Source organism: Pseudalkalibacillus sp. Hm43 (genome assembly GCF_054170705.1).
Genome location: NZ_CM135129.1, coordinates 2,527,386 through 2,585,056 on the forward strand (window position 1 = coordinate 2,527,386; position 57,671 = coordinate 2,585,056).

Consider the following 57,671-nt stretch of genomic DNA (forward strand, 5'->3'; position numbering starts at 1 on the left):
CACAGAAAATCAGCTCGATCCAGAATGCCGATCAAATTCTTCTTTTACATGAAGGGGAAGTGATTGGAATCGGTGATCATCGTTCCTTGTTGAAGGAGAATCCTTATTACCAAAGTGTCTATCAGTCCCAAATGGAAGAGGATGTGATCTGATGAAACGAGATTTGAAAGAGACCAACAAGACACAGCACACTCCTCGTAGGAGGCATCAAGGGATCGGGACGAAACCACCTAAGGTAGAAAATATGGGCGTGACCTTGAAGCGGATATGGTCGTACATGGCAGGGGAGAGGAAACGATTCATTCTGATCCTATCGATCGTCGTCATCAGCTCGGCATTATCCTTGTTAGGACCTTATTTACTGGGAGTTGCTGTCGATGCCATCATCGCAGACCCTGTCACGGATACGCTCCTGGTAATGGCGGGTATCCTTCTAGGCGTGTATATCCTCCAATCTGTGACGATGTGGCTTCAGAACTATTGGATGATCGGAATCTCCCAGAACACTGTTTTTGCCATCCGTAATCATCTCTTTTCTCACTTGCAGCAGTTGCCGCTGCTGTTTTACCAGAAACGTCAACAGGGAGAGCTGATGAGCCGATTGACGAATGACATCGAGAACATCAGCCGGACCTTGAATTCAGCCATCATCCAGTTCACGACAAGTATACTGACCATTACGGGAACAATCGGGATGATGCTATGGTTAAGTCCGCTGCTCACCCTTTTAACGTTGACGATCATTCCGGCGATGTATTTCGGGATGAAGTGGATCACGAAACGTACGGGCCGATTTTTCAAAGAACAGCAAAAGCATTTGGGTGATATGAACGGTTATGTAGAAGAGATGTTTTCGGGGCAACAAATTGTGACGATGTATTCTCAAGAAAAACGGGTCATTGAAGAATTTTCCCATAAAAATCGATCCTTGAAGGAAGCCAGTTACTGGGCCCAAACCTATTCGGGATTCATCCCTAAATTGATGAATATGTTGAATAACGTCAGCTTCGGAATCATCGTCGGGGCAGGTGGATTGCTGGCCTTGAATGGAATCATTTCCATCGGAATCATCGTCACGTTCACGACCTATTCAAGACAATTTACGCGTCCCCTGAATGATTTAGCAAACCAATACAATATGATTCTTTCTGCAGTTGCAGGGGCGGAGCGGGTATTTCAAATCCTTGATGAAGCGGAAGAAAGTGCACAGGATGATAAAGCGGTCGATATCGAACGTATTCAAGGAGATATTACATTTCGATCGGTCGATTTTTCGTATGAAAAAGATCAGCCAATCCTGCAAGATGTCAGTTTCCATGCAGCACAGGGCGAGACGGTTGCACTTGTCGGACCAACAGGGGCAGGGAAAACGACCATCCTATCTTTGCTCTCCCGTTTTTATGAACATGAAAAAGGTGAGATCCTCATTGATGGGAAGGATATCAAGACGATTACGAGAGATAGCTTGAGAAGGCAAATGGGGGTCGTCCTTCAAGACTCGATTCTTTTCCATACGACTATCCGTGAAAATATCCGGTATGGAAGATTGGACGCTACAGATGAAGAGGTAGAAGAAGTAGCGAAGGCTGCTCATGCCCACGATTTTATCTCAAGATTGCCTGAGGGGTATGACACCATTCTGGATTCGGATGGAAAAGGGATCAGCCATGGGCAAAGGCAACTGCTCTCTATTGCTAGGGCGATGCTGGCGGATCCAGCATTATTGATACTAGACGAGGCGACGAGCAGTATTGATACGGTTACTGAAATGAAGATCACCGATGCGTTGGATAAACTGATGGAAGGAAGAACGAGTTTCGTCATCGCCCATCGGTTGAACACGATTCGGAATGCAGATTGCATTTTGGTGCTACATGAAGGCCGGATCATAGAAAAAGGCAACCATCACGAGTTGCTACGAAAAAATGGCTTCTACGCGGATCTCGTCCATACTCAGTCAGGTCGTGCAGAAGTCGTCAATGAATAGAAAAAGGGTGTGCCATTTGCTGGCACACCCTTTTTTCGTTGTGGTCAATTCATCGAGCTTGTGCTGCATTTTTACGATAGAGAACCAATAATCCGAAGGCAAGTGTCATAAGGACAGTGGTTGTGAGGTACGTAAATTGGAAATCGAACTCCGTATACGTATCTCCACTCAGTTCGAGTAAGATCCCTCCAAGGACCGCTCCGGTCGCACTTCCGACAAATTGCGTGAGCTGTTTCAAACCGATTCCCGCTGCAGCCTGCTCCCTCGGCAGGATTTGTGAAACCTCGTTAGTCGAACTCGAGGAGAGACTCGAAAACCCAAAGCTTGTGAACATATAACCGAACATGATCATGTATTCGTTGATTGGCGAAAGTAAGCCGAATATCAAAGTGGATACACCGAGCATGAGGGTTGCCCAAACCATGACACGGATATTTCCATAGCGATCGATCAGTCTGCCGACATAAATTGCCGCGACCGCTGAGAACATCGCTCCTGGGAAAATGATCAATCCGACGAGGGATGGGGACTTTCCAAAAATCTGTTCAAGCATGATCGGCATCAATAACAAGATGGCGAAATGCGTACAAAACCCGAAAAAGCTGATGTATAGTATCTTCCGGTATCCCTTATTCTGAATGAGCTTCGGCTGGATGAACGGGATGTCGACGCGGGTGATTCTTAACCAAAGGACAAAAGCAAGCACGAAGAATGCAGCGATGTAATACCATTCTCTCGTTGAAATGAAGAGCAGGAACGAAGTGATTGTCAACCCGGTCAGCAATCCACCAATCACATCGAATCGTCCTTTCCGAATCTCTTCTAGTGGTAGTTGGCGAAAAATGATAGGAATGACGAACAACACGAACAACGTGACGATGAATAAGAAATTCCAGTCAAACGTATTCGTAATCCAACCCCCGACTACAGGACCTAGACCGAAGCCGAATGAAGCGGCAGATGCGATCATCGCCATTGCCTGACCTCTTCTTCGCTTCGGAATGAACCTCCCTGCAAAGACCATGGATAAGCCGGGTATCGCTGCTGCTCCGGCAGCTTGGCACAATCGGGCGATCATCAACCAGACAAAATTCGTAGCAAAAAATCCGAGGATGGATGCGAGACCGAAAATACCAATTCCCGTTATGAGTAATCCCCTGATCGGTAAATAATCCGAAAGACGCGTATAGGTGATCGTAAAGATCGCGAGGACAATCGAATACCCCGATACAATCCATGCGCCTTCAGAGGCTGCCAATTGGAAGTCTCTCAAGATCGTCGGCAGAGCTACATTGAACATTGTCGTGTTCATGACGACGAGCAACACTGCCAGACTCAATATGAGTATCGTGCGTTTATAAGAAACAGATGGTTCTTCTGTTGCTTGATTCATACGAATTTGCTCCTTCTTTCTGAACATCACCGAAAAACTATAGCATAGAGCCTATCTTTTTAAAAATGATAAGACTTTCATAGTCATTGTCCTTATTATGGTGAAAATCAGAATGAATTAATGAACGGAAGCCAAAATAATGAAGAAAACGACAACCCTATCCATGAAAGGAGTTCTAAAATGAAAAAGATATTCGTCTTGAAAACGATCCTACTGATGATGATGGCTTTCGTCTTATCAACGCCATTACAAACTGAGGGGAAAACAAGAGTTCAACAGTCTTATACCCAAAAAGAGGCCGCATTAACATTTGACATGCGTAAGCTATGGATCGACCATACGATTTGGACGAGGAATTATATCGTAAGTGCCCTTGCTGGCGCTGATGACCAGGATGCTGCACTTACAAGGCTGCTTCAAAATCAGAAGGATATCGGAAACGCGATCAAGCCTTATTACGGTGAACAAGCAGGAAATAAGCTCGCTGAGTTGTTGACGGAGCATATCGTCATAGCTGGACAACTGGTGGAAGCCGCAAAGAACAAGGATCAAAAGAATGTTGATCAATATAACAAGGAATGGTACCGAAATGCAGATGATATCGCGACATTCTTAAGTTCAGCGAATCCGAACTGGTCCAAGAAAACCTTGAAGGGATTGTTGGACGAACATTTAGTCCTTACATTCGATGAAGCTGCCGCGCGCTTAGAGAAGAATTGGGAAGCGGATATCAAGGCTTTTGACGATGGGGAAGTGCACATCATCAAACTGGCAGATACTTTATCAGAGGGCATTATCAAGCAGTTCCCGAACAAATTCAAATAACCTCTCTATTATTCCTCTCGAACAGTCTCTTTCGGACATGAATATGATTTAGAAAGAGATGAGAGAGGAAGGTGGTGGGAGTGGGCAAAGGAAATACCCAGGTTATTGAAATAACGGGTTCTTGGACGCAAGCTGTCGGTACAATTCTCTCGGCAATCGGTAGTACGCCGAGTTTTCAATTACCGAAAGAAGTGAATAAGCAATTGAGGATTGTCGGAAACGTTCTTCAAGCGCTAGGTAATGCCATCCAAGCCTTTGGTGCACCCATCACCCTAGAATCAACAGGGAACCGGATACAAGCTGTAGGGAACTTGACGGTCATTTACGGGATTGTGGCAGAGCTCCCGTATGTGCAAAAACAAGAATATCAGATTGCAGGGAACTGGCTTCAAGCGCTAGGTGCCCTGCTTGCTGTGTTTGAACAATTGAAGGATATCCGAAATGAGTTTCTGAATATTTTAGGGAATACGTTGCAAACATGGGGGAATTCACTGCAAGCGATCGGGGGTATTCTCGGTCTAAGAGGGGATCAGATCACGAGTACATCCCTAGGGGTCAATGGAAGTTGGATTCAGGCATTGGGATCCGTGTTCACTGCAGGAGGTACGACTTTCCAATCGGTAAAGGATGAAAGTGATGATGATTAAAGATGGCTTCATTCCGATATCATGATACTATGTAAAAAGAAATCTTCTTAAGTAAGGATGTTATAAATATGAGTGAAGCAGTAACGGTAAAGATAAAATCAAAGTTTGCCAACCGTTTTCATGACGGTTATCCGCTTATTTTCAAAGAGGCAGTGGTGAACCTGCATGACTTGAAGGAAGAAGGGGCTCTTCTGGAGCTTGTAGATGAGCAGAACAGGTTTATCGGAAAAGGGTATTATGGGCAGCAGAACAAAGGATACGGATGGGTCCTTACGCGGAAAGAACATGAGGCGATCGATCAGTCTTTCTTCAATCGAAAATTGAAAAAAGCGATGGATTCCCGACAAGCATTCTGGGATGACCCGAATACGACAGCCTTCCGGTTATTTAACGGTGAAGGAGATGGAATAGGCGGATTCACCGTAGATTATTTTGATGGCTATTTACTGATCAACTGGTACAGTGAAGGCATTTACAGATTCAATGAATTCGTTATGGAAGCATTGAAAAGCCATATGGATTTCAAAGGCATTTATGAGAAGAAGCGGTTCGATCAGAAAGGACAATACATAGAAGATGATGATTTCGTCTTGGGGGAACGGGCTGAATTCCCGATCGTCGTAAAAGAAAACGGGGTCCACTTCGCTGTTTACCTGAATGATGGTGCGATGGTCGGGGTATTCCTTGATCAGAGGGATGTACGGAAAAGCATCCGGGATCATTATTCGAAAGGGAAGACGGTTCTGAATACGTTTTCGTATACGGGTGCTTTCTCGGTCTTCGCAGCACTTGGTGGAGCTGAAAAAACGACCAGTGTAGACCTGGCGAATCGTAGTATGGCTAAGACCATTGAACAGTTCAGTCTGAATGAGATCGATTATGAAGCACAAGAAATCCGCGTAATGGATGTTTTCAACTACTTCAAATATGCTGTGCGGAAAGAGATCAAGTTCGACATCGTCATCCTCGATCCTCCGAGCTTCGCGCGTTCAAAAAAACATCGATTCAGTGTAGCGAAAGACTACAAGGATCTGATCAAGGATGCGATTGCCATTACAGAAGACAAGGGAACCATCGTCGCTTCCACAAACTATGCTGGATTCGATATGAAAAAATTCAAGTCGTTCGTCGATCAAGCCTTCAAAGAAACGAGCGGCAAATATAAAATTCTTGAAGAACATTCTTTGCCTGAAGATTTTAAAACGACAGAAGCTTTCCCGGAAGGTAATTACTTGAAAGTACTGTTCATCCAAAAAATCAGATAGACAAAAAAAGCTGGCTCGAAATTTCGAAGCCAGCTTTTTTTTCTAGGAAATCTCACGCTCTATTTGGTCTGTTCTTCGCATCGGTTGTTTCCGTCCGTAGGTCAATGTACGCCATAACCATTCAAAAGGACCGAATTTGAAATGCTTCAACCAATAGAGGCTGAACACGACCTGTAAGGCGAAGAAACCAAGTGTGAGCAACAGTCCCGCCCACAGACTCACTTTCCCGTACAGATCAAATCCTAATGCAAGAGTGACCGCAAACATCGTTTGTAGAAGATAGTTGGTTAGAGCCATTCGGCCAGCTGCACCGATTGCTGCAATCAGCTTCGTCAGTGGAGATTTCACCATGAACAAGACAAGTGAAAAAATATAGAACGTGGCTAGAAATAACCCGCTTATCTGCTGCACCAGGAAATGCACGGTCTCTTGGTGGTAGCCATAATCAATCCCCTCAAGTTGCACCACGGCAAGCCAAATCAGAAGTGGTAATGCTAACAGACCACTTACGACCCACACTTTTCGAATGAAAGGTAGATGGGAGGCTGCTTCGGTTATGTATCCTTTTTTCGCAACGTACAAGCCCAATAGGAAGAGTGCAAGAATCATCGGTGCACTGAATAGATAGAGTTGTAAGATCGGCATCACTTCGTTCGACAAACGATATCCGATCAGTTCGCCATAACCTGCCCCAGTGTAAATCTCGAGCGACTCATCGACTTTCTTGTTCCCTACTGTTTCATTCATGTAAGTTACAGATTCCATATAGGAGGAAGGGATGAGAAGTTGTGTAGCTGTAAAGGCATAAAAGAGTACGAGTAACGAAATCGCCCAGATTAAGACCGTTCTAGCTTTCCGGTAATAGAATAAGAGCAGGAAAAACCCAGTCAATGCATAGGTGTGAAGGATGTCCCCATACCATAAGAAAACAAGATGAAGTAAACCGAACAGAAGAAGGATAAACAGTCTCTTTGAGAAAAGTTTCCTAGGTTTGTCTGACTTCAATTCCGCTCTGGATAGAAAGATGTAAAAGCCGAATCCGAACAAGAAGGAGAATATAGGATAAAATCGAGCTTGAACAAACAAATCGAAGAAAAGGCGTATCCATTGATCCAGTCCCTCATAAGGAATGGATAAAGAATAGAAATCGTATTTAAAAGCTGGTGTGAAGAAGGATGGCATATTGACTAGGAAAATGCCCAGAAGCGCAAGCCCCCTAAGGACATCGATCGTTGCAATACGCTGGTTAGTAGATAATGGACCTGGCTGTTGCATAACGTTGAAACCCCCTCGACGATGAAGTGCTTATTATTTTGTTCCATGTGAAACATTTTATCATAATTGTTGGAATTATCAGGAACATATGTATATAATAAAAACAGAAGTTTAAGGAGGTATCGAATCGACAAGTCATGGATTCCCTAAACATTTTTCGCGTAGCTTAATACGAAAAATGGCTCTGCCTGTAATCAGAGTATAGGGATAAGTGTGTCTAAATTCGATATCGTGTTCATATGTCGTTTTATTTTTTCATGAATTTTATCGCTTTCATGAAGCATGACTCCAATGATCTGAAACCACAGGCGGACGCCTGTGGTTTTTTATGTACACGAGCGATGGCAAATGAAAAACATTGGAGGGATTCGATGCTAGTATTGAAAGCGGATGAGGTATGTGTAGAACTGAACGGCAACCTCATTTTTGAAAAGGCGAATATAGAAGTGTTCCATGGCGACAAGATTGCACTCGTCGGTAGGAACGGTATAGGGAAAACGACATTCATTCAAAGTTTAATGGGAAAGCAGGCAATCAAACAAGGCTCCATCCATCACGGCGTGAAAAAAGAAGACTGGGGCATTGTGCTTCAGCACTCTGAAGCAGATGAAGATTTGAAGCTCCGCTCTTTTGTGGAAAAAGGAAACAGAGACTTGTATCAAGCCAAACAAGCACTCCGTTTTGCTGAGGAAGAGTTGAGCATGCATCCTGAACAAATGGATGTGTTGAACCAATATAGTAATGCGCTACAACATTTTCAAGAGCTAGATGGGTATGAGTGGGAGGCTTCCGTTGATCGATGGATGCTACAGCTTGGACTGCCGAAATCCGTTTGGGATACACCTCTTGTCAATCTGAGCGGTGGACAGAAGACACGTGCAAAGCTTGCAAAGGTCATGCAGCGAGAGCCCGCTTGCTTATTGTTGGATGAACCGACCAACCATCTCGATCTAGAAACGATGGATTGGCTGGCAGATTGGCTTAGCACATACAAAGGGACGGTATTGTTCATTTCACATGAGCGTGCATTCATCGACCGCGTAGCTAACATCACATATGAGCTTTCTGAAGGCGGTACCAAGAAATATCACGGCGGCTATACGTCTTATAAGAAGCAGAAAGAGCATGAACGTCAGACGGTGGAGGCGGCTTATCAAAAACAACAAGCTGAAAAGCGTGCATTGATGGAGGCGGTTGCTAACTACAAGCAGTGGTTCCAAAAGGCTCATAACTCGGCAAGTGAGCGTGATCCGTTCGCCAAAAAGAAAGCGAATAAAAATATGACGCGTTTCAAGGCAAAAGAAGCTGCCTTAGAAAGGTTGGAAAAACAGAAGGTAGAGAAGCCGAAAGAAACTTCAAAAATCAAGGTTGAACTGGAATCGAATGCTCTAAGCGGCAGAACGTTCGTCCGGTTTGAAAATGCGTCCTTTCACTATGAACGCCAGACTGATTTACTCGAAGGAATCAATTTTACGATTGAGAAAGATGACCGGATCGCCGTTGTCGGTAAGAATGGAACAGGCAAAACCACTTTATTGAATTTGATTACGGGTCAGTTGTCCCCGACAGAAGGAATCGTCCATCATCATCCACAGTTCAGACCCGGGTATTTCATGCAACAGCTCGAAGGACTGCAACCCGACTCGACCATTCTGGATCAAATTCTTGAGCTTCCTGGTATGACGGAGTCAGAAGCCCGTACCATTTTGGCGTGCTTTCTATTCAGGAGAGACACGGTTTATAAAAAGGTGAAAGACTTAAGTATGGGAGAGAAGTGCAGAGTCGCATTTGTTAGATTATATTTCTCCAACGCAAATCTACTCGTATTGGATGAGCCGACGAATTATCTGGACATTGAGACCCGGGAACGGATCGAGGATGCTTTAGCAATCTATCCAGGAGCCGTCGTAACGGTTTCACACGACCCTTACATGCTGGAAAAAGTAGCAAACAGGGTTCTATCATTAGATGACGGTTTCTATGATTATAGAGGCTCTTACAAGGAATGGAAGGGGCACAGGCAACGGACCAATGAGGAACAATGGACCGACAATGAGATCGATCGTTTGAAGCTGAAACTTTCCAATCTGATGACTTCTGAGATCGACCCTGCACACGAAGAAGAGTTGAATGCAAAAATAAAGGAGTTAAGAGATCAGATTCATGACATTGAAAAAAGAGGTTGAGCCATCGGCTCAGCCTCTTATGCTTCTTCATGGTTATCCATTGTGCTCGGCAATGAAATCGTGAAAGTCGTACCTTGGTTGATTTGGCTCTGGACATCGATCGTACCTCTCATCCGACGGATGATCTCGAAGCTTACCGTCAGCCCGAGTCCTGTTCCTTGATCTTTTGTCGACAAATAAGGGGTTCCGAGACGTTTTAACTGATCCTTCGGAATCCCGCATCCATTGTCCTGTATCGTCACTCTGATCGATTTGCCCTGCCGGGTAGCAGACACATGCATTTTACCGGAACTATCTATCGATTCAATGCCGTTTTTCATTATATTGATCAATACTTGCTGAACCTCATGTTTAAAACACTTTACTTTCAAATCGTCATCAATCGCTTTGGAGATTTCGACATTGTTGATGATTGCATAGGTGGAAATGACTTGTACAGAATCATTCAACACTTTCGTAAAGTCAATGACTTCAAAGGAGCTTTGTGTCGGTCTCGATAGCGACAAATACTCGTTAATGATCATTTGCGCGCGATCGAGCTCTTCAATCGAAATCGAGATGAATGAGCGATCCGACTCTGGTATATGTTTGCTGTTGCTCAGGATTTGCAAGAAACCTCTGACGGTTGTCATCGGGTTCCGGATTTCATGTGCAACGGAAGCTGCCAATTGACTGATGGCGTTCATCTTCTCGACATGTTCCAGCTCACGATTCAAGCTCAGCTGTTTTCGCAAGGTTTCAATCAAGGCTATCACACATATGAGCGTGATCAAGGTGATGATGGATAAAAGGATATTCAATACCATCTGTTCTGTATTGCCGCTTGTAATGAGATATAGCGTCCTAGTCGAAGCGATGACAAGATAAAAACAAGACAGGATCAAGATTTTATATTTGTTCGATTGTCGGTGATAAATCTTATGTAAAAGAATCAACACAACAGAGGCAATCACATAATTCCCTACTGTTGGCATGAAATCCTCAGGTGTAAGTACATATGTCAAACCAAACATCGCGATCGTCAATGACACCCCAGGAAAGGCACCGCCATACATGTACGCGATGATGATAGGTATAATTCGAAGATCATACTTGAATTCTTCTGAATAGACGGCTGGTAATGACATTGTCAGAACGAGCGACAGGATCAACGTTAAGAAAAATTTAGACACAAAAATCTTTCCCCGCACTTGTTCATCTTCACGCATGAAGACGATATAAAAAAGAGTGGGGAATAGGATGAAAAGAACATTGACGAGAATGTCTTTTACAATAATCCACATAAACTGACCTCATCCGTTAAAATTTGTCTTTCATTGTCCAAAGGGTATTCATACATTGCTTTCAAAACCATCTCATCTCTTTTACTTCGTTTTTGCACCTTCAAATCCTTTTTTCGATTACTCGGATACTGAACTTTAGTAATAAAGGATGGAGATCATCGTTCCTTTAAATAGTCCATATTTCGCTGTTTTTCGTCAAACTAAAACAGGTGATCCTAGAAGCGGATCACCTGTGAGATTACTTTTTTAGTTATTTTCTTTCGGTTTCACTCGGCTCCTTCTTAAAGTAGCCCGGATTTTTCCTCTCACTTTTTCCTTTTGCCCTTGTTCTTGTCGCGATGCTTTCAAGTCAGCACTGAAGGCTTTGACGAGAGCGTAAGAAGTGAACAACAGTACGACTCCTAACGGGAAGGCACTGATGATGATGGCGGACTGGAAGCCCTGTAGTCCTCCCGTGAACATCAACACGACTGCAGAAGCAGATAGTACGAGACCTAACACGATTTTGACAATGGTAGGTGGATCGATACTTCCGTAAGTCGTTTGCATACCCAGAACGAATGTTGCAGAGTCTGCTGAAGTGATGAAGAATGTAAGAATCAACAACAGCGTAACCACAACGAGGATGATCGTGAATGGTAATTGTTCATATACAAAGAACAATGCCGTTTCTAAAGCTTGTCCTGATACATCTAGACCTAGGTTGTATTCCATGTAGATCCCTGTTCCACCGAAAATAGCAAACCAGAATGCACAGACGAGGGTAGGGATGATCAGGACAGCAGTAATGAATTCTCTGATGGTTCTACCTCTGGAAACACGTGCAATGAACGTCCCGACAAACGGTGCCCAGGCAATCCACCATGCCCAGTAGAAAATGGTCCAAGACTGCAACCATGTAGCATTGTCCTCACTGAATGGTGCAAGTCTCAATCCCATGCTGGCTAAGTTCTGTACATAACCACCCAGTGTTGTCGTGAACAAATCGAGCACGAACACAGTAGGTGCAAGGAAAATGAAGACAATGAATAAAATCAGAGCCAATCCAAGGTTTGCGTTACTTAACCATTTGATTCCTCTCTTGATTCCAGTTGCTGCAGAAATCAAGAATAACACTGTGACGATGGCGACGATTGTAAATTGGATCGTGAAATTGTTCGGAACGCCTGTGAGGTAACTGAGACCCCCATTGATCTGGGCAGCTCCTAACCCGAGCGATGCGGCAACACCGAACAATGTAGCTATGACCGCTATGATATCAATGATGATTCCGATTGGACCTTTCGCTTTATCTCCAAGTATCGGAATTAATGTAGCACTGACAAGACCGGGATAACCTTTTCTGAACTTGTAGTAAGCAAGTGCTAAGGCAACGATTGCATAGATTGCCCAGGCATGGAATCCCCAGTGCAAGTAGGTGTATTGAAGTGCGTTTTTCGCAGCCTCACTTGTTCCTCCTTCACCGATAGGGGGATTCGCAAAGTGTGAAATCGGTTCCGAAACTCCGAAGAAGAGAAGACCGATACCCATTCCCGCACTGAACAACATGGCAAACCATGTAGGCCGGCTGAATTCAGGTTTGTCTTCTTCCTTTCCGAGCTTAATCTTCCCATACCGGCTAAAAATCAAAAACAGGGCGAATACAAGGAAGAAAGTAGCAGAAAGCTGATAGAACCATCCAAAACTTTTCATGAAAAAAGATTGGGTGGCACTCATCGTATTGATCAAGTTTTCAGGGATTATCGCACCCCAGATGACGAATATGACAGCAATAACTATTGATATCCAGAAAACACTTGATACCTGTTTCATTGTAACCCTCCGATTTGTAGTAATTTCTATCTATACTAATACCCTATTAAGTAGGAAATAATCCTCTTATTAGTGAAAGGACTTAAGGTTGCTGGTCAAGTGAAACTTTCTTGAGCGGCATCTCTGCAGGACCTTCCACAACGTCCCCATCATAGGAGAATCGGGAACCGTGGCAAGGACAATCCCAGGTTCGATCGCCGCTGTTCCATTCACACTCGCAGCCCAGATGGGTACATGTCGTATCCACCAGATGGAGATATCCGTTTTCATCCTTATATGCACCTGTTCTTTTTCCTTTTACTTTGACAACAGCACCTTCATCATTAGACAATTCTTCGATTTTCTTATGCTTCATTCCCAATTTACCAGTAATGAAGTGCCCGGCAACATCTGCGTTTTGCACGATGAAGTCTTTCAGACCTGGATCCGCTAAAAATCTGGACGGGGTAAAAACATCTTTAAATCGATTATCCTGTCTCATGACTAGGTCGGTGAGCAATTTTGCTGCAACGGCACTGGTGGTCATTCCCCACTTTCGGTAACCGGTAGCTACATAGATATTGTCATGCTTTGAACTGATTCGACCGATGTATGGAATGTTATCAATGGTAATTAAGTCCTGTGTCGACCAGCGGTACGGGATCTGTTTAACGCCAAGGGTGTTTTGTGCCCATTCCTGTAAGGCTTCATAGTGCTTGATCGTGTTGATGCCCTGACCGGTCTTGTGGCTTTCACCACCAACAAGGATGTAGTTTTCCCCGTTTATTGTCGTGTACCTTAGAGAACGGGTCGGTTGATCGACACACAAGTACATGCCGCCTGGATATTCTTTTTCTGCTTTAACCGCCAATACGTAGGATTTTTCAGCATGCATCCTAGTAAAATAAAAGCCTCTACCATCAAAGAAAGGGAAATGAGAGCTTGTAACGACAGCATTACAAGTGATTTTCCAGCCTTGTTTCGTGACGACGACAGGTTGGCTGTTGTTCGTCTGGATATCGACCGCTGTCGTGTTCTCATAAATGGATCCCCCGGAAGCATGGATGTCTTGAATAAGCGGAATCAGGTATTTGAGAGGATGGAACTGAGCCTGGTTTTTCATCACAAGGGCAGATTTCACATCGATGTTAAATGGAATATCACTAACCAGGTCCCCATCGATTCCTAGCTTCTGATAGGCTGCAAATTCTTTTTTCAGTTTTTGATGAGAAGAGTCGGTGGTTGCATAGAGATACGCGTCTTCTCGTGTGAAACCACAATCAATGCCTTTTTCGCGGATGATCGCCTCTATGAACTCCAGCCCTTCCATATTTGCTTCGTAATAGAGTTTTGCTTTTTCTTTTCCAATATGACTAATCAATTCGTCATAGATCATATCGTGCTGAGCAGTTACTTTTGCGGTTGTGTGACTGGTTGTCCCATTCACCAGTGGACCTGCATCGATCAATGCTACGGTCATGCCTGCTTTTGATAGGAGATAAGCGGTGGTTATACCAGTGATGCCTGCTCCGACAATGGCGACATCAACTGATTTATTGCCATTCAAGGGACCGAACTTCGGCAGCGTCGTATCCTCATTCCAAATCGGTTCAGGGAATTGCGGGAAGTTTTTTGTGCTCGTCATGTTCTTCCTCCTATGTAATCAGATTCACCTTATAATTTTTCCGAAAGAAAGAATTTCATGTAAGACGTGAGAAAATAGTATCTAATCTTATTAGCTGGTAATAATTATGGATTGACAACTCGTTGTAAAGACTGTTAGCTTTAACGAAGTTCAATAAAAAAATTTTAATGGTGTATAGATCTTTCATAGATAGAGAAATAATTTGGAGTGTGCGTACCATTTCACACGACGGTCAAGAGGTTACATCATCAGAAAGGGATGTTGAAATGAAGGAATATCATTCATTTGGTTGGTATGCTGCACGTATTGCTCCTCACTTACCAAAAAATGCATTTAAGCCTGTTCCTACAAGATTGTTTGGAGGACTAGCTTATTTACTGATCGTCATAGCAAGCTTTGTATCGATCATCTTTTTTGATTTGAATATATGGGTGAACCTGATGATCAGCTTCATTCTAGGTTCAAGCTTTGCAGGACTTGGCTTCTTAGGGCATGAAATCCTGCATGGTACAGTCGTACGGAAACCATGGCTACGAGATTTACTTGGTGCAATTGCTTTTTGGCCATTGACCACTGGACCGAAGCTATGGAGAAAGTGGCACAACTTGACGCACCACGTCCATACGCAAGACGAAGAGAAGGATCCGGACGCGTGGCCGAGTATGCAGAAATTTAAGAAGAGCCGGTTTATGAGATGGATTTATCGTGTTCCGTTTTCCATTCGTGCTCTTTCAAGTTTCGCGTCACTTGCTTTGATGTTCACGCTCCATTCCTTGAAAATGTTCACGGTCTACGTGAAAGAGTTCAAACCGAAAAAACAACCCGCCGTTTGGTTGGAAGCCATTCTTCCTTGGGCGACTTGGATTGGGCTTCTACTTTTGATCGGTTTTGTAAAATGGTTGTTTGCGTTCCTTCTGCCGCTATTGATTGCCAACTTCATCGTAATGGCCTACATTTCGACCAACCACAGGTTGAACCCGCTCGTACCGGTCAATGATCCGTTGGCAAACAGCCTGACAGTCACAACACCTAAATGGGTGGACGTGCTTCATTTCAATTTCTCCTACCATACGGAACATCATTTGTTCCCAGGGATGAGTCCTAAGTTCTATCCAATGGTGAAGGAGCAGATCAAACAGAGGTGGCCAGAGCGCTATCACGAGATGCCTTTCGGTAAAGCGTTGATTGCGTTATTGAAAACCCCACGTGTGTACTACCACGATAAGGAATTCATCGACCCGCACAAAGGGAATTTGTTCGGTTCGCTCGGAAATGGCCTGAACCCGAAGAACTTGAAAATCAGAAGAACCAAATTGAAATTGAGATAACAAAATGGAGAACTGACCCATAAGGGCCAGTTCTCTTGTTTTTAAAAAATAGGATTAGTGTTTTATAAATAAAGTTGATTGGAAATCTACTGCGGAAAAAGCGAGCCAAGCGAGACCCGCAGTAAACTGTACATATAACTTAAGGATCTTCGACTAGTCGAAGCCAGCACATCCTGTGCAAATGAAGAATTATAGTTCTTTTAACAGACACAAAAAAGTTACAAAAAATTTAAGCGAAAATGATAGCTTTTTCTCTTTTCGACAAGATAAAATAGGTGACGTATTTCTTGAGTCATGTATAATTTATGAAAAGGTTCATAAACAACTGAGTATATTTTGTTCTGGTGAGGGACAATGAAGATATGCCATTAAGTCTCAACCGGCGGATAAGGCTTGGCTCTGCCAAGTTTTCTTCACTTTTATACAACGAATGAATGAGAACCTAAAAGGAGTAAACGGATGCTAGATTCGCTATTATTTTTACTTATGCTGACAATCGCATTAGGGGTCCTTTCACAATGGGTCGCTTGGCGATATCGTTTCCCTGCAATTGTATTGATGTCATTAGTTGGACTTATTGTTGGTCCTTTCCTTGGCATATTGAATCCGAAAGATGACTTCGGAGAGTTGTTCAATCCGATCATCTCCATTGCAGTTGCCATCATATTATTCGAGGGGAGTCTGAACCTGGATTTCCGTGAAGTGAGAGGACTTCGTCATTCCGTTTTGCGAATTGTAACGGTTGGAGCTTTCATCGCCTGGATTCTAGGATCATTGGCAGCTCACTACGTTGCAGGGCTTTCATGGGCAGTCGCCTTTGTCATCGGTGGTTTGTTCATCGTGACGGGACCGACTGTCATCCTTCCTCTCTTAAGGCAGGCAAAATTAAAATCAAGACCTGCGAAGATCCTGAAATGGGAAGGGATTGTCGTAGACCCGATCGGGGCTTTGCTCGCGGTATTTGCATTTGAGATCATCAAATTCTTATCCGATGAAGCGATCACGGCTACCATTCTATTTCATTTCTTCTTAGGGTCTTTATTTGCGGCTCTTTTCGGATGGTTATGTGCGAAGCTCGTCGGTTGGATGTTTGAACAAGGTTATGTTGCCGAGTTCTTGAAGTCCCCAATGGTGTTCACCGTCGTCATTGCTTGTTTCACAATTTCGGATGAAATCATGCATGAAACAGGTCTTTTAGCCGTCACTGTAATGGGTGTGGTGCTTGCGAATATGCACATCTCGTCCATCGATGATATGCGGAACTTCAAAGAGAACATCTCTGTCTTGTTGATTTCCACCATCTTCATTATGTTGACTGCATCATTGACGATTGAAACGTTGCTGGATATTTTGAATTGGCACATCATTTTGTTTGTCATTTTGATGTTGTTCATCGTCCGTCCGATTTCCATTGCGCTTTCTACAATGGGAACTGAACTTTCCTTTAAAGAAAAAATCTTAATCGGTTGGATTGCACCTAGGGGAATTGTAGCCCTGACGGTTTCCGGTTATTTTGCCAGTGTCTTGATGGACCAAGGGTTTGAAGACGCGAATCTTCTCATCCCTCTTACATTTGCACTTGTGTTTGCAACAGTTGTGGCTCATGGATTTTCGATCGTACCTTTAGCGAAGAAGCTTGATCTTGCTGTTGAAGGGAAGCCAGGAGTGATGATTGTCGGCGGGAGCAGCTTCAGTACAGCACTCGCGAAATCATTCGAAGAGCTGAACATTTCGACGGTTGTGGCAGATTCTTCATGGGCAAGGCTGATTACAGCTCGTAAAGCAGGTGTGACTTCTTACCATGGGGAGATTTTATCAGAACATACCGAGTATCATTTGGACTTTACGCCATATGAACAACTCATTTCCATGACTGAAATCGACTCTTATAACGCACTGGTCTGTACAAACTTTGTGCCGGAATTCGGAAGAAACAATGTGTACCAGCTGTGCTTGCATAACGACCACATAGACGATCTGGAAGATCTCGTGCATACAATCGGAGGCAGAACCTTGTTCCGTAAAGGGGCGACATGGGAAGAGTTGAACAAACGGGTCGAGTGCGGTCACGTCATCCGTAAAACGAAACTCACCGATAAGTATAACTATAAACAATACTTGGAAGAGCGGGATGATGATACGATCTTGCTCTACATCATCAAATCAGGAAAAGTATTTTTCTATACACAGGAAACGGAATTGAACCCGGTGGTCGGCGATCTGATCGTCAGTCTTGGACCACCGAATAATGGAAAAGATAAACCCAAAAACCCAGTGGGTGGCAAGTTATAAACGAAACTTTCAAGAGAGAACGTAGTCGTCGTAGGGCGACTACGTTCTTTTTACGTTCAAAGAAAGGAATTCCTGACAGACGAATCGAACAATAACGAAAGACCCAGAATAAGGAAGTGTTGTTGTGTTTCGAAAAATAGCGCGTCAAATCCCTGCCGTCATTCTATATACAATTGTCTTCATTTTGCTTACAACGTTTTTCTTTTCACTAGCCTTTAAACAAACTGCCATGCAACCTTACGAAACGACAGAGGCATTAGAAGGGACGGGCGTGTATGCCGAACTTCAAGATATATTGCCAGAAGCCCTTCAGCAATCCGAAGAACTGAATGATGTCACATCTGACGAAGAACTGAATGCCGTTTTTGGAGAAGTGATGGAAGAGGAACTGACCATTGGCAGGATTAAAGAAATGGTGCACTTCATAGAAAAGGATATTTGGGATTACATATTGGAACGAGATCGACAGTTGGAACCATTGGATATAAGGGATATCCGGACTGTTTTGCTCGAACAGATCAATGACAATGAAAATATGGGGAACCGAATCATTTATACCGACAAGTTCGTAGAAGAAATCGAGTGGTCCTCGATTATGAGTGTCAAAACAAAAACCCTAGATCGGCTGGCGAGCTATTATGAACGAATCACATCGCTCACCATCATAAGTGGCATGGTCGTATTGATTTTAGTCGGATTGAGCTTCCTGCTCCTTGAAAAAAGAAGGCATGCGATCCGGTGGCTTGCGGGTGCATGTGTGGTTACAGGCATCGCCTTGCTCGTGTCTGTCATTCTGTTTCATATCATTGGGATTGATTGGATGGATACGAACTTAGAAATCACAGGTACTTTTGCTTCACTTAGTGACAATGTAGAAGTGGCGATCGACAAGCTGTATATCGCATTCCTGACCGCATTACTCGGATGTTCGGGAATCGTGACCATGTCAGGCATCGGACTGTTCAGTCTGAGCTATGTACGTCCGAAACCCGTACAAAAAAAGACCTCCCGTGCGGCATAGTATGCATAAAAAAAGGACTCCACATCGTTTTGAACGATGCAGGAGTCCTTCTTTCTTTATGGCGTTTACGCTTTGATCAATCCGATTTCAACAAGTCTTTCGTATAAGAAATCTCCAGCCGTAATCGCAGGATACTTTTCAGGATTATCCTTCGACACACAAGCAGGAATCGTTTCTAACAAGCAGCTGCTGTATGGATGTACGAAGAAAGGCATAGAGTAACGAGACGTGTTTTCACCAACAGGGTTCACAACACGGTGCGTCGTTGCTGGAATCACTTCATTCGTGATTCGAGAGAGCATGTCCCCTGCATCGACGATGATTTGACCCTTCTCAGCTTTTACTTCCATCCATTCGCCTTCACGAGTAAGAAGCTCTAATCCGGAAGCAGTGGATTCAACCAATAAGGTGATCAAGTTGATGTCTTCGTGTTCAGCTGCACGAATCGCATTTGGATCCATAGATTCATCCAATTTCGGATAGTGGATAGAACGGAGGATACTGTTTCCGTCTTTAATCATATCCGAGAAGAAATCTTGACGAAGATCGAAGTGCATTGCCAAAGCTTCAAGCATGTTACGTGCAACACGCTCTAATTCACGGTAAAAGTTCAAAGCATTTTTACGTAGCTCAGGTACTTCTTCTGGCCAAACGTTTGCCGGGTACTCAGAAGTCAGAGGATGACCGTGAGGCAATTCTTGTCCAGTATGCCAGAATTCTTTCAAGTCACCGACTGTACGATTTTTCGCATGTTCCTTACCGAAGCCTGTGTATCCACGTTGACCACCGTCAATACCTTCGTACTTTTGCTTCGTTTCAGTGTCTAAGCTGAAAAGCTCTTCCCAAAGCTCGTAGTTCTTGTCGATCAACTTGTGGTCAACACCGTGACCTTCCAAGATGATGAATCCGATATCCTTCAGACCTGCTGCAAACTCCTCAGAGAATGCTTGTCGAGATTGCGAATCTCCATGTGTGTAATCTTTTAGATTAAGCGTGCGGATAAATGGTTTACTCATTACTAAAAAACCTCCTGAACATTGTTGTGAAAGCGATTTCAATCCTTTATGAGTATATCACGACATTAGAGGTCTAACAACTTGGTAAATAATAGATTGATAGCCACATATTTGGGGGCGATGTTCATATAAATGGTGAGAGAAGGGGGGACAACTTGTGAGGTTTTTCTTTGGCTTGAAGGAGTTCTTGTTACGAGGCAATGTCGTCGATATGGGGATCGGAATCATCATCGGAACCGCATTCAGCAAGATCGTACAATCCTTCGTCTCCGACATCATCATGCCCCCGATCGGATTGATTCTGGGGAAGACCGATTTTTCAGAGCTTTATTTGAATCTGTCTGGTAGGACCTTTTCATCCTTGCAAGAAGCGCAAGAGGCAGGGGCAGCAACCGTCAACATCGGTCTTTTTGTAGAAACGATCATCCACTTCCTGATCGTTGCGTTTGCCGTCTATTTGTTCATCTTGCAGGTGAACAAGGTAAGAAGTGTACCCATTGAACAAACACGGTTCAAAACATGTCCGTTCTGTTATTCGACGATCTCTAACCTGGCCTCTCGCTGCCCTCAATGCACGTCTGAATTGAATGAACCACCAACCAGCTCTAGTGAGCGTTTGAAGGTGAGGTTTAAATAGTGACAGCGATTACGTTGTCTCAAGCTGTTTCTTCAATTTCTTATAATCCGACTTCACTGATTGTTTCACCATCAGCTTCATGAATGGTTGAGCGATCTTGAATGTGCTGCTCGCGTCCCCTTCGACAATCGCTGTCACTTTTGTAGCGCCGTCATGCGGTTCTACCACTCGAGTTACTGTGATCGGAAACGTACTCTTGATGCTTTCGATTTTGATTTTGTGGTTCTCTTCATACTCCACTACTTTAAAAGTCGTAAGGATTTCTTTTCCGAGAAAAGTAGCAACCTGTTCGTAGGTGGAACCGACCCCGATCGGTCCATCTGAAGTGAATCGAGCCTCTACCATGCCGCCTTGCCATTTAGGGTTGTTCTCAAAGTTTGAAATGTAGGAAAACACTTTGTCATGAGGTTGATTAATGGTATTGCTGACGATCACTTTAATCATACAATTCACCTTTTTCGTTAATTTATGTGACTTAAAAGTAACATAATAACTGGTTTGTGACAATCCTTTTCCAAAATTTAACGAATAATGTATTGCCAAATTCTACTTACAAGAATATAATGAGAATAATTAAACAGTGGTCAATTAATAGGAGTTGAACAATGTCACCGAGAAAAAAAGTAGATCAAGAACTGTCTAGAGAGATGATTTTAGAAGCTGCTAGACAATTATTTGTGGAAAAAGGGTTTCAAAACGTATCGATGCGCCAAATCGCGAAAGAACTGAATTATAGTCACGGAGCCATTTATTATCACTACAAAAACAAAGCTGAGTTGTTTTATGCCCTTGTCGATCAAGATTTTCATCTGCTCAACCAAACTTTAGAAACGATTATGGCTGAACAGAATGATTACGCTGTTAAACTGAAAAAAGTGCTGTTGGGTTACATTGAATTTGGGTTAACACATCAGAGCCATTACGAGATTATGTTCCTTATTAAGGACGAAGAAATCCAGCATCATATTCAAAATGGCCCAAATGTGAGTTATGCAAACTTTGCACAGGCGGTAAGTTCCTTAAGCAAAAGTCAATTGACGATTCAAGAAATTTGGTCGGTTTTTTTATCTCTACACGGCTTCGTCGCGCACTACTGGCGCACCAATCAATCTTATGAGGATATTCAATTTTTAGCTGAGGCACATGTGTCTTTCATCATCAAAGCAATGACCAGATAGAAAAATTTTTACCCATTAATTGACCGGTGGTTAAAAAAGGAGGCTTATGCATGAAAAAAGCTTTAGTGTTAGGTGCAACGGGTGGGATGGGATACGCGATCGTAAGTGAATTAAATCAGAGAGGAATAAAAACAGTCGCATTTGCAAGGAACCAAAGTAAGTTAGAAAAATTATTTGGAACATATTCATTTGTGGAATGTGTTGTGGGGGATGTTTTTCAAAAAGAACAAATGATCACTGTAGCAAGTGGAGTGGATGTCATTTTCCATGCTATCAACATTCCTTATCATCGCTGGGAAGAAGATCAGCCTACTATTGTACGAAATATTGTAGATACTGCTAAGCAAACGGGCGCAAAGCTTGCCATGGTAGATAACATTTACGCATACGGTAGGGGAGATGGAAGCCTTGTGCAAGAGACGACACCGAAACGCCCTCATACGAAAAAGGGAAAAATCCGTCTGGAGTTAGAGCACATGGCTTTCAAAGCGAATGTGCCAGTCTTGGTGGCGCATTTTCCTGACTATTATGGACCGAACGCTGAAAATACCTTCATTCATTTTCTATTGAAAGATGTACTCCAAAACAAGCGTGCAAGTTATGTTGGGAACACGGCGATTGCCAGGGAGTTCCTCTACACACCAGACGGAGCAAGAGCTATCGTTGAGCTTTCCCTTAGGGAGGACGCTTATGGTCAAAATTGGAACATTCCTTCAGCAGGTAGCATTTCAGGAGAAGACATTTTGCAAACTGTAAGAGAGTTGACAGGTTATGAGAAGAAGGTTTCAGTCGTAACAAAGAATATGATCCGTATGGTAGGGCTATTCAATCCCCAGATGCGTGAGTTGACTGAAATGATGTACTTGAACGAACAACCGGTCGTCCTTTCCGGCCATAAATTTGAATCGAAAGTCGGACCTGTACCGAAAACCCCATATAGAAAAGGTCTGGAACAAACCATTGAATTTATGAAAGCACAGTGAAATACTTTGCCAGAGCAGTCCCTAGGTAAGAAGGCAGGGGCTGTTTTTTATATGGCTGCAAACGTTTGATAGTTGAGCTTCAAAGGGTAATGAAACACATATCATTCAGAACATACGAAGTTTTTTAAATATACAGATAAATTATCATGTTAAAGAAGGGTGGTGATGACGTTGAAAATGAAGACTAGAGTACTTTTCGTCAGTTTGTTCCTTATAGCTTTGACTTTTGTAAGCGGGTGTAGCGAGCTCGCTGTGTTGGATCCAAAGGGACCAGTCGGTATTCAGCAGAAGGATCTGATCATCTGGTCGATTGGATTCATGCTGTTCATTGTCATCGTGGTCTTTGTTCTTTTTACATTGTTCATTGTCCGGTACCGAGAACGTCCAGGGAACAAAGACTATGAACCGCCTCAAGAAGAAGGGAATAAATTCCTTGAAATTTTGTGGACCGTCATACCAATCCTCATTGTGACCGCGCTTGCTGTCCCGACGGTGAAAACGATCTATGCCTTAGAAGAGCCTCCTAAAGCGACGTCCCACAAGGACCCGCTTGTCATACATGCTACGTCTGTCGATTGGAAGTGGATTTTTTCTTACCCTGAACAGGAAATCGAAACCGTGAATTACTTGCACATACCGGAAGACCGTCCGATTCTCTTTAAGCTGACATCAGCTGATTCAATGGCTGCAATATGGATACCACGGCTAGGAGGACAGAAATACAACATGGCCGGGATGTACACGGAACTTTATCTCCAAGCGGATGAACCGGGTACATATAAAGGCCGGAATGCCAACTTTACAGGTGAAGGATTTGCGAAGCAGACGTTCATAGTTACTGCTCAGGAAAAAGAAGAATTTGACGAGTGGGTAGAAGACACGAAGGCTACTGCACCAAAACTCACGAAAGAAACTTACGACAAGTTAATGCTTAAAGGAAACACGGATCGACACACATTCTCTTCTATGCATCTGGAATGGGTCGACCATGCCAAACAGCCGGATTATGCCATCAAGGTAAGAGAACGTTTGAATCCGGATCACGATGAACCACATTAGTGGAGAAAGGGGGAGACCAGGTTGAACTTGGAATGGGACGAATTTTTCGTAACCGGAGAGCCGTTCATCTATGCTGCCGATATTTCCATATTCCTCACAACGATTGCCATCGTCACCGTACTTACGTATTACAGGAAATGGACATGGCTGTGGAAGGAATGGCTTACAACCGTTGATCATAAAAAACTGGGCGTCATGTACATCTTTTCTGCGTTATTGATGCTGTTCCGTGGTGGAGTGGACGCGCTGATGATGCGAGCGCAAATCACCGCTCCGAATGCCAAAATACTCGATTCACAACATTATAACGAGATTTTCACCACGCATGGTACGATCATGATCATTTTCATGGCGATGCCTTTCTTGATCGGATTGATCAATTTCGTCGTTCCGCTGCAGATCGGTGCAAGGGACGTGGCATACCCGTACTTGAATGCGGTCAGCTTTTGGACGTTCTTTTTCGGAGCGATGCTGTTCAACATTTCATTCATCATCGGAGGCTCACCTTCTGCCGGTTGGACAAGCTATGTACCTCTTGCAGGCAGTGAACTCAACCCTGGACCTGGACAGAATTATTACTTACTCGGACTCCAGATCGCTGGAATCGGAACCCTTCTGACGGGGATCAACTTCCTCGTCACCATTTTAAAAATGCGAGCTCCAGGCATGTCGTTGATGAGGATGCCGATGTTTACTTGGTCCTCCCTCATCACGATGATTTTGATCATTTTCGCGTTTCCGGTTTTGACGGTTGCGCTTGCTTTGATGACATTTGATCGGTTGTTTGACAGCCATTTCTTTACGTTAGCCGATGGCGGTCTTCCGATGCTTTGGGCGAACCTTTTCTGGATTTGGGGTCATCCGGAAGTATACATTGTCATTTTGCCAGCCTTCGGAATCTTTTCAGAGGTGATCAGCACGTTTGCCCGGAAGACGTTATTCGGTTACAAAGCGATGGTCTGGTCGATGGTCGCTATTGCCGGGCTCAGCTTCATCGTTTGGGTCCATCATTTCTTCACGATGGGTGCGACAGCAGCCGTCAATTCATTCTTCTCAATCACGACGATGTTGATTGCCGTCCCGACGGGTGTGAAAATTTTCAACTGGTTATTTACGCTCTATAAAGGAAAAATCAAAATCACAACCGCGATGCTTTGGTCGCTCGCCTTCATTCCGAACTTCACGATTGGCGGAGTGACGGGAGTCATGCTTGCAATGGCCGCAGCAGATTACCAATATCACAATACGTATTTCCTGGTCGCGCACTTCCATTACGTATTGATTTCAGGAACCGTCTTTGCATGTTTTGCGGGCCTCTACTTCTGGTATCCGAAGATGTTCGGTCATAAGTTGAACGAACGACTAGGTAAATGGAGCTTTTGGCTGTTCATGATCGGGTTCAATGTCACCTTTTTCCCGATGTATTTCTTAGGCCTTGCCGGAATGCCACGAAGAATCTACACGTATGAATGGGCAGACGGTTGGTTCAGTTTGAATGTGACAGCCTCTATCGGTGCTATCGGAATGGCACTCGGCTTCGTCCTTCTCGTCTATAACATTTACTGGAGCTTCCGGTACGCCGAGCGTGAAAAGTCAGGGGATCCATGGGACGGTCGTTCCCTTGAATGGGCCACCCATACTCCGGTCCCATTCTATAATTTTGCTATCACGCCCGTGGTTAAAGGACTTGATGCTTACACAATCATGAAAAAAGAAAAGGAACCGAAGAAGACAGACTATAAACCGATTCACATGCCGAGTTATTCTGGACTGCCGATCATCATGAGCGTGTTCTTTTTCATAAGTGGATTCGGACTCGTTTTCAAATGGTGGTGGATTGCCATTTTTGGATTGATCGGTGTGTTGGTCACTCTAGTGCTCCGGTCTTTTGATTATGATGAAGGTTATTACGTTCCTGTCGAAGAGATCGAACGAATCGAGAATTCTCATGAATGAAGGAGGCGTGTAAAAATGGAATATGTGCAGTCAGAAGAGAGCCGGCACGAAGCTCCAGACACGCCGTTAGAATATCAATCGGAAACTGGGCGGCTGAACATCTTAGGGTTCTGGATCTTCTTAGGAGCAGAAATCGCGTTGTTCGCAACCCTTTTTGCCACCTACCTCGTTTTGTTGGGCCGATATGGGGATGGTCCGACACCGAAAGAATTGTTCGAGGTGAAGGGCGTGTTGATTGAAACGTTCTTGCTTTTGACCTCGAGTTTCACTTGTGGCCTAGCCATCCACGAAATGCGACGGAACAGTTTCAAAGGATTAATTGTATGGTTGATCGTCACTCTAGGCTTAGGACTTGGATTTTTAAGCTTTGAAATCTATGAATTCATCCATTACGTCCATGAAGGAGCAAGCTTGACGACAAGTGCGTATTGGTCCGGATTTTTCGTACTCGTCGGAACACATGGTGCCCATGTCACAATGGGGATTGGATGGATCGTACTGATCATCATCCAGTTGTTCCAGCGAGGTCTGACGAAACGAACGACAGGGAAAGTGTTTGTTGCGAGCCTTTATTGGCACTTCTTAGATGTCGTCTGGATCTTTATTTTCACAGCCGTATATCTTTATGGAATGATTGGAACGGGGGCGGTGATGCACCATGGCTAATCAAACATCTCGTTTTCCTTGGAGGCATTTGATCGGGTTCCTTTTGTCGGTTATCTTGACGCTCGCTGCACTTTGGATCGGGTTATACTCAGGTTTTTCGATGACATGGATCATTGGAATCATCGTTGCACTTGCCATTTTGCAAGCGCTCATCCAACTACTTATGTTTATGCATATGACCGAAAGCAGCAACGGAAAGCATCAGACGCACATCATGATGCACTCAGCATTCATTGCAGTCGTTGTCGTCATTGGGACGCTTTGGGTCGTATCCTATGGGTTTCATTAGGTTGGGTTGAGGGTGCTCGTACCGTGAAAAGTGGTGAAACGCGAAAGTATGTATAAAATAAAAAGACCTCAACGCCGACAAGTTGAGGTCTTCCGTTAAATTTTCTTCGCTTTCTTAAGCACGTGTGTCGTGAAAATCATAAACGCGGCAACATGTGCAAAAATGACATTCGCCACAAATATAGAACCTAGTATGATATGGACGAGTATGCTTAACTCAAAGGATAGGTACAAAATGACATAGAGCCACATGCACATGATGAATGGTATTTGAATCATGGCTAGCTTTTTTTTGTCATGCCATAAGAAAAGCGGTGTCGCGCTTGCCACTAACAAATAGACAAGAAAGACATCCATCCATAACGACTCCTTTATCAGTAGTACATTTGAATTGTGAACAATTTGTTACAATTAGTATAACACGATAACGAAATATTGTGAAAACGCTTTTACAGTTGAGTCAAATATTCTTATAGCACAACGGCGTGATTATGCGTTTCATCTTTTGCTGCATAAAGCAGAGTGACCTTCCCGTTCTTGAGATAACGCCTGATTTTTTCCATTGCATCCATCTTCTCTTCCTCTTGATCCAGCTCGTTTATGTATTTTTTCCTGAATGCTTCAAACCGTTCTGGATCATGGTTGAACCATTTTCTCAGGTCTGGGGAAGGCGCGACTTCTTTCAACCATTCATCGAGTTCAGCATCCTCTTTAGAAACGCCTCTTGGCCAGATTCGATCGACTAAAATTCTTATGCCATCCCTTTTTTCTTTTTGGTGATAGATCCTTTTGATCTGGATATCCATACTGGGCGACCTCCTTCCTTCAATATTTTTCCCTGATCATAGATCCCCAAACCATAGGCATTCACCTACATAAGCCCTACCGCATAATCTGAAAATAGGCATCTTTATGACTATAGGAAGAGGGAGTGTATGCGAGTGCCAGGAAAGATCACGAATTATTATGCCGGTGGGAATACTGCCAGAGGTTTTTATAGTCTGTACGACTCTTGTCTTCAGGGCTTGGAACGTCTTTATATTTTAAAAGGAGCACCTGGTTGTGGAAAGTCTTCCTTGATGAAATCGATCGGATATGATTGGAACGATAAAGGATATGACATTGAATTTCTGCATAATGCATCGGATAACCAGTCCGTGGAGGGTGTGCTAATTCCGTGCCTGAAGGTCGGGATTGTGAACGGGTCCGGTCCTCAGGTGATCGAACCGAAATACCCTGGTGTAGTGGAGGAGTATATTAACCTGGGAACAGCCTGGGACTCGAATCAATTGATTCCATATCGGGATGAGATTGAAAAACTGAACGCTCAAATCCAGAAGGCATACGACGATGCTTACAGTTGTTTTTCCAAAGCATTAGAAGTGCATGACGAGTGGGAAGCGATCTATATTGACAATATGGACTTTACAAAAGCGAACCAACTGACAGACGAGTTGATCGAAGCTTTCTTTGCAGGGAAATCTTTGCACAAGAAAGCGGATGTCCGTCATCGTTTCCTAGGGGCAGCCACACCGAAGGGCGCCGTCGATTTTGTCCAAAACCTGACGGAAGGCGTTTATAAGCGCTATTTCATCAAAGGTCGTCCGGGATCTGGTAAGTCTACGCTGTTGAAAAAGATTGCCGCCATTTCAGAAGAAAAAGGGTTCGATACCGAAATCTATCATTGTGGTTTCGATCCGAACAGTCTGGATATGATTATCATACGTGAACTCGGCATCGCCATATTCGACAGCACAGCGCCACATGAATATTTCCCTGAGCGAGAAAATGACGAGATCGTCGACATGTATAAACGAGCGATAACAGCAGGTACAGATGAAAAATATGCAACAGAACTTCTGGATATTACCGAGCGTTATTCATCTTACATGAAGGAAGCGATCGCGTATCTAGCTGAAGCGAAAGCCTGCAACGACGAGCTGGAACAGTACTATATCCATGCCGTCGATTTTGAAAAAGTGGAAGCACTGAAAGAGGAAATCGAACAGGAAATCAAGCGCATCTCAATGACAGCACAAACCACATAAATGGGTAAAAAGGATAGGCTCAAAGCCTGTCCTTTTTTAATTTCAGGATTATTGCTATTGGAGCTCTTCTCCATTGTAAGTTGATTGAAGCGCAAGGTGCGAGACTCCTACGGGACGAGCGGGCCAGGTGAGACCATTCAATGTCGCAGCGCGACGAATGGGCTCACCGCACGCCCCGTGGAAAGCGAGCATCCTGGAGCGGAAATCAAAGACTTTTAAAGAAAACTTGGCGAGACTAAGCCTTTTATAGATCGAGCCTTAGTTGCCCTTATACTGAAGAAAGTATTTTATACTTTCTTCAAGTGCAAGAGCAACAATATATTGCTAAACAGCCTTGATTTTACTAGGCTTGTTTGTAAAAAATTACTAACTCTATTGAATGGACAAACACCGTTACCAACTTGCTAGATTCACATACTATGTTAAGAATTCAATACATTTAATAGAGGTGAAGGTATGTTTGGCTATTCAATGGTTCAGACAGTAAGAACCTATGCACATAAAATGGATCAACCTCTTCGTGAACAAATGCTATACATTTATCGACCGTTTACCTGGATCCCGTGTTTCCTGCATAAAACGATTGAAACATGGATCAAAAGGATGAAGAAGATATCTGTCGTGATCGAATTTTACGAAGATGAGTATGATCAAGGCTGTGAAGATCTGCATCAAATTTCAAAGATTTATAGTCGCTGCGGGATGAGGAAATCGTTCTCAAACGTCTCTTGTTGTACGATGGATGTCACTCCTGCCATGCTGGAAAATATCCTGTCGAACTGTAATCATATCAAAAAAGTTTATTTGAATAGGGAAGTTCAAGCCTTGCTGGATGTTGCGGTCCCTTCAGTAAAAGCGGAAAATGTCGTACGTAATGGACAACCTGTCTCAGGCAAAGATGTGACCATCGCTGTCATTGATACAGGAATCTATCCCCATCAAGACCTGGAAGGTAGAATCATAGCTTTCAAAGATTTCGTCAATCAAAAGGAAGAACCGTATGACGATAATGGACATGGCACTCATTGCGCAGGTGATGCTGCAAGTAATGGGAAAGCCTCTGGAGGTAAGTATACTGGACCTGCTTATGAAGCGAACCTGGTCGGTATCAAAGTTCTGAACAAGATGGGCTCAGGTACTCTCGAGTCGATTATGGAAGGTGTCGATTGGTGTATTCAATACAATGAAAACCAGCCGGACAAGAAAATCGACGTCATCAGTATGTCTCTTGGGGCCGCAGCACAGAAATACGAAGAAGAAAATAAAGATCCGATGGTCCAATTAGTAGAAAAAGCATGGGAAAAGGGCATTGTCGTTTGTGTAGCAGCAGGCAACAGTGGTCCGAGCGGTCAGACGATCGCAAGTCCTGGCGTAAGTGACCGTGTCATAACGGTAGGTGCATCGGATGATAAAAATACGGTTGATTCGAACGATGATGATGTAGCAAGCTTTTCGAGCAGGGGTCCTACCATTTACGATGTGACCAAGCCTGATCTACTAGCTCCAGGCGTGAATATCATTTCGCTCCGATCCCCGAATTCCTATATTGATAAATTGCAAAAATCCAGTCGGGTGGAAGGGGACTACTTCGTTATGTCGGGTACGTCCATGGCAACCCCCATCTGTGCTGGTGTTGTCGCTTTACTTCTACAGCTTTACCCTGATGCTACGCCTGATGAAATCAAGCAAAAACTCATCAATGGTGCGGACAAGCGTGATGACATGGATCCGAACAGCTACGGAAACGGGTTTTTGAATTTTGAAAAAACAATATCTGAGTGATGTGAAACCGATATATAATAGACTGTGAAGCAACACTGTTCACAGTCTTTTTCATGGAGAGGAAGCGTGCATGATGAGAATTGAGCCGTTGACAGAGAATCGTTTGCAAGATTTCATAGCTTATTGCAAGAAATACAGGTCGATCGTTGATGAATCGTTTTTAACGGATGAGGATCTTCATTCAATTGAAATCAGTGATGAGCAGCCGACTTATCTATTGTTGGATGGCGAAAGGGTGATCGGTGTCGCCTCCCTGATGATGGATGATTATTTTCTCAGAGGAAAGAAAGGACGTTTTCGTATTTTCCACTCTGAATTGGATGATGTGGAAGCCTATCGAACGTTGATGGAATCAATTATCCCGCACACATCTGAAATCCATCGTGTTTTCCTGTTTACGCAGGATGTACATCAGGATTTTCGACGTATTGTGGAATCACTTGGTTTTGGTATTGAACGATACTCCTATGTATTAGATAGACCGGACCAACCTGCTAGTGATATTGAGTTTCCGCTCGGTTATGAGTTGAGAGATTTTGTTTTCGATTGTGATGAGGACAAATGGCGAGATATTCGAAATGAGGCATTCGCTAATCTGGCAGGTTCAGAAACACCAATCACCGTTGAACAAGTGAAAAAGATGAAGAAGGAGGAAGGCTTCCTGAAAGATGGTCTCAAACTCCTCTACTATGAGGATGAGCCTGTCGGTTTGCTGCGACTTACGGAAGAACCGCATAAGGGAGAAACTCATCTGTTCATCCACCTGTTGGCAGTCCGTCCTTCCCATCAAAAAAAAGGACTAGGGCGTAACCTGTTGCGGTCTGGTATCCAATACGGACGTGCCAAAGGACTTCCGAAAGCACTTCTGACCGTCAATGCGGAAAATGAAAATGCGGTAAAACTCTACCTGGCTGAAGGCTTCCAGAACGATGAAACAATGATTTGCTACAACTACAATCTAAAATGACCCATTCCTCACCTATCGACTCGATCTCCACCTTCGATAGGTTTTTTATTTTCTTACCCTTTCATAGTCTTATAGTCCCGAACGTTAACCCAAACAAAACTCCTCCTTGCTCTATTGTTGTCTGAATCAAAGGAACGAAAAATTTCTAAAAAGTCCCAATTATTAGAAATTAAGAAGGTGATTGTCAATATTTGTGTAAATTTCGTCTTAACCACAAAAAGAGGAGTGAATGGTTTGCGACGGATGAAACGGCAAAGAAAGCACTTTGGACTGGTGTTCAGTTTTCTACTCGTTTTTTCTATGTTCATGCCACAAACTACATACGGTCAAACGGAATCAGAACGGAACTTAGGCGTAGAACATGACATGCTTGAAAAGGAAAGAGAAAAAGAGCAGATCACAACTGAAGAGAAAGACATTACATCTGATTCAAGTGAAGAAGAATTAGCCTCACTCATGGAAGGGATCGGATGGGAGCCTCCTCCATTGTCTGGACAACCTGACCCTTCAGCTAAGGAGCCTGAAAAAGTCGAGGCAGATATCATCAAGCAATTGAAGCAATCCGAGAAAGTGGACGTCATCATCCGGATGAAAGAGCGTCCGAACATCGATGCAATTTTCCCTCAAGTAAAAAAGAAACCATCAAAGAAAGACAAGATTGAACTCATCAAAGCCCACCTCCAAGAAAAAACAAATGCCTCTCAAAAAGCACTCAATCAAGCAATGAAATCTCTTGAACAAAAAGGAAAAGCCCAAAAGAAGAAAAGCTTGTGGATCATCAATGGAATGACTGCAACTGTAACAACTGAAGCTTTGGAAGAATTGAAAAAGCGCGATGATATCGAACGGATTTCATTGGACCGCACGCTACAGTTACCGGAACCTCAAGAGTCTGAGAACCCTCCTAAGTTACCACAATGGGGTCTAGAAAAGATCCAGGCAACAAATGTGTGGGGAGAGTATGGTCTCAAAGGTGATGGTGTCGTTGTCGGAATCATGGACTCCGGGGTAGATGGGACACATGAAGCTTTGAAGGATAACTATCGAGGTCGAGATGGGAATCACCAGTATTCCTGGATTGATGTATCCGGTCAAGGGTATACGACACCAAGCGATGGTCATGGACACGGTACACACGTCGCTGGTTCAGCTGTTGGTGGGGGATCTGGTGAACCGATCGGGGTTGCGCCTGAAGCGGAATGGATTGCCGCTAAAATTTTCACAGATGGCGGTTCGACCACGACATCTGCAATCCATGCTGCGTTCGAATGGTTCATGGCACCAGGCGGAGATCCATCCAAAGCACCTGATGTCGTAAATAATTCTTGGGGGAACTCGAATGCCTATACGACGGAATTTTATGAAGATGTCGAAGCATGGGTTTCTGCAGGGATTTTCCCGATGTTTGCAGCCGGAAATGATGGACCTGGCTCACAAACGATCGGCTCACCGGGAAGCTTTCCGCATTCCTTTGCAATCGGGGCGACAGACATCAATGACCAGATTGCTTATTTTTCGAGCCGTGGGCCAGTGTTTTGGGAAGATGAGAATGGTAACCAGGTACGGATCCTGAAGCCGGATGTATCTGCACCAGGACATCATATCTATTCAGCATGGCCAGAGGGTAAAGGAGAAGGTAAGTACAACACGATCAGTGGTACGTCTATGGCAACACCTCATGTAACAGGAGCAGTAGCCTTACTATTGCAGGCAAACCCTGATTTGACAGTAGATGAAGTCAAGAGCCTTATTCGTGATACAGCCAGGGTGGAGCCGTTCATGGGTTCTTTGCCGAATGATGTGTACGGGCACGGAATCGTCAACATCTATCAGGCAGTCACAGAAGCTGCGTTTGCCGGTGATTTGAAAGGAACATTGAAAAATGATGCCGGAGAACCGATTGCTGGAACGCTTGATTTTGAAAACGGTGGGACTTACACCATTGAAGAAGATGGCGTCATCGATTTGAAAATCAGAGAAGGGAAGCACAATGTCCTCATAAAATCGTTTGGATACGAAGATCAGACGATTACGATTGAAATCCAGAAAGATGAACGGACAGAAGTGGATTGGATTTTAGACCAAGCACCTTCTTATAGTTTGAACGGAGTCGTTGTGGATTCAGCTTCGGGTGATCCAGTCTCTTTTGCCTATGTTCGGGTGAGAGATACCCCGATCGAGACAGCACGGACTGATGAACAAGGGAATTTCACTATAGAAGACATTCCTGTTGGAACCTATCAGCTGCAAATTTCCGGTGAGGGAATTGCTGGCAAGTCTATGGAAGTCGTCATGGATTCTGATCAACAGCTCCAAATTGAGATGACAGCAGCTGAATCGAGTTCGAAGAAGGGCTGGAGTACAGCGAACAACAATAATGCTCGGAACGCTGTATCACCTGCTGCAATTGATGTGAAGAAGCTCGATCTTGGCTGGGCATACGACCTCGGTTCGAAAGGACAGATTTTGTTCTCGACCCCTGCAGCAGCAGATCAAAGTGTTGTGCTGACCACCGATCGGGGTTGGGTCGTGAATCTGAATTCGGATACCGGTGAAGAAATGTGGAGCATCCGGTTAGGTTCGACAAACCGTTCTTCTCCTACGATTGTTGATGGCAAAGTCTATTTATCAGGTGGGGAAGATGGTCGAATCTATGCACTAGATCTCGCCAATGGAAATATCCTATGGAACTACCAGACTGATTCATACACCATCTATGAATCTCCAATTTATCAGGATGGGAAACTGTATGTAGGATCTGGTTTGGATGAGAACGCCAAGGTGACTGCCTTGAATGCTGAGACTGGAGAAAAGATTTGGAATACCGCACTAGGGGCACCGTCTTTCTTCGGGGGCAGTTTAGGTGATGGAAAACTTTATGTCGGCAGCTACGATAACATGACCATCCGGGCATTGGATGTATCGGATGGATCAGAAGTGTGGAGCAAAACACTCAGCAATGAAGGGGTTGCCGCCAGACCCGTCTATGTGGATGGGGAGTTGTATGTTGTCGGCACAAACTTTAATACACAGGCTGGCACGCTTTATAAACTGGATCCGTCTACTGGAGAAGAAGTTTGGAAGGCTGAAGGTGTAGGAGATACGCAGGCTGGTTCACCTGTTGTCTATGAAAATATCGTTGTGATGACATCTGCCGCTCACCCGATTTTACGAGCGTTCGATCGTGAAACAGGTGAGATCCTCTGGACGAACCGTACGGTCGGTACCGCTTTGAACAATGGCTCTGTCACAGCAAATGGCGTATTGTTCATTGCTGGGACAAGCGGCACGTTGTTTGCACTTGATATCTATTCCGGTAAAAGTTTAAAAGAATTCTCATTGCCGGATTACAGCACTTCCGGTTTACCCATTTTAGCCGGAAAGGTCATCGTCCCTTATCGCACTGGAATCCAAAGCTATCAATCTCCGGGAATCTTAATGGGAACGATGAAAGATACAGATGGGAACCCTGTGCAAGGTAAAGTGACTGTACTCGAAACAGGAGTGGAAGTAGAAGCGAATGAAAATGGAACCTTCACCATGGAGCATCAACCTGGTGAATACACCGTTAAGGTTGCACAATATGGAAAACAGCAGGTGGAGGAATCGATCAAGTTCGTTTCTGGATTTGAACGAACGAAGGATTATATCCTTACAGAAGCAGAATCCGGTTCTCTCGATATCCAGGTCAAAGATCAACGGACCGGAGAGGGCCTTCCGAATGTGAACGTCACTTTGAAAGACACGTCTATCAACGGGGAAACCAATGAGGGTGGATCTTTTACAAATGCAAACGTTTATGAAGGAAAATATGAGTTGACCTTAAGCTTAAGCGGATATGTCGAGCAAAAACAATGGATCACGGTTCAACCAGGAGAAGAAACGGTTCTAGAAGTTAACATGAAACCAATTGACATTGCCGTTTTGAACGATTGGAATTCTGAAGTTACGAAGCTATTGAACGTCAACGGTTATGCAGCTGAAGAACGGGATTGGGATATCGTCGACAATATTGAACGATATCAAGTCGTATATCTGAATGGTGCGTATGGGTCAGGTGGGGAACAGCCTGATGCAGCAACTTTCGATTCGCTCGTTCAAGCAGCGAACGAACATGATGTGAGTTTGATTTTCGCGGATCAATGGGGTTCCAGCTACGGAACGATTGAACACTTACATGAATATTATGGTGATCCGAAAGAATTCGCTCATCAATATGATGGCGGTGCTGTCAGGATGCAGGTCGATGTCGAGCATCCAATTTTTGAAGGGTATCAAGCTGGAGATCGTCTTACATTGTTTGAACGTACTGGTGATTTAACCTGGTTCAACCAGTATTCAGGACGTCATCTCGGTACGATCGGAAACGGTTCTCTAGGCTTTGTCGGTACCGGGGTCGCGTATAAGGCTGTTTCCGAAGACAGTGCACACTTGCTGTTATCTGGTCATGCCGCAGCACCTTGGATTTCTCCTTTACAAGGCTGGTTGACTGACCAACAGAATATTCTATTCAATGGGATCGACTTCTTGATCGACTCCGATTTTGGACAAGTATCCGGAACGGTCATGGACGTAGATGGAAATCCTGTTGAAGCACAAATTGAAATCCTGGAAACAGGGGTTAAAACGACGTCTGTTCTAGGAGAAGGCTCTGGCGCAAATGCACAATATGAACTATTCCACGATCCGGGAACGTATACGATGGAAATCCGTGCAATCGGGTATGAAACACAAACGCAAGAAGTGACCTTCACCCACGGCGAGCCAGCTGAAATCTTCGTTACACTTGGAGCGTCGAATGGTGGAACGATATCAGGTCTTGTAACGGATGCAAACACACAGCAAGTCTTAAGTGGTGCGCACGTGAAAGTGACGAACGAAGCAGGGGAAGTTGTCACGGAAACAACGACAGGTTCAAATGGACGCTATGAAGTGAGCGATCTGGAAGATGTCGTATACAACTTGTCCATAGAAAAAGACGGGTATATCAAGTACTCCAAACAGATCGACATGGCAAGACATGAAGGTGAATTGAACGTCGAATTGTCTGCTGTCCCTAGACTCGCAGTCGTCGGTGATTACTGGTCATCGGAACGTAATTTCGCCTCCATTTTCACAGCGATGGGTGTTCCGGTCACAGAAGTCGATGAAACGGAGATCGCAGCGGAAGTCGGTAATTACGATGTTGTCTTCTTCAACGATGCAACTTCTTACAGATTCAAAGAGCCCGCTTTCGAAGCGATGATGAAAGCAGCTGATGAGCATGAAACAAGTATCATTTTCGGTGAAACGTATTGGAGCGGTTCAGGAATCGATTATCTGGTGGATTATCGTGGGGATCCTGAATCAAGGGAAACAATCCGTGGCTCCAATCTTGCGGCTGGATATGTGGTGACCGAAGAACATCCTGTTTTCGGTGACGCTCAAGCTGGCGATTTCATTGAATTGCTTTTACCAGAAGCAAGCTCAATCGGAACATTCGAAGGATACAGTGGATACTCATTAGCGACGATTAAGCATGAAGGAGACGCTGAACCATATGGCGGAGGTCTTGCCTATAAACCAAGATCGTCCGGAAGCATGGAAATCTTGATGGCAGGTCACGGCTTCTCTTTCTCACATGATGCGAGCGATTATACCCCTGAAGGAAAGGAATTGCTCGTCAATACGGTGCTTTGGGCGGCAAATGCGAAGTTTTCGACCATCAGCGGTACGGTAACCGATGAAAGTGGGAATCCTCTGGATGCCACGGTCAAAGTGAACGGAATGGAGTTCTCTGACAAGACGAATCCAGATGACGGCTCTTACGCCATCGCCATTTTAGATGGCGAATACGAAGTCGAAATTCAATCATTCGGGTACCAGACGCAAACAATGAACGTGAGTGTATCTGGAGACAGTGAACCACTGGATATCCAAATGAATGTAAAAGGGAATGTCGGTTCCATCTCAGGAGTGGTCGCCAATGAGAAAGATGGCAATGCGATTGAAGGTGCCACAATCGACGTATTGAATGTTCCACGGGCAACAGTTTCAAATACGCAAGGTCAGTATTCACTCGAACGTCTAGAGCCAGGAACGTACACGTTACGTATTGAAAAAGATGGCTATGTTCGTAAAGACATAGAAGTTGAAATTGGCGACACAGAAGAGGTGAACCTGCCGATTGACCTTAAGCCGTCACCGACGGTAGGTGTCATCGTCGATATTACAGCCTCAGGCTATCCGACTTTACGAGGCTATCTAGAAGAACGAGGCTATCTCGTCGAAGATATGAACTTCACAGACCTGGATAAGCTCAGTGAAGTGGACCTTGTTTTTGCAAATTCAGATTACGCACCGGCCCTCGAACCTACTGAGGGAGAATTCAAAACATTCTTGAAAGCGCTCGATCAGTCAAGAACACCGGTGATCTGGACGGGTCAGGATGGCGGTCGCGGATCCATTGATATTTTGAACGAGTATTTGAATGACCCTACGACCGTATTCGGTGGAAGCGAAGAAGGCTCCACAGGTAAAGTGGTCAAAGAACATCCAATTACAGAAGGTCTTGCTTTAAACGAGTCCTTCGATATCCCGGCTCGTTTCGATTACTACTATGGATTTGACGGTTACTCTGGGGAGACCGCAGTTGAATTCTCGAATGAAACGACGGGTGATCAAGGAAGCATGGTCGCATACAAAGGTCGTACGATCGATTCCGTCGAAATTTTACTAGCCAATATGACATTCAGCCACGTCTGGAACCCAGACCAATCGTTTGATCCAGTCCGTGAGAAAATATTGAACAACGCAATCCTTTGGGCGTTGGATAATGAAGAACCATTTGTGGGTGAATTGCATGGCCAGGTGCTGAATGATCAGGGTACACCTGTTAAATCGACAGTGACAATTACGGAAACAAATGAAACGATCGAAACGGACAATGAAGGTCGTTTCTATGCAGGACTTGAAGAAGGAAGCTATGAACTGACCTTTAATGCTTTCGGACACGAACAAAAATCTGTGCGTGTAGACATCACGAATGGAGAACGATTGGATGAAAGCTTCGAGTTGAAATCAGAAAATGCAGGAACGGTAACTGGTACAGTCATCGACAGTTCGACGAATGAACCGATTGCCGATGCATCTATCTCGTTCTTAGGTACTCCAATCGAAGTTTCAACAGATGAAAATGGAACGTTCACAGCATCTGTCCCTGAAGGAACCTATGACGTACGGGCACTCGCTTCAGGTTATGGCCCGAATACGCAAAACAATGTACAGGTCGTTGCTGGTGAGGAAATTGATCTCTCCTTCGCAATGCAAGTATCGGAAAAACTTGCAGTCATCGGCTATAGCCCGAACGAAGCGCGACTCGTTCCTTTCTTGGAAACGAACGGATATGAGGTCGATTTCTATCAAAGAGCTGACTTCGAATCCTTGCAAGATGCACTTGCAGATTATGCACTAGTCATCTTCAACGATAAAGATTATTCAATGAGCAACGATCAATTCCGAGCTTTCGTTGAAGAAGCGAATCAACTGGAAGTGAGTATGATGTTCGTCAGTCAGTATGGTGGCGGAACGATCAAGAGCTTGAAGGATGCCTACGGGGATCCTGAGAATGTCATCTCATCCTTTGAGAGTCAGTCTATCAACGTTAAAGTCGATCAGCTCCATCCGATTTTCAGCGGTTTTGAAGTCGGAGAAGAGATCGAAATATTGAACAATGGAGATCGTAACCAGCAGTATTCAGTTTATGAAAACTATTCCGGTACGACAATTGGATCCTTGACACATCACACAGAAGGATTACTCGGTGAAGGTTTCGGAATCAAGTATCCAACAGCGAATAGTGTTCACGTATTATTGTCTGGTTTACAAGCAAGCAGCTATGGCTCTCCTGATGATGGCTGGACGGAAAATGCAAAACAAATCTACTTGAATGCAATCGAATTTGCAACGACAGCTAGTCTTGGTGAAATCAAAGGGACTGTGACAGATGCTGAAGGGATGCCGATTGGAAATGCCAAAGTAACGGTTGCTTCTGAAGGCATCGAAACGGTCACAAGCGCTGACGGCACTTATCGATTAGGAGTCGGTGTCGGAACGTACGATGTTAAAGTACAAGCACGTGGTTTCGTTGAACAGACGCAGGAAGCCAATGTAGCTGAGCTTGGTGATTCTGTCACATTGAATTTCACACTTGAAGCAATTGAAGGTGTGGCGTTATCAGGAAAAGTGGCGGATGCTGAAACGGAAGAAGGTATTGAAGGTGTTAAGCTGACCCTGACACCAGAAGACCCTGCTGGATTTGTAGAAGAAGCAACAACCGATGAATCCGGTAACTATTCGTTCGAACAACTGCTGCCTGGTAATTACGAGTTGAAAATGGAAGCGGACGGCTACTTGCCAGCTATTGAAACGATCGCTGTCGGAGAAGAAGATGTTGAAACGAACCTGACGTTGAACGCGTATCAAGTTGCTGTATTAGGTGACATAAACGGAACGCTCGCCTCCTTCCTGAACGGACAAGGGGTCTATGCAGAATCTCGCGACTGGGATGTGCTGGGCAATGTAGACGATTACAGAATCATTTTACTCAATACAAAAGACGGAACAGCTGAACAGGTAAAACAATTGATTGCTGAAACGGATGAAAAACAAGTAAGCGTTGTGTTCACTGGAACGTGGGGAGTTGGTGAAGGCTCCATCCAGCTGTTGGAAGCAGCGAAAGGATATCCGCAATTGGATCAACAAGGATATGATGAAGGAGCCGTATACGTACATCCACTGGAAGGGCATCCGATTTTCGAAGGATTGGTAGCAGAGGATGGGGAAGTCACTCCGATTAAGATTCATACAGCGAAGAGTCCTTACGCGACCTTTAAAGGATACCCTGGTATCACACTTGGAGATCTAGCAGTAGATGAAACGATGAAAGGATCTTCGATCGCTTACGATTTCACAAGTGCTACGAGTGTGCAATTGCTTCTCTCTAGCTACAACGTGACCAACATCATTGGACCGGAGTACGGCTGGACGGAAGAAGGAAAACAACTTTTCGTCAATGCATTGAATTGGGCGATGGATGCAGAACAACAAGCTCCAAACGCGCCTGAATGGGATGATGATAAATTGAAATTCAAGCGTGAGCCTGTTGTTGTGACAGGACAAGCAGATCCGAATACGACCATTCACGTGTACAATGTGAAAGGTAACAAACGTACTAAACTAGGTTCTGGTCAATCGGATACAGACGGAACATTTGAAATCAAATTGGAGCTGGCAAACGGAAGTTATTTCTTGGTAGCAGAGGCTGAGAATTTTGCAGGAACTGCTGAAAGCGAAGACCAACTTCATGTGATTGTGGCAGGGAAACCAGAAACTCAAAAATCAAAAGAAAAAGAAAAGGTCAATTGATTTGAAGGAAAGAGGCACCCCTGTATCGTAAGGGGTGTCTTTTCTTATCTTGAATTTTGTTGTGGTTTCTGTCATCTTTTATTAAAGATCATAATCAGACGGAGGATCAACCATGTCATCTGATATATATAGTACACAAATCCATAACCTTGCTGTAGCCTTCCAAGAGCAGGCCATCCCTTATCAATTCATAAATGAAACAGCCCTTTCTTTGCAGGGGATAGACTTAGAATCGGATCGAGTATGCGTGGAAGTGCAGTGGGACGTTTTCGAAACGGTATATGACGTTTTTGCACCATACCACCCGAGTCCGGTTGAGCAGACGACTGAGAGAGGCGCTTTTCATTTTAAAATGGAGGATGTGACCGTCGATGTTTCCTGCCGATATAACACCACAATTCGGACGAACCGTTACCGAATCGAGGTTGAGAACAGTGGGGCATCTTTATGGTGTCAGTCCTTATATGACTTGAAGGAAGATCCGCGATTTGAAGGACTCGTTGCTTCGTACTTAGCTGATCAACAAGCTCGGATGACGAATCAAAACGAATCTGCCTGGAACCAAAATACGTATGAGGCACTGGTTAACCGTCATGGAACACCAGAAGTAGCAGCGGAAAAAATCAAACGGCATCCAGCTGGAAGGCTCGGATCGTTATATCCTCAATTCGGATCTTTGGAAGGAAAAAAGGTCGTTCATCTGATGGGCTCGAATGGAATCAAAGGTGTGGCGATGTCTTTACTCGGTGCAGATGTAACGGTTGTCGATTTTTCAAAAGAGAATGCGGCTTACGCACAGGAAGTTGCGGAATCCTCCGGTGTCGAACTAGACTACCGGGTTGCAGACGTATTGTCGTTTGAAACGGAAAACCACTATGACGTCGTTATGATGGAATTAGGAGTCCTGCACTACTTCATCGATTTGAAACCTTTGATGAGTAAAGTCCAAGCGTTGTTGAAACCAGGAGGCAAATTCATCCTCCAAGAATTCCACCCGATTTCGACAAAACTGATCACTTCCAAAGGGAAGAAACATAAAGTGGACGGCAATTACTTCGACCCGACGATTGAACGAAGAGGTGTAGCATTCTCAAAGTATTCATCTGAGGGGAAGAAAGAAGAAAATGAAGTGCTGCAACGGAAGTGGACTCTAGGAGAAGTTGTAACAGAAATCGCTCAACAAGGGCTGGTTGTCAAGATGTTGGATGAAGAAACGAACCAAAAAGTCCATGACATCGGACTACCGAAGATGTTCACGCTCGTTGCGGAAAAAGCGTAATACGGATGGAGACTGCCCATAAAGAAGGGTAGTCTTTTTTCGTTAGTGAAAAGTCCCCGGTACACTCAAGGCGTTTAATTTGCTAATGGAATAAAGATGACTATGATGAAAGATAAGCACTTTTTTTGAAAAACTTTTTCCAAAGAGGATATTCTAAAAGTGGAGCAGGAAAATTGGAGGGATGAAGATGGCTGAAAGCAATAAGCAATTACAGAAGGCTACTTTTGCAGGTGGCTGTTTCTGGTGTATGGTAAAACCCTTTGATGAAATGCCTGGAATCGAAGAAGTTGTATCCGGCTATATGGGTGGAACGATTGAGAACCCGACCTATGAAGAAATCGTTGCGAAGCAAGACAAGCATCGTGAAGTCGTCCAGATCACGTTCAATCCGGAGATTTTTCCATATAAAAAATTACTGGAAATCTACTGGCCGCAAATCGACCCGACAGATGCTGGCGGGCAGTTCTATGATCGCGGCGAGATTTATAAGACCGCCATCTTTTATCATAATGATGAGCAGAAGGAACTAGCAGAAGCATCCAAGCAAGAACTCGAACAGAGCGGTCGCTTTTCCAAGCCGATCGTAACTGAAATTCTGCCGGCTTCTGAATTCTATCCGGCGGAGGATCATCATCAAAAATATTATAAAAAACATCCTGGCCATTACAATGCGTATTACAAGGGATCGGGTCGTAAGGACTTCACCGAAAAGAACTGGACAATGAAAAAAGACGACAAGGAACTTCGTGAAAATCTGACTGACATCCAGTATAAGGTGACCCAAAAGAACGGAACAGAGCCTGCTTTCCAAAACGAATACTGGAACAATGAGCGGGAAGGCATCTATGTCGATATCGTTTCTGGAGAGCCGTTGTTCAGCTCGAAAGACCAGTACGATGCAGGCTGTGGATGGCCAAGTTTCACAAAGCCGATCCACGTTTCCAGAATCAAAGAAAAGAAAGATTTGAGCCACTTCATGATCCGTACTGAAGTGCGCAGTAAAGGCGGAGACTCGCATCTTGGACATGTGTTCAACGATGGACCTGGTCCGGATGGTATGAGATATTGCATCAACTCTGCCGCACTCCGTTTCATTCCGAAAGAAGACCTGGATAAGGAAGGGTATGGGGAGTACAAGGTGTTATTCGAAGACCAATAAAATAAACCCGAGATATCAAATCATTCAAGACGCAATGTGGTTTCTACACGAACCACTTGCGTTTTTTATTTGAGCAAGCATTAAAAAGGAAGCTAGAAAAATAGGGCTTAACGGACAGGAGATCCGTTATTTGTGACAAAAATGCTCAATTGGAGATGCTAACGGACATCTGATACGCTATTTGTTAAAAAGTACATTGTTTTTGATGATTTTGGACCAAATAAGGTCTCCTATGTCCGTTAAGTTTAGCAAAATGACTATTTTATAGAAATAAGGTACTCAATGTCCGTTAAATTTATGGATCAGTCATTCTTCCTTCATGATCGGGTGCATACTCGAAATTCCACATAGTTAGATTACAAAAGAATATTAGATGATCATAAACAAGGAGAACAGGCAAGATTCCGACTTTTAGAAGTATATGCTTGCATTAGGTCTCAATTCTAGTTCAATTGATGGAAAGAGAGTTTGATAGATAAAGGGGCAACCTATAAAAATTTGTGGTTTGCCCCTTTTCTAGTTTGGAAATCAGGTTATTCAACCGATACGGTCTCTAGTCCTAAATCAATGGCTGGGCCGAAAAACTCGTAGTGGATGTTTTCGGCTGGTACACCTATTCGTTGTAATGAGTTGATCACATTTTTCATGAACCCTTCTGGACCACAGATGTAGCACTCTGCGTCACTTGATACTACATTTTGTAGCCAGTCAAAGTCTACATATCCTTCTTTCGCAAAAAGTCGATGCGCACGATCATGATCTGACGGTTTTTCAAAAATGAAATGTGCTTTCATTTGATCATGCTCATTTGCCAAATTTAAAACGTGTTCACCCAACGCCTGATATTCTCCATTGATGGCAGCATGAATGTAATGAACTTCCCGATCAGGTGTGTGCGTAAGTGTTGTTGCAAGCATGCTCATGAGTGGAGTAAGGCCAACTCCTGCGCCAATCAATACAAGTGGCTTTTCGGATTTTGTATCCAGGGTGAAGTCTCCTGCAGGAGCACTTAAGAACAGGCGATCTCCTTCTTTTACGTGGTCATGCAAGTATTTAGATACCCGACCTTCTCTTTTGATAGACAGTCGGTAGTGCTCTTTTTTTATAGAGTCGGATAGACTGTATTGGCGAATGTGCGTGTGTGGATCTCCTGGAATTTCCGTCTTCACACTTACATATTGTCCTGGCAAAAATGGTGCCAACGCGTTTCCGTCAGAAGGCTTCAAATAGAACGAAGTGATGACCTTGCTTTCCACCTCTTTTTTGACCAATGTAAATTCACGATAATCTTTCCATCCGCCTACCTGATTCTCAGCTTCTTGATACATGTCGGCTTCAACCTGTATGAACACATCAGCAATGACTTGATAAGCTTTGGCCCACGCATCTAAAATCTCATCAGTTGCAGCATCTCCTAATACATCTTTAATGGCTTTAAGGAGATTTTCACCTACAACAGGATATTGCTCCGGCTTGACGCCTAAACTACGGTGTTTGTGAGCGATTTGCTTCACAGCCGGAAGGATTTCCTCCAGACGATCGATATGTACTGCAGCAGCATATACAGCATTCGCCAAAGCACCTTGTTGGCGTCCTTTTTGCTGATTGGAATGGTTGAATAGGTTCAATAGTTCTGGATGGTTCGTGAATAGCAATTCATAAAAACGTGAAGTAATAGCGGTTCCACATTCCTTTAATACAGGGACAGTCGATTTGATCGTTTGAACGGTTTTTGGATCTAACATCAAAATCAGCTCCTCTTATAAAAGATGTATTTTGAATACACCTTTATTATAGTTGAGGTTCCTGTATAAGATGTATATGAAATACATCTTTTCGCTGATTTGTCACATTCATGTTCAAAAAGCTGTCACACGTGAGTTCAAGTGCTTTTCCTGCATGGTTGGCAGTGGTACGATTAGAGCATAATAGTAACTCCTATGAAGGAGGGATTCCTTTGCGAATGACCCAGTACAGTGATTTTTCTTTAAGAGTGTTGATGTACTTGGCGACCCAGGTGGATGGCCGGCTCGTCCAAATTAAAGAAATCGCTGATACCTATAAAATTTCCAAAAATCATTTGATGAAAGTGACGCACGAGCTCAGTAAGCTTGGTTACATTAAAACGGTGCGAGGAAGAAATGGTGGCATCACACTTGGTAAGAATCCAGATGAGATCAATATCGGTACATTGATCCGAAGGACAGAAGAGGACTTTTATCTCGTAGAATGCTTCGATGCTGCGAATAACACCTGCATCATAAGCCCGGCGTGTAAATTGAAAGGTGTATTGAACAAAGCATTGAAAGCTTATTTCGACGTATTGGACCAATATACGTTAGCCGATCTGACCCAGAATACAGATCAATTGCAATCACTCTTTTCAATCGAACAAGAAAATTAATACGCATTTACCCGATGATTCCATTGGTATCATTGGGTTTTTTAGTTGTAAGATTTGTTTTGGAGGTTCGTAATTTCATATAATGGAAGTAGACGAGGGAGGACGGAAATGGAATTCAGTGTAGATGGTACGATTTTGCTTGTTTCAATTTTATTGATTATTGGCGTCATAACCGCCAAGTTCTCTGCAAGATTAGGGTTGCCTTCATTAGTTCTGTTTATCATGGTCGGTATGATACTGAACGAGTACATATATTATGATAATGCATTGCTTACCCAACTGATCGGTACCTTTGCGTTGATTGTCATTCTGTTTGAGGGTGGTCTTAAAACGCAATGGCATGATATCAAAAAGGTCTACAAACCGTCTTTATCTTTGGCCACAATCGGTGTGCTCATCACGACGATGGTTACTGGTATAGCAGCAAAATACATATTGGATGTCAGTTGGTTAGAAGGATTTCTTTTCGGTGCGATTGTCGGCTCTACAGATGCCGCAGCGATTTTTGCAGCGCTAGGGAATAAGAACATCAAAAGAAAACTGACATCGACTTTAGAAGCCGAATCCGGTACGAATGATCCAATGGCGATTTTCTTGACGGTCACGATTTTACAGTTAATCCAGATCGACAATGTGAATCCGGCTACGTTCCTGTTGGACTTTTTCTGGCAAATGGGTGTAGGACTCCTTATCGGATTACTTTTTGGAAGAGTGGCAGTATGGGTCATCAATCAAATCAACCTGGATTCATCAGGCTTATATCCAGTCTTATCGATCGCTTTAGCCATCTTCACCTTCGGAATTGCTAGTCTCATAAGCGCGAGTGGTTTTCTTGCCGTATATGTGATGGCGGTATTCCTAGGGAACCGCGATTTGACCTATCGACATTCTATTGTTCGGTTCAATGAGGGGTTCGCATGGATGATGCAAATAACCATGTTCATCTTACTAGGTCTGCTGGTATTCCCGAATCAATTACTGGATGTCGTCTGGCAAGGGATCGCTCTATCTTTCATCCTGATGCTCGTTGCTCGTCCAATCGGGGTTTTCATTAGTCTGATCGCGACCAAATTCGACGTAAGAGAGAAGCTCTTCATCTCGTGGGCTGGGTTGAAAGGAGCGGTACCCATCGTACTGGCCACCTATCCGATGGTCGCAGGATTGGAAGACAGCGGATTACTCTTTAATGTCGTCTTTTTCGTTGTCTTCACTTCAGCATTGATTCAAGGGGCAACGATCTCACCGTTAGGCAAGTACTTTAAATTTTTGCACGGTGCTAGAGCAGAAGTACCACATAGTCTGGAACTCATTTCGATTGGTAAGACCCAGAATGAAATGATGGAGATCCGAGTGGAGAAAGAATCTGCTGTCATAGGAAACAAAATCAAAGATCTTCCCCTTCCAGATCATACTTTGATTTCGGCGGTCATACGGAAGGACGCTCTCATTACTCCGATGGGGGATACCGTTTTATGTGGGGGGGATACGTTGTATATCCTTGTTCATAAAAAACAACGCAGTATGGTAAAAAAGCTTATGCTTGAACATGCTAAGAAGCCTGCTGAGTCAGAATAACGTAAAAAAATGGCTGGACTCCTATGAGTCAGCCATTTTTTTGTGATCACTTATCGAATGAATACGTCCAGAATCGCTCAAACTTGATCCAGTTCATCAGTTCCTCTTCGTTTGCTTGAAGGCGCTTCTTCATCCCAGCCATCAAGCCTGCTGTTTGGCTCTTATGGGCTTCCAATGTGTTCAGCTTCCGGTCGATAAAATCTGAAACATCGCGGATGACATCGGGCTTCCCGAGGTCCTCCTCACAATTATGGGAAAACGCGACACACTCGACTTTCGGTCGTTTCGCTTCCTGCAATCGGCTCACAGCTTTGATGACTGCTGCGCCACATGCGTCATGGTCTGGATGTACGCTGTATCCTGGATAGAATGTGATGATCAACGATGGATTCAGCTCTTCAATGGCATCGTTGACCATATCAGCGAGCATTTCAGGATCTTCGAACTCAATCGTCTTGTCTCGAAGCCCCATCATTCGCAAATCATTCAAGCCCATGACTTTGCTGGCATTCAATAGTTCTTGTTTACGAATTTCAGGCAAGGTTTCCCTCGTTGCGAAAGGAGGGTTGCCCATGTTACGTCCCATCTCTCCGAGGGTCAAACACATATATGTGACAGGCGTTCCGCTATCAATGTATTTTGAAATCGATCCCGAGACCCCGAACGCTTCATCATCAGGGTGAGGGAAGACCACTAATACTTGCTTCTCCATGTTATCGCTCCTTTCCGCTTTTCTTTATTCAAACGGTGTTTCGCTGATTTGCAGTGCGACGGCTAGTTTTCCGTCTTGATCATGACCCGCCATCAACAGTCGGTTTTTCGCATCCAGCTCCCAATGGGTGATCCCCTCAGCATAGATCCATCCAAGGTCCATCTTCAACCCGACCCGGTACGGTCCTTCACCAGTGATTTTCCCACGTGTGTATTTAATTTTACCGTTTCGGATATATGCACCTGCAGAGAACACTTGCTCATTGAAATGAGAAGCGTACGCTCCGTTTGTCGTTTCCAGGTGGATGTAGACGTCTTTATCGACGAAACGTTCTATGATAGGTTGTACTTTCGAAATATCGATCAGATCCAAAACAGAATCCCTCCTACATAACAACTAGTATTCACTATTGTACTAAAAATAGGACAATGATGTTTGTACAGACGCTCATAAAAGAAAAAGAAACGTCAAAAAATGACGTTTCCCATCGTGATCCTTATGCTTGCTTTGTCCATTCGTGGCTTAATATCCCGTACATGAGCATGTCGTAGCGTTCGCCGTCCCGTTGAAGGAATTCTCTTTGGGCGCCTTCGTGTTGAAATCCTAACCGCTCGTATAGTTTGATCGCTCGCTTGTTGTAGCTGAAGACGGTCAATTGAACGCGATGGAGGTTCAGTTCGTTGAAGGCGAAATTCAACACAAGCTCCATCGTTTCGTATCCTAAGCCTTGGTCCCACAAGTCCCGTTCGCCGATGCCGATCGCTAGCCAGGCATTGCGATGCGGCCAGAGGATATCATCCAAGTCCACCCAGCCGATGACGCGGTCATCCTGTCGCATGCGGACGGCGAATAAGTATGATTTCTGTTCTCGGGGTTTAAGCTCGACCCAGTCTTTGAAGTCCCTTTTCAATAATGGAAAAGAAGGGGACGCATCCATACAACGCATATATTCATCATCGTGGTACCATGCTGAAACCTTCTCCAAATCTTCTTCTGTAAATCGACCTAAATAGACCCGTTCACCTTGTCTGATCGTTTTTGCTAACATATAAATCCCTCAAATCGTAAAATCTTAGAAGCGGTTGAAACAAACCGGTTTCTGATGTGTGTAAAATAATTGCGTTACCTTTGCGACGTAGGCTGGATCTGATATTTTCGCTTTTCCATACGTGTATAAGGCATGGAAAGGGAGCACGCCCATGAGCATGGACGAGAAATCGGCTATATCGAGCTCGATTGCGACATCCGTCTTTGTCTCCTTCTGGATGGTCATTTTACCGTCTTCAAAATGGACATAAAAGCGCTTATCGTTTTCCGGCAGGAACGTGTCGGAAACCTTAATTTCCAACGCCAATTCCACACCGTTAAAATGATGCCCCTTTACCGAATCCATGAACTTTTCCGTATCGAGGACGCGATACATGAGTCCGACACCTTGTGTATTGCTCTCATGGAAAGCATGCGGAATCAGATGCCCAGAGCCGTTGCTCGGATCGGTGAGCAGGTGGTGGAAATGTTCGTCTTGTGTATCGAAATAGATGGAGCGGATCTGATCCTGCTGGCTATGGAAAAACGTAAGCATCTCAGAGAGAACTTCACTGTCCTCATACATGAACTCATGAATGAGGATGTCGTTTTGCAAGAAGCTGTCCCTCGTTTCGGATTTGAATGAAAAACCTGCGTAACCTTTGATTTCTCCATTGTCTATGTATCCGATCGTGTAATTGCCTGGCTGTTTCATCGGTTTCTCAAAATCCTTCTCAGAACGAATCATGAGTCCATGCGTTTGAACAGCCATTTTATTGTAGAACGTTACAAGATCACCGATTTGCCCAAGCGATATGTAGGCGATATGCGACTTTGATGGACCTTTCGGGAGATGCTGTGGCTGTACTCGATAGCGGTCTTTCTTCGTACCGTATCCATACCCCATCTTTTTATAAAAATCCGGTCTGAACGGATAGAGGGCCGTCATGTAAACGCCTCTCTCCAGATAATGCTGATGGAAATATTCGAGCATCGTCTTGGCGACCCGTTCTTTTTTATGTAATAGATCGACGGCCACCATACCGATCCCGCCTACCGGTACTTTCTGCCCATAAAACATCATCTCGAAATCATGGAACAGCATGCCGCCGACAAGTTTCCCCGATTGATAGGCACCGTAAAGGGCTTTTGTCGTATCGTTCTCTTGTATATCAATGAAACGGTCGGTCATCTTCTGTATATCGTCATCCGATACGACCTTCATTCCTGGATAAGACCGGCTGACGATTTCGATGAATGAATTGATATCTTCTGTAGGTATACGTTTAATCTCCATATGGAACCCCCTTTGAGCTATGACCCAACGATTTTCATTATAGCAAACTTATGACAAAACATTCCGATTCGTGTGATAATTAAAAAACAGAAAGATGGAAAGGGGTTAGTGGAATGAGGAAACCGACAGATCAAATGGTCATGCACAGTTATCCAGGCATGGTCGCAATCGTGACCGTTTCATATAACGGAGAAGACAATGTCATGGCAGCAGGGTGGCATTCTTATATCTCCTATGATCCTGCCATTTACGGTGTGGCAATCGGAAGGGAGCGACATACCCATCAACTTGTCAAAAATGCGGGATCATTCGCGATCAATTTCCTGCCATACGAGAAAGCGGAATTCATCCAACAATCAGGGTCATACTCTGGAAGCGATACGGATAAGTTTGAGCTGGGAGGCATTTCTTTCGACAGAGGGATTACGACGGACGCGCCGATTTTACATGATGCGTATGTGGCGTATGAGTGCAAGACGATCGACGTCAATTCGTATGGAGATCATGACTGGTTCGTCGCGGATATCACGAAATTTTATCGTGATGATACCTTGTTCAATGAAAAAGGGTTGCCGGACTTTGAAAAATTGGAAATCCCGCTCTACTTGGGACGATCCAGGTATTTGCGAGCGGATGCGACAAGTGTGATCCGAAAGTATATGGTATAACGGTGTAGAATATTGTCGGGGAAATAATACGGGCATCGAATGGGATAATTTCGTGTGATATACTACCCGTAAAACAACGTTAAAAACAGGTGATTGAACGATGGAAATCCTACAAAATGATTGGTCTGTACTTCTAAGAGAGGAGTTCGAAAAGGACTATTATCATAAACTGAGAGAGCAATTGAAAGTGGAATATGGTACCCATACCGTTTTTCCAGATATGTATGATATCTTCAATGCGCTTCACTATACATCTTACGAGGATGCGAAGGTCGTGCTCATCGGACAGGACCCTTATCACGGACCAGGACAAGCGCATGGGTTAAGCTTTTCAGTTCAACCAGGTGTACGACAGCCACCGTCTCTGAAAAATATCTTCAAGGAGCTTCAAGCTGACCTTGGACATGATATCCCGAACCATGGATCGTTACTTCATTGGGCCAAACAAGGTGTCTTGCTGCTGAACACAGTGCTCACCGTACGGAAAAAGGAACCCAATTCCCACAAAGGCTTAGGCTGGGAGCAGTTTACGAATTCCGTGATCCAGACATTGAATGAAAGGGAAAAACCAGTCGTATTTTTGTTGTGGGGGAGACATGCTCAAGCGAAAGAAGAGCTCATCACGAATGGTCATCACTTGATTCTGAAATCACCTCACCCAAGTCCTTTTTCAGCGAACAAAGGATTCTTCGGCAGTCGACCTTTTTCAAAAATCAATATGTTCCTCCGAGAGAATGGGATGGAGGAAATCGATTGGCGTATACCGGATCTGGATCGATAGGTGAATGAGTCTCTTGGAAATGCCGAATGAATTTCAAAGAATCAACTAAAAGTGAAAGCTGTCCTTAGGGGCAGCTTTTTGTCTTGCAAAAAGACCAAGCCTGAGGCTCGGTCTTCATGCATAACTTCTTCCTTTTCCTGAGTCGGCCATCTCGACCAGATCTTCCGGGTAAGGTTCGAAAAACGATTGTTGCAGAAGGTATTCGTTGTCAAAGCGATATACCCATGACTTCAAAATGCTTAAAAGGTTGCTGAGCGGTATTTTCCGGTCCTTATAGCGTTCTAACAAGTGCAGAAAATGGTCCCGTTCATTTTTACTCAACTCCTCTGAAAAATAGCCCATGATGTGCTGGCATACATTGATGTTGGACGTGTATCGGGCAGCTTTTTGGAACATCGCATGAAGCTCTTGTTCATATTCCGCAAATACTTCGTCAATGGAATCATACTGCTTATGGTTTGCAATGATTCTTCCCATCTTTTTCATACGTGTTTGGTTATAGGCCATGAACAAATATTTGTTCTGTGATTGAAATTGGATCAATTTTTGTATCGACGGATCTCCCTTTAGAATACGAAAGGAAGTCAATGTGTACAACTTTGTGAGGAAGTGTTCCCTGATTGTAAAGTTAGACAATCGGCCTTCTTCTTCAATGGCAAGGTTTCCATACTCATTTAACACGTTTCCTCCAAAGAGGCCAGTACCTTTTTCTTTGACGGGTGCTTTCTCTACTCCCGTGTAAATTCGCACATCACGTGTTCCACAGCTAGGGGAGCGGTTTTTCAGGATGAAGCCGTCCACATCTGGCAAGGAATCAAAAAACGCTCGGCTGAACGTATTCATGTCTTCTGTCAGATCTTGTTTTGTAGAGGGTTGAATCATTCGTACTTCATTTTCCTGAGAAACGAGCCTGACCGTCTCTCTAGGGGTTCCGAGACCGATTTCTACTTCAGGACAGATCGGTATGAATTCTACATATGGCATTAAACGGCGTACGGTCATGTCCTTCAACACATCTCCGTTATAACGGCAGGCCTCGAACTCCAAGCACTTGCTGACGACGACTCTTGGTTTAGGAAAAGATCGCATATATACCTCCAACAACTCGAAAATGATGATAGTGATGTTTACCCTTTACTATGTAAGGTTACTCGTTGTTTTGAACAAAAGGGTAACGCTGTGCCTGACACGTGGTTACCCTTCTCACATTTACTTCTTCTTTTTCTTTCTAGTCGAATCGAGCGGTGTTCCTATTTCGATGCCGGTACCTTGACCTTCCGGCTGGGAGGATGGCAATCCTGATGTAGTCGCATTCTTCTTCTTTTTCTTCAATTCGTTCACCTCCGTACTGTTACTTTGACCTGAAATAAGGCAATTCAACCGAAAAATAGGTGTAAATATTTACAAGCAGGGTATATAACTATCACAGAAAAATGAAGGAGGAATGGAAAATGGAAGCTAAGATCTACCATGTCGTACCGAACGAAGACAACAATAAGTGGGATATCAAAATCGAGGGCAGAGACCATTCAGAAAAGACCTTCGATACGAAGGATGCCGCAACGGACGAAGCAAGGAAAATGGCAGATGAAGCGCGTCCGAGCCAAGTCGTCCTACACCGCGAAAATGGAGAAGTCGAAGATGTCAGCAAATATTCCATAAATGGATGACAAACATAACGAAAGCCGCCGGAATTCCGGCGGCTTTTCATGTTCAATCGACTTTTTTCATCATCATGATGTCTTCTGTGACTTTTTGAAAACCTAGGTTTGTAAGATGTTTAGTAGTTGGAGCAGCCGCTTCATAAATGCTGATTGAGCCGGCGTTGCGTTCATAGAGCTCATTGATGATGGTTGAAATGACACCTTCGAATAGATGTGAATCTCCTTCAGCCAAAGAAGAAGCAATCACTTCAGCATACCCTGTGTCTTTTCGGTGGGTGACACCGAAGCAACCGATTACGTCGGCCTCTTTTACACATAAAACGGTAAAATCAAAATCCACCGAAGCATAATATGTCCGGTAAAACGATAGGTCTTGCTCGGTTGTTCCAGGTAATTTCTGTGCAGTACACACGAAGGTATCGATATCGAACCCTGACTCGATTTTCAGCTCGATTCCCTTCGTCACTGGCACAGGAACTTTAGAAATATCCCTTCCGAAAATCGGAGAGCGGCCAGTCACCTCGAATCCTTTGCTTTTGAAGAATTCGATCTGCGTCGTCCATTGTGATCGGAAACGCTGAGCGAACATATTCGCTCCGTACTCCGGACTGATGGCATAGTGGTAGATTCTCTCGAACATCTCTTCCTGTAGAGCGCCTTCATATCCTTCCAATACCCAGGGGTAGCCTAAAGATACGAAACTTCCTTCGCCTGTAAAACCCATATGTCCAACCAGCTTGTCTCCGTCGAAAGCAAAACAGCGGGTTTCAGGGTCAAACTCATTCTGTTGGCGAAACTTCTTCGGTGACAGCGTCGGCTTCCACGCATAGGGAAGGTCAGAGGTCACTTTTCTCCAGAAATCATACTGAAGGTCCATATCGCTTTCGTTTTCGTATCGGCGGATCGTCAATTTCATTCTTTTGCCTCCGGTTTACCATTCGTGTCATTTTCTTCTGTTTCTAGAGAAAAATCCTCTTTCTCTACATAGATGCTTCTGCTTGGGAATGCGACGGATACACCTTCACGATCAAGGATTTCCATGATGCGCAGATTGATATCTTCCTTGACATCCAAGTAATTGACCCAAGCCGTCGTTTTCGTGAAGAAGTAAATCATGATATCCAGACTGCTATCGTTGTATTTATCAAAGCGAACTTCAATCAGTTCCGGATGGACCTCTTGATGTTCCTTCAGCATGTCTTTAATCTTTTTCACACACGTTTCAAGCTTCTCTTTCGGAGTCGTATAGGTGACACCAAGATTGAAGTAGACACGGCGCTTACGCATACGCGTCCAGTTCGTGATTGGGTCGTTCGCGATATTAGCGTTTGGAACAGTTACCAATGCATCGGCAAACGTTCGGACCTGCGTACTGCGGAAGTTGATGTCTTCAACCACCCCTTCTACAGATGGCGTCTGAATCCAATCACCGATTGAAAACGGCCGCTCGATGATGATGACGATACCGCCGAACAGATTCCCGAGTGCTTCTTTTGCAGCGAAAGCGAACGCCAAACCGCCGATACCAAGGCCGGCTACAAATCCGTTGACGTCATAGCCCCACTCTTGTGCAAGGACACTGATGCTGATTGCGACGATGACGAATTTCAGGACTCTTGATACGAACGGAATTAGAATCTGATCTACCTGTAGATCCAGTCGATGATGGAATCTATGGAACAGGACTGATGATGAGGAGGATAAATTAACAAGCCCCCAAGAGATCATCAGGATGACAGATGAACGGAAAAGTCTGAGTGGTAGTTGGACAAATCGCTCACTTATTTCTAAAGATTCGTAAGCCAGATATAACCCGAGGAAAATGAAGAACACATTCAACGGACGTTCAAAGGCGAGCAAAATTTTATGTAAAACTTGTGTTGAGGTCTTATCAGTTAGGTTCGTAATTAATCTGAAGATATATTTGGTGAACAGCTTTCGAAACACAGCAATGCCAATGAAAATAGCAAGTGCAATTCCGATATCGATCCAAAAGTTCAGATCGGTCAAATAATCGATGGTTGTATAATACCAATCCAGCATGACGGCACTCCTTCACAATATTTTCTCTTACTAAATCTATCAAAAAAAGAGTAAAGGGTAAAATTTGGTTCGTATTCATATATGTTCTAATCATGTCCGTCTATACTGGGGGTATACCATCCGCTTCCTTATTTCGAGGACTTGAAGTATCCAGTTTCTTTTGTAATGAAGACAGGACCTACTTGTTGAATCTTCAGGGCAATAAAATCTTCAAACGATTTCCCGTTGTCCGTTTGTAACTCTATTGCAGCCTCACTCATGGTTGAAAGCACATATTCAACGAGTGGACGAGCTTCTGTAACTTTCAAGTGACAGTCATATAGAGAGCGGGAAACTTCAGAGAATATCTCCTGGAGCTGACTTTGGCCATTCTGTAGTCCGAATGCTTGATGGAATTTCGACGTGTCATAGCGTAAGGATGGGTTGAAATCTTTCAAGATTTGGCTCAGTTCTACCAAGTGATTTTCACCAACAGTCGACGTATAACAGGTCCCACCTTGTTTCAAAACTCGACGTAATTCCATCAACCCCTTTTTACGGTTGTGATCTGATAGGTGATAAAGCATATGGTTCGCCATGACGATATCAAATTCCTCAGCATGAAATGGAAGAGAACATAGATCACCGACGTAAAATTCAGCCGAAACGCCTGCTGCCTCCAAATTATTTTTCGCTTCCTCAATCATCCCTGCAGACTGGTCCATCAAGAACAGTTTTAACGATTTTGGCAGTTTCTTTGCATTCTCTGCCCAAAACCATCCCGTTCCACAACCAACATCCAGGATGGTATCTGTATCTGAAAATCTCATTTGATTGAAATACCATTCTGACCAGCTGACTGGGTTGGTACCATACATTTCATGTAATTGAATACGCGCGTTCAATGGTTTACTCGTTCGATATTGATGATGCAGTGTATGTTTCATCCTTCTCGCTCCTTTTTCAATATTCTTTACATTTTAACAAAAAGTTGAATTATTTTTCGAAATATTTTGATATACTTGAGTTGTATTTCCATGAAATAGGAGAATGAAAATGAACTTACAACAAGAAGCACGACAAATGGCAGATTACTACATAAACAATCCGAAATTAGAGGTTTTATTTCTTGGTGGGTCGGTCTCGAGAGGGTGGGAAGACCGATATTCCGACATAGAACTGTTTTTACTATGGAAGGAACCTCCGACAGATGAAGAGCGGCAAAGTCCGATCCGAAAAGCAGGAGGAGAAATCCTGTCCTTTTATCCATACGAGGACTTGGAATGGTCCGAAACCTATCTCGTCAATGGTACGAAGTTTGAAATCAGCAGTTTTTTGACAAAGACGGTCGAGCAATTCATACAGGATATGAAAAACGGCGACCTCTCATTGGAAAAGCAGTGCTTGATTGGGGCTGTCGCAGACGGGAAACCCTTTATAGGCGAAACACGTTTCCAAGAGATTTATGATCGGGTTTTTCCATATCCTGAACGTTTGAAAAAAGGTTTGATTGAACAGGCGTTTGAATTCGGCGGGCCCTGGCAGAGCAGAGAAGCGCTCATTGATCGGGGTGATGTGCTCTTATTTCAAAAGACACTAGCGGATATCGGAATGAAACTGATGCTTTCTTTGCAAGCCTTGAATCATCAATATATCCATCATCCTGGCATGAAGTGGCTGAAAGAAACGAGCGACCGAATGAAATGGAAACCGGATCGTTTCTATGAAAGGATGACAACTGTTTTTTACGCGGATAACCCAACAGAAAGAATAAGGGTTTTAGAGCAATTGATTTATGAGACCGGGCAACTTGTTCAGAAACATAATCCTGGACTGGATCTCACAGCTCACATGCAACAGGCACAAGCGAACCGGCCGGGTGTCAAGCCGAGTTAACGGAATGGCTTTGAAAGGGGAGGCAGAATGGAAAAGGTCATCGAGAGAGAATATGAAAAAGAGTATAGGACCAGTCGGGGGACGAAGCTCAAAAAAGGATTGACCATCGGTTTCACTATCATTCTCATACTTGCATTGATTGTCACATCAATCGCGATCTATGTCCTTCAGAGAAGTCTCCCAGATATCAGAGGAGAAAGAGCATTAGCTGGACTTACGGGTCCTGTATCGGTCTATCGGGATCAGGCGGGGACTCCCCATATCG

48 protein-coding genes (2 of these 48 cut by a window edge) are annotated in these 57,671 nt (G+C 44.0%); 29 read left to right on the forward strand and 19 right to left on the reverse strand.

Translation table 11 applies throughout. The features are described from left to right. Together ACXQIQ_RS13475 and ACXQIQ_RS13480 are read left to right on the forward strand one after the other, a co-directional pair. A protein-coding gene (locus tag ACXQIQ_RS13475) for an ABC transporter ATP-binding protein (protein ID WP_439301837.1) crosses the window boundary here: on the forward strand, positions 1–152 show its final stretch. The gene continues 1,564 nt to the left of window position 1, outside the view; only the last 152 of its 1,716 coding nucleotides appear in the window; its start codon lies beyond the left edge, outside the window; its stop codon occupies positions 150–152. Beyond that, complete coding sequence (locus tag ACXQIQ_RS13480; RefSeq protein ID WP_439301836.1) at positions 152–1,987, forward strand: ABC transporter ATP-binding protein; 1,836 nt, start codon at positions 152–154, stop codon at positions 1,985–1,987. Before ACXQIQ_RS13475 ends, ACXQIQ_RS13480 begins: the two co-directional genes overlap by 1 nt. A 49-nt stretch (positions 1,988–2,036) precedes the next feature. Here the strand turns inward: ACXQIQ_RS13480 and ACXQIQ_RS13485 are convergent, their stop codons facing one another. Then, a complete protein-coding gene (locus tag ACXQIQ_RS13485; protein WP_439301835.1) occupies positions 2,037–3,380 on the reverse strand; it encodes an MFS transporter in 1,344 nt (447 codons plus the stop codon). A 180-nt stretch (positions 3,381–3,560) separates the two neighbouring features. Here ACXQIQ_RS13485 and ACXQIQ_RS13490 point away from each other — a divergent pair, with 180 nt between their 5' ends. The 3 genes from ACXQIQ_RS13490 (at position 3,561) to ACXQIQ_RS13500 (ending at position 6,117) form a co-directional block, all read left to right on the forward strand. Beyond that, positions 3,561–4,205, forward strand: a complete 645-nt coding sequence (locus ACXQIQ_RS13490) for a glycosyltransferase (protein ID WP_439301834.1) — start codon at positions 3,561–3,563, stop codon at positions 4,203–4,205. A gap of 80 nt (positions 4,206–4,285) precedes the next feature. Next, complete coding sequence (locus tag ACXQIQ_RS13495) at positions 4,286–4,852, forward strand: DUF6944 family repetitive protein (protein WP_439301833.1); 567 nt, start codon at positions 4,286–4,288, stop codon at positions 4,850–4,852. 68 nt (positions 4,853–4,920) lie between these two features. Further along, on the forward strand, positions 4,921–6,117 hold the full coding sequence (locus tag ACXQIQ_RS13500; protein WP_439301832.1) for a class I SAM-dependent rRNA methyltransferase: 1,197 nt from the start codon (positions 4,921–4,923) through the stop codon (positions 6,115–6,117). A 42-nt stretch (positions 6,118–6,159) separates the two neighbouring features. Here ACXQIQ_RS13500 and ACXQIQ_RS13505 read toward each other — a convergent pair whose 3' ends face one another. Next, entirely contained in the window at positions 6,160–7,392 is a 1,233-nt protein-coding gene (locus ACXQIQ_RS13505) for a DUF418 domain-containing protein (protein ID WP_439301831.1), read from the reverse strand. Positions 7,393–7,763: 371 nt separating this feature from the next. On the opposite strand from ACXQIQ_RS13505, the gene abc-f reads away from it, so the two are divergent. Next, positions 7,764–9,578: a ribosomal protection-like ABC-F family protein gene (gene abc-f, locus ACXQIQ_RS13510; protein WP_439301830.1), complete on the forward strand. Its 1,815-nt coding sequence runs from the start codon at positions 7,764–7,766 to the stop codon at positions 9,576–9,578. 17 nt (positions 9,579–9,595) lie between these two features. Here the strand turns inward: abc-f and ACXQIQ_RS13515 are convergent, their stop codons facing one another. From ACXQIQ_RS13515 to ACXQIQ_RS13525, 3 genes are all read right to left on the reverse strand, one after another. Continuing rightward, entirely contained in the window at positions 9,596–10,861 is a 1,266-nt protein-coding gene (locus tag ACXQIQ_RS13515; protein ID WP_439301829.1) for an ATP-binding protein, read from the reverse strand. 246 nt (positions 10,862–11,107) lie between these two features. Beyond that, positions 11,108–12,673 (reverse strand): BCCT family transporter, encoded by a 1,566-nt coding sequence (locus tag ACXQIQ_RS13520; RefSeq protein ID WP_439301828.1) that lies wholly within the window; start codon positions 12,671–12,673, stop codon positions 11,108–11,110. An 82-nt stretch (positions 12,674–12,755) separates the two neighbouring features. Beyond that, positions 12,756–14,297 (reverse strand): FAD-dependent oxidoreductase, encoded by a 1,542-nt coding sequence (locus tag ACXQIQ_RS13525; RefSeq protein WP_439301827.1) that lies wholly within the window; start codon positions 14,295–14,297, stop codon positions 12,756–12,758. A gap of 266 nt (positions 14,298–14,563) precedes the next feature. Here ACXQIQ_RS13525 and desB point away from each other — a divergent pair, with 266 nt between their 5' ends. From desB to ACXQIQ_RS13540, 3 genes are all read left to right on the forward strand, one after another. Beyond that, positions 14,564–15,625, forward strand: coding sequence for a Delta(10) desaturase DesB (desB, locus tag ACXQIQ_RS13530; protein WP_439301826.1), 1,062 nt, complete (start codon positions 14,564–14,566; stop codon positions 15,623–15,625). A 459-nt stretch (positions 15,626–16,084) separates the two neighbouring features. Continuing rightward, complete coding sequence (locus ACXQIQ_RS13535) at positions 16,085–17,917, forward strand: cation:proton antiporter (RefSeq protein ID WP_439301825.1); 1,833 nt, start codon at positions 16,085–16,087, stop codon at positions 17,915–17,917. Between the two features lie 124 nt (positions 17,918–18,041). Beyond that, positions 18,042–18,938: a hypothetical protein gene (locus tag ACXQIQ_RS13540; RefSeq protein WP_439301824.1), complete on the forward strand. Its 897-nt coding sequence runs from the start codon at positions 18,042–18,044 to the stop codon at positions 18,936–18,938. Between the two features lie 65 nt (positions 18,939–19,003). On the opposite strand, the gene ACXQIQ_RS13545 is transcribed toward ACXQIQ_RS13540, so the two are convergent. Continuing rightward, positions 19,004–19,954 carry an isopenicillin N synthase family dioxygenase gene (locus ACXQIQ_RS13545; protein WP_439301823.1) on the reverse strand — a complete coding sequence of 317 codons (951 nt, stop codon included), beginning with the start codon at positions 19,952–19,954 and terminating at the stop codon, positions 19,004–19,006. A 157-nt stretch (positions 19,955–20,111) separates the two neighbouring features. Between ACXQIQ_RS13545 and mscL the strand changes: the two genes are divergently transcribed. Continuing rightward, positions 20,112–20,591 carry a large conductance mechanosensitive channel protein MscL gene (gene mscL, locus ACXQIQ_RS13550; RefSeq protein ID WP_439301822.1) on the forward strand — a complete coding sequence of 160 codons (480 nt, stop codon included), beginning with the start codon at positions 20,112–20,114 and terminating at the stop codon, positions 20,589–20,591. A gap of 9 nt (positions 20,592–20,600) precedes the next feature. Here mscL and ACXQIQ_RS13555 read toward each other — a convergent pair whose 3' ends face one another. Beyond that, positions 20,601–21,035, reverse strand: coding sequence for an SRPBCC family protein (locus ACXQIQ_RS13555; RefSeq protein ID WP_439301821.1), 435 nt, complete (start codon positions 21,033–21,035; stop codon positions 20,601–20,603). Positions 21,036–21,196: 161 nt separating this feature from the next. On the opposite strand from ACXQIQ_RS13555, the gene ACXQIQ_RS13560 reads away from it, so the two are divergent. From ACXQIQ_RS13560 to qoxD, 6 genes are all read left to right on the forward strand, one after another. Then, on the forward strand, positions 21,197–21,769 hold the full coding sequence (locus ACXQIQ_RS13560; RefSeq protein WP_439301820.1) for a TetR/AcrR family transcriptional regulator: 573 nt from the start codon (positions 21,197–21,199) through the stop codon (positions 21,767–21,769). A 50-nt stretch (positions 21,770–21,819) separates the two neighbouring features. After that, positions 21,820–22,752: an SDR family NAD(P)-dependent oxidoreductase gene (locus ACXQIQ_RS13565; protein WP_439301819.1), complete on the forward strand. Its 933-nt coding sequence runs from the start codon at positions 21,820–21,822 to the stop codon at positions 22,750–22,752. Positions 22,753–22,911: 159 nt separating this feature from the next. Further along, positions 22,912–23,811: a cytochrome aa3 quinol oxidase subunit II gene (gene qoxA, locus ACXQIQ_RS13570; protein ID WP_439301818.1), complete on the forward strand. Its 900-nt coding sequence runs from the start codon at positions 22,912–22,914 to the stop codon at positions 23,809–23,811. 27 nt (positions 23,812–23,838) lie between these two features. Then, positions 23,839–25,767 carry a cytochrome aa3 quinol oxidase subunit I gene (gene qoxB, locus ACXQIQ_RS13575; RefSeq protein WP_439302025.1) on the forward strand — a complete coding sequence of 643 codons (1,929 nt, stop codon included), beginning with the start codon at positions 23,839–23,841 and terminating at the stop codon, positions 25,765–25,767. Between the two features lie 15 nt (positions 25,768–25,782). Continuing rightward, positions 25,783–26,433, forward strand: a complete 651-nt coding sequence (qoxC, locus tag ACXQIQ_RS13580) for a cytochrome aa3 quinol oxidase subunit III (RefSeq protein WP_439301817.1) — start codon at positions 25,783–25,785, stop codon at positions 26,431–26,433. Further along, positions 26,426–26,722, forward strand: a complete 297-nt coding sequence (gene qoxD, locus ACXQIQ_RS13585) for a cytochrome aa3 quinol oxidase subunit IV (RefSeq protein ID WP_439301816.1) — start codon at positions 26,426–26,428, stop codon at positions 26,720–26,722. The genes qoxC and qoxD overlap by 8 nt, the downstream gene beginning before the upstream one ends. A gap of 95 nt (positions 26,723–26,817) precedes the next feature. Here qoxD and ACXQIQ_RS13590 read toward each other — a convergent pair whose 3' ends face one another. Both ACXQIQ_RS13590 and ACXQIQ_RS13595 read right to left on the reverse strand, forming a co-directional pair. Next, complete coding sequence (locus ACXQIQ_RS13590; RefSeq protein WP_439301815.1) at positions 26,818–27,078, reverse strand: spore morphogenesis/germination protein YwcE; 261 nt, start codon at positions 27,076–27,078, stop codon at positions 26,818–26,820. 113 nt (positions 27,079–27,191) lie between these two features. Then, the gene (locus ACXQIQ_RS13595; RefSeq protein WP_439301814.1) at positions 27,192–27,527 is read right to left on the reverse strand and encodes a DUF488 domain-containing protein; all 336 of its coding nucleotides are present in this window, start codon (positions 27,525–27,527) and stop codon (positions 27,192–27,194) included. Positions 27,528–27,662: 135 nt separating this feature from the next. Between ACXQIQ_RS13595 and ACXQIQ_RS13600 the strand changes: the two genes are divergently transcribed. From ACXQIQ_RS13600 to msrB, 6 genes are all read left to right on the forward strand, one after another. Beyond that, complete coding sequence (locus tag ACXQIQ_RS13600; RefSeq protein ID WP_439301813.1) at positions 27,663–28,769, forward strand: PRK06851 family protein; 1,107 nt, start codon at positions 27,663–27,665, stop codon at positions 28,767–28,769. Between the two features lie 456 nt (positions 28,770–29,225). After that, positions 29,226–30,551 (forward strand): S8 family peptidase, encoded by a 1,326-nt coding sequence (locus ACXQIQ_RS13605; RefSeq protein ID WP_439301812.1) that lies wholly within the window; start codon positions 29,226–29,228, stop codon positions 30,549–30,551. Between the two features lie 70 nt (positions 30,552–30,621). Further along, positions 30,622–31,518 carry a GNAT family N-acetyltransferase gene (locus ACXQIQ_RS13610; protein WP_439301811.1) on the forward strand — a complete coding sequence of 299 codons (897 nt, stop codon included), beginning with the start codon at positions 30,622–30,624 and terminating at the stop codon, positions 31,516–31,518. A 243-nt stretch (positions 31,519–31,761) separates the two neighbouring features. Then, positions 31,762–40,923 carry a carboxypeptidase regulatory-like domain-containing protein gene (locus ACXQIQ_RS13615; protein ID WP_439302024.1) on the forward strand — a complete coding sequence of 3,054 codons (9,162 nt, stop codon included), beginning with the start codon at positions 31,762–31,764 and terminating at the stop codon, positions 40,921–40,923. Between the two features lie 112 nt (positions 40,924–41,035). After that, positions 41,036–42,202, forward strand: a complete 1,167-nt coding sequence (locus ACXQIQ_RS13620; RefSeq protein ID WP_439301810.1) for a class I SAM-dependent methyltransferase — start codon at positions 41,036–41,038, stop codon at positions 42,200–42,202. A 187-nt stretch (positions 42,203–42,389) separates the two neighbouring features. Beyond that, positions 42,390–43,361, forward strand: a complete 972-nt coding sequence (gene msrB / locus ACXQIQ_RS13625) for a peptide-methionine (R)-S-oxide reductase MsrB (RefSeq protein WP_439301809.1) — start codon at positions 42,390–42,392, stop codon at positions 43,359–43,361. Positions 43,362–43,894: 533 nt separating this feature from the next. Here msrB and hmpA read toward each other — a convergent pair. Beyond that, positions 43,895–45,106 (reverse strand): NO-inducible flavohemoprotein, encoded by a 1,212-nt coding sequence (gene hmpA / locus ACXQIQ_RS13630; protein ID WP_439301808.1) that lies wholly within the window; start codon positions 45,104–45,106, stop codon positions 43,895–43,897. Between the two features lie 212 nt (positions 45,107–45,318). Here hmpA and ACXQIQ_RS13635 point away from each other — a divergent pair, with 212 nt between their 5' ends. After that, the gene (locus ACXQIQ_RS13635; RefSeq protein WP_439301807.1) at positions 45,319–45,765 is read left to right on the forward strand and encodes an RrF2 family transcriptional regulator; all 447 of its coding nucleotides are present in this window, start codon (positions 45,319–45,321) and stop codon (positions 45,763–45,765) included. A gap of 108 nt (positions 45,766–45,873) precedes the next feature. Next, entirely contained in the window at positions 45,874–47,340 is a 1,467-nt protein-coding gene (locus ACXQIQ_RS13640) for a potassium/proton antiporter (protein ID WP_439301806.1), read from the forward strand. Positions 47,341–47,386: 46 nt separating this feature from the next. Here the strand turns inward: ACXQIQ_RS13640 and bshB2 are convergent, their stop codons facing one another. The 4 genes from bshB2 to ACXQIQ_RS13660 form a co-directional block, all read right to left on the reverse strand. Further along, positions 47,387–48,052, reverse strand: a complete 666-nt coding sequence (gene bshB2 / locus ACXQIQ_RS13645) for a bacillithiol biosynthesis deacetylase BshB2 (RefSeq protein WP_439301805.1) — start codon at positions 48,050–48,052, stop codon at positions 47,387–47,389. Between the two features lie 24 nt (positions 48,053–48,076). Further along, positions 48,077–48,424 (reverse strand): YojF family protein, encoded by a 348-nt coding sequence (locus tag ACXQIQ_RS13650; RefSeq protein WP_439301804.1) that lies wholly within the window; start codon positions 48,422–48,424, stop codon positions 48,077–48,079. 124 nt (positions 48,425–48,548) lie between these two features. After that, on the reverse strand, positions 48,549–49,100 hold the full coding sequence (locus ACXQIQ_RS13655; protein WP_439301803.1) for a GNAT family N-acetyltransferase: 552 nt from the start codon (positions 49,098–49,100) through the stop codon (positions 48,549–48,551). A gap of 24 nt (positions 49,101–49,124) precedes the next feature. Next, on the reverse strand, positions 49,125–50,375 hold the full coding sequence (locus tag ACXQIQ_RS13660) for a GNAT family N-acetyltransferase (RefSeq protein ID WP_439301802.1): 1,251 nt from the start codon (positions 50,373–50,375) through the stop codon (positions 49,125–49,127). A 113-nt stretch (positions 50,376–50,488) separates the two neighbouring features. Here ACXQIQ_RS13660 and ACXQIQ_RS13665 point away from each other — a divergent pair, with 113 nt between their 5' ends. Both ACXQIQ_RS13665 and ACXQIQ_RS13670 read left to right on the forward strand, forming a co-directional pair. Beyond that, entirely contained in the window at positions 50,489–51,043 is a 555-nt protein-coding gene (locus ACXQIQ_RS13665; RefSeq protein ID WP_439301801.1) for a flavin reductase family protein, read from the forward strand. Positions 51,044–51,143: 100 nt separating this feature from the next. Next, positions 51,144–51,824, forward strand: a complete 681-nt coding sequence (locus ACXQIQ_RS13670; RefSeq protein WP_439301800.1) for a uracil-DNA glycosylase — start codon at positions 51,144–51,146, stop codon at positions 51,822–51,824. 114 nt (positions 51,825–51,938) lie between these two features. Here the strand turns inward: ACXQIQ_RS13670 and ACXQIQ_RS13675 are convergent, their stop codons facing one another. Further along, positions 51,939–52,913, reverse strand: a complete 975-nt coding sequence (locus tag ACXQIQ_RS13675; protein WP_439301799.1) for a YbgA family protein — start codon at positions 52,911–52,913, stop codon at positions 51,939–51,941. A 120-nt stretch (positions 52,914–53,033) separates the two neighbouring features. Next, complete coding sequence (locus tag ACXQIQ_RS13680; RefSeq protein ID WP_439301798.1) at positions 53,034–53,156, reverse strand: YuzL family protein; 123 nt, start codon at positions 53,154–53,156, stop codon at positions 53,034–53,036. 119 nt (positions 53,157–53,275) lie between these two features. On the opposite strand from ACXQIQ_RS13680, the gene ACXQIQ_RS13685 reads away from it, so the two are divergent. After that, positions 53,276–53,494, forward strand: a complete 219-nt coding sequence (locus ACXQIQ_RS13685; protein ID WP_439301797.1) for a DUF2188 domain-containing protein — start codon at positions 53,276–53,278, stop codon at positions 53,492–53,494. A 43-nt stretch (positions 53,495–53,537) separates the two neighbouring features. Here the strand turns inward: ACXQIQ_RS13685 and ACXQIQ_RS13690 are convergent, their stop codons facing one another. From ACXQIQ_RS13690 to ACXQIQ_RS13700, 3 genes are all read right to left on the reverse strand, one after another. Further along, on the reverse strand, positions 53,538–54,404 hold the full coding sequence (locus ACXQIQ_RS13690) for a hypothetical protein (RefSeq protein ID WP_439301796.1): 867 nt from the start codon (positions 54,402–54,404) through the stop codon (positions 53,538–53,540). Beyond that, complete coding sequence (locus ACXQIQ_RS13695) at positions 54,401–55,531, reverse strand: mechanosensitive ion channel family protein (RefSeq protein ID WP_439301795.1); 1,131 nt, start codon at positions 55,529–55,531, stop codon at positions 54,401–54,403. The genes ACXQIQ_RS13690 and ACXQIQ_RS13695 overlap by 4 nt, the downstream gene beginning before the upstream one ends. A 128-nt stretch (positions 55,532–55,659) precedes the next feature. Continuing rightward, positions 55,660–56,457: a class I SAM-dependent methyltransferase gene (locus ACXQIQ_RS13700; protein WP_439301794.1), complete on the reverse strand. Its 798-nt coding sequence runs from the start codon at positions 56,455–56,457 to the stop codon at positions 55,660–55,662. A 109-nt stretch (positions 56,458–56,566) separates the two neighbouring features. Here ACXQIQ_RS13700 and ACXQIQ_RS13705 point away from each other — a divergent pair, with 109 nt between their 5' ends. Together ACXQIQ_RS13705 and ACXQIQ_RS13710 are read left to right on the forward strand one after the other, a co-directional pair. Then, positions 56,567–57,406 (forward strand): DUF4037 domain-containing protein, encoded by an 840-nt coding sequence (locus ACXQIQ_RS13705; protein WP_439301793.1) that lies wholly within the window; start codon positions 56,567–56,569, stop codon positions 57,404–57,406. A gap of 27 nt (positions 57,407–57,433) precedes the next feature. Then, positions 57,434–57,671, forward strand: the 5' end (the start) of a protein-coding gene (locus tag ACXQIQ_RS13710; RefSeq protein WP_439301792.1) for a penicillin acylase family protein. 2,174 nt of this gene lie beyond the right edge of the window; the window shows 238 of its 2,412 coding nt (coding positions 1–238); the start codon lies at positions 57,434–57,436; its stop codon lies off the right edge, out of view.

What these genes read in the sequence shown, in the direction of transcription:
- ACXQIQ_RS13590 (WP_439301815.1), bottom strand. Translation starts at nt 27,078, where the DNA reads ATGGATGTCTTTCTTGTCTATTTGTTAGTGGCAAGCGCGACACCGCTT.
- ACXQIQ_RS13560 (WP_439301820.1), top strand. Translation starts at nt 21,197, where the DNA reads ATGTCACCGAGAAAAAAAGTAGATCAAGAACTGTCTAGAGAGATGATT.
- ACXQIQ_RS13655 (WP_439301803.1), bottom strand. Translation starts at nt 49,100, where the DNA reads ATGTTAGCAAAAACGATCAGACAAGGTGAACGGGTCTATTTAGGTCGA.
- qoxD (WP_439301816.1), top strand. Translation starts at nt 26,426, where the DNA reads ATGGCTAATCAAACATCTCGTTTTCCTTGGAGGCATTTGATCGGGTTC.
- ACXQIQ_RS13595 (WP_439301814.1), bottom strand. Translation starts at nt 27,527, where the DNA reads ATGGATATCCAGATCAAAAGGATCTATCACCAAAAAGAAAAAAGGGAT.
- ACXQIQ_RS13695 (WP_439301795.1), bottom strand. Translation starts at nt 55,531, where the DNA reads ATGCTGGATTGGTATTATACAACCATCGATTATTTGACCGATCTGAAC.
- ACXQIQ_RS13485 (WP_439301835.1), bottom strand. Translation starts at nt 3,380, where the DNA reads ATGAATCAAGCAACAGAAGAACCATCTGTTTCTTATAAACGCACGATA.
- ACXQIQ_RS13545 (WP_439301823.1), bottom strand. Translation starts at nt 19,954, where the DNA reads ATGAGTAAACCATTTATCCGCACGCTTAATCTAAAAGATTACACACAT.
- ACXQIQ_RS13620 (WP_439301810.1), top strand. Translation starts at nt 41,036, where the DNA reads ATGTCATCTGATATATATAGTACACAAATCCATAACCTTGCTGTAGCC.
- desB (WP_439301826.1), top strand. Translation starts at nt 14,564, where the DNA reads ATGAAGGAATATCATTCATTTGGTTGGTATGCTGCACGTATTGCTCCT.
- msrB (WP_439301809.1), top strand. Translation starts at nt 42,390, where the DNA reads ATGGCTGAAAGCAATAAGCAATTACAGAAGGCTACTTTTGCAGGTGGC.
- ACXQIQ_RS13615 (WP_439302024.1), top strand. Translation starts at nt 31,762, where the DNA reads ATGAAACGGCAAAGAAAGCACTTTGGACTGGTGTTCAGTTTTCTACTC.
- ACXQIQ_RS13505 (WP_439301831.1), bottom strand. Translation starts at nt 7,392, where the DNA reads ATGCAACAGCCAGGTCCATTATCTACTAACCAGCGTATTGCAACGATC.
- ACXQIQ_RS13565 (WP_439301819.1), top strand. Translation starts at nt 21,820, where the DNA reads ATGAAAAAAGCTTTAGTGTTAGGTGCAACGGGTGGGATGGGATACGCG.
- qoxC (WP_439301817.1), top strand. Translation starts at nt 25,783, where the DNA reads ATGGAATATGTGCAGTCAGAAGAGAGCCGGCACGAAGCTCCAGACACG.
- ACXQIQ_RS13670 (WP_439301800.1), top strand. Translation starts at nt 51,144, where the DNA reads ATGGAAATCCTACAAAATGATTGGTCTGTACTTCTAAGAGAGGAGTTC.
- ACXQIQ_RS13665 (WP_439301801.1), top strand. Translation starts at nt 50,489, where the DNA reads ATGAGGAAACCGACAGATCAAATGGTCATGCACAGTTATCCAGGCATG.
- ACXQIQ_RS13525 (WP_439301827.1), bottom strand. Translation starts at nt 14,297, where the DNA reads ATGACGAGCACAAAAAACTTCCCGCAATTCCCTGAACCGATTTGGAAT.
- ACXQIQ_RS13490 (WP_439301834.1), top strand. Translation starts at nt 3,561, where the DNA reads ATGAAAAAGATATTCGTCTTGAAAACGATCCTACTGATGATGATGGCT.
- ACXQIQ_RS13640 (WP_439301806.1), top strand. Translation starts at nt 45,874, where the DNA reads ATGGAATTCAGTGTAGATGGTACGATTTTGCTTGTTTCAATTTTATTG.
- ACXQIQ_RS13685 (WP_439301797.1), top strand. Translation starts at nt 53,276, where the DNA reads ATGGAAGCTAAGATCTACCATGTCGTACCGAACGAAGACAACAATAAG.
- ACXQIQ_RS13500 (WP_439301832.1), top strand. Translation starts at nt 4,921, where the DNA reads ATGAGTGAAGCAGTAACGGTAAAGATAAAATCAAAGTTTGCCAACCGT.
- ACXQIQ_RS13535 (WP_439301825.1), top strand. Translation starts at nt 16,085, where the DNA reads ATGCTAGATTCGCTATTATTTTTACTTATGCTGACAATCGCATTAGGG.
- ACXQIQ_RS13660 (WP_439301802.1), bottom strand. Translation starts at nt 50,375, where the DNA reads ATGGAGATTAAACGTATACCTACAGAAGATATCAATTCATTCATCGAA.
- ACXQIQ_RS13520 (WP_439301828.1), bottom strand. Translation starts at nt 12,673, where the DNA reads ATGAAACAGGTATCAAGTGTTTTCTGGATATCAATAGTTATTGCTGTC.
- ACXQIQ_RS13555 (WP_439301821.1), bottom strand. Translation starts at nt 21,035, where the DNA reads ATGATTAAAGTGATCGTCAGCAATACCATTAATCAACCTCATGACAAA.
- ACXQIQ_RS13515 (WP_439301829.1), bottom strand. Translation starts at nt 10,861, where the DNA reads ATGTGGATTATTGTAAAAGACATTCTCGTCAATGTTCTTTTCATCCTA.
- ACXQIQ_RS13700 (WP_439301794.1), bottom strand. Translation starts at nt 56,457, where the DNA reads ATGAAACATACACTGCATCATCAATATCGAACGAGTAAACCATTGAAC.
- abc-f (WP_439301830.1), top strand. Translation starts at nt 7,764, where the DNA reads ATGCTAGTATTGAAAGCGGATGAGGTATGTGTAGAACTGAACGGCAAC.
- ACXQIQ_RS13605 (WP_439301812.1), top strand. Translation starts at nt 29,226, where the DNA reads ATGTTTGGCTATTCAATGGTTCAGACAGTAAGAACCTATGCACATAAA.
- ACXQIQ_RS13480 (WP_439301836.1), top strand. Translation starts at nt 152, where the DNA reads ATGAAACGAGATTTGAAAGAGACCAACAAGACACAGCACACTCCTCGT.
- ACXQIQ_RS13690 (WP_439301796.1), bottom strand. Translation starts at nt 54,404, where the DNA reads ATGAAATTGACGATCCGCCGATACGAAAACGAAAGCGATATGGACCTT.
- ACXQIQ_RS13675 (WP_439301799.1), bottom strand. Translation starts at nt 52,913, where the DNA reads ATGCGATCTTTTCCTAAACCAAGAGTCGTCGTCAGCAAGTGCTTGGAG.
- ACXQIQ_RS13610 (WP_439301811.1), top strand. Translation starts at nt 30,622, where the DNA reads ATGATGAGAATTGAGCCGTTGACAGAGAATCGTTTGCAAGATTTCATA.
- ACXQIQ_RS13705 (WP_439301793.1), top strand. Translation starts at nt 56,567, where the DNA reads ATGAACTTACAACAAGAAGCACGACAAATGGCAGATTACTACATAAAC.
- bshB2 (WP_439301805.1), bottom strand. Translation starts at nt 48,052, where the DNA reads ATGGAGAAGCAAGTATTAGTGGTCTTCCCTCACCCTGATGATGAAGCG.
- hmpA (WP_439301808.1), bottom strand. Translation starts at nt 45,106, where the DNA reads ATGTTAGATCCAAAAACCGTTCAAACGATCAAATCGACTGTCCCTGTA.